Origin of the sequence: Pantoea sp. LS15 (genome assembly GCF_012241585.1) — a bacterium.
Taxonomy (GTDB): domain Bacteria; phylum Pseudomonadota; class Gammaproteobacteria; order Enterobacterales; family Enterobacteriaceae; genus Enterobacter.
This window is the reverse complement of the sequence record NZ_JAAVXA010000017.1, coordinates 18,415-76,085: the sequence shown is the minus strand read 5'-3', so window position 1 is coordinate 76,085 and position 57,671 is coordinate 18,415. Positions and strand designations below refer to the sequence as shown.

Below are 57,671 nucleotides of genomic sequence, written 5' to 3'. Positions count from 1 at the left end.
ACTCGGCGCTGGCATTATGGGTGGCGGCATCGCTTATCAGTCAGCCTGGAAAGGCGTGCCGGTGGTGATGAAGGACATCAGCGAGAAATCCCTGACGCTGGGCATGACCGAAGCGGCCAAGCTGCTGAATAAACAGCTGGAACGCGGCAAAATTGACGGACTGAAGCTCGCAGGCGTGATCTCCACCATTCAGCCTGTGCTGGAATATACCGGCTTCGACCGTGTTGACGTGGTAGTCGAAGCCGTCGTTGAGAACCCGAAAGTTAAAAAAGCAGTGCTCGCGGAAACCGAAGAAAAGGTTCGTCCGGATACCGTACTGGCCTCTAACACCTCCACCATTCCGATTAGCGAACTGGCGAGCGTGCTGAAGCGTCCGGAAAACTTCTGCGGGATGCACTTTTTCAACCCGGTTCACCGGATGCCGCTGGTCGAAGTGATCCGTGGGGAAAAAACGTCTGACGACACCATCGCTAAAGTGGTGGCATGGGCGAGCAAGATGGGCAAAACGCCGATCGTGGTTAACGACTGCCCGGGCTTCTTCGTCAACCGCGTACTGTTCCCTTATTTCGCCGGTTTCAGCCAGCTGCTGCGCGACGGTGCAGACTTCCGCAAAATCGACAAGGTGATGGAAAAACAGTTCGGCTGGCCGATGGGCCCGGCGTATCTGTTGGATGTCGTCGGTATTGATACCGCGCATCACGCCCAGGCGGTGATGGCGGCAGGCTTCCCGCAACGCATGCAGAAAGATTATCGCGATGCTATTGACGCTCTGTTCGATGCTAACCGCTTCGGTCAGAAAAACGGTCTGGGCTTCTGGCGCTATAAAGAAGACAGCAAAGGCAAACCAAAGAAAGAAGAAGACGCCGCAGCGGACAGCCTGCTGGCTGAAGTTAGTCAGCCAAAACGTGACTTCACCGACGACGAGATCATCGCCCGCATGATGATACCGATGATCAACGAAGTGGTGCGTTGCCTGGAAGAAGGCATTATCGCCAGCCCGGCAGAAGCAGACATGGCGCTGGTGTACGGACTGGGCTTCCCTCCGTTCCACGGCGGCGCGTTCCGCTGGCTGGATACGCTAGGCAGCGCCCGCTATCTCGATATGGCCCAGCAGTATCAGCACCTCGGTCCATTGTATGAAGTGCCGGAAGGTCTGCGTAACAAAGCGCGCCATAACGAACCCTACTATCCAGCAGTTGAGCCAGCCCGTCCGGTTGGCGAGCTGAAAACGGCTTAAGGAGTCACAATGGAAAAGGTTGTCATTGTTGATGCGATTCGCACCCCGATGGGCCGTTCAAAAGGCGGCGCGTTCCGTAACGTGCGTGCGGAAGACCTCTCCGCGCACCTGATGCGTAGCCTGCTGGCGCGTAACCCGACGCTGGACCCAACCGCGCTCGACGATATCTACTGGGGCTGCGTACAGCAGACCCTGGAGCAAGGCTTTAACATCGCTCGTAACGCCTCGCTGCTGGCGGAGATCCCACATTCGGTTCCGGCGGTCACCGTCAACCGTCTTTGTGGTTCGTCAATGCAGGCGTTACATGATGCAGCACGTATGATCATGACCGGCGATGCTCAGGCCTGCCTGGTCGGCGGCGTGGAGCACATGGGCCACGTACCGATGAGCCATGGGGTCGATTTCCACCCAGGTATGAGTCGCAACGTGGCAAAAGCGGCAGGGATGATGGGTCTGACCGCTGAGATGCTTTCCCGCCTGCACGGTATCAGCCGTGAAATGCAGGATGCTTTTGCCGCACGCTCTCACGCTCGCGCCTGGGCTGCGACGCAATCCGGTGCGTTTAAGAATGAGATAATCCCAACCGGTGGTCATGATGCAGACGGCGTTCTGAAGCAATTCAGCTACGACGAAGTGATCCGCCCGGAAACCACGGTCGAAGCCCTTTCCACGCTGCGTCCGGCATTTGATCCAGTCACTGGTACAGTAACGGCAGGTACTTCGTCCGCGCTGTCCGATGGGGCTGCTGCAATGCTGGTGATGAGCGAAAGCCGTGCACGCGAGTTAGGTTTAACCCCTCGCGCTCGGGTACGTTCAATGGCGGTCGTGGGTTGCGATCCTTCCATCATGGGTTACGGTCCGGTTCCGGCTTCGAAGCTGGCGCTGAAAAAAGCAGGATTAACCGCCAGTGATATCGACCTGTTTGAGATGAACGAAGCCTTCGCCGCGCAGATCCTGCCATGCATTAAAGATCTGGGGCTCATGGATCAGATCGACGAGAAAATTAACCTCAACGGCGGTGCGATCGCCCTCGGTCATCCGCTGGGCTGCTCCGGAGCGCGCATCAGCACCACGCTGATTAACCTGATGGAGCGCAAAGATGCCCAGTTTGGCCTGGCAACGATGTGTATCGGGCTGGGTCAGGGTATCGCGACGGTATTTGAGAGAGTGTAATAAAAAACCGGGTCGCATATGCGACCCGGCAGAAGTTTAGTTGCCGTTCTTCCCGCCTGTCAGGGGCGGGTTTTTTATTTAGATGAAGGCAAAAGCATCGCCAAAGAGACGGTCTTCACGCGCACCACGTTCGTTACAGAACAAGTCACGGGCAATTTTCGCCATCTCAAAACGACCAGCAATATAGATATCGTGCCCTGCCAGCGTACCATGATCCTGCAGTACCGCCGTCAGTACCGTACCACTGCGTCCACGCCAGCCTTCTTCCGGCTGCTCAACCACCGGCTCAATGCGCAGGTTAGGATGGGTTACGCTTAGCGCTTCCAGTTCAGACAGGTCATAGAGATGTTTCTCTTCACGGCCACCCCAGTAAATGGTGATATCACGGTCCGGGTTACGCGCCAATGCGGTCAACAGAATAGAGCGCACATAAGAGAAGCCCGTCCCGCCCGCGATCAGGATCAGCGGACGGTCTTCGTCATCGCGTAGCCAGGCATCACCATGAGGAATGTCGACCACAATCTCACGCTCTTTAAGAATGCGGTCCATAACGGCCATCGCATACAGGTTAAGCTCTGACGCACCGATATGAAGCTCAATAAATTCCTGCTCCGCTGGCGTTGAGGCCATAGAGAAAGGACGCTTATCACGCTCATCCATCACTACCATTAAGTACTGACCAGCGCGGAAAGAGAATGCCGCTTCTGGCACTAAACGGACGCGATATACAGTATCGGTGATAGCATCTACCGAGGTCACTTTACAGCTTAAGGTTGTCATTCGCTCTCTCTGTCGGGAAGTCTATAGGGCTTAACGGTCAAGCTCAGGGTTTACCGTTATTCATTATGGCCAGTTCGTCCCAGATCGCGTCAATTCGCGCGGTCACAGCAGGATCTTTTTTGATCGGGCGACCCCATTCACGATCGGTTTCGCCAGGCCATTTATTGGTGGCATCCAGTCCCATTTTTGAGCCAAGACCGGAAACCGGCGAGGCAAAATCCAGATAATCTATCGGCGTGTTTTCGACTAACACCGTATCGCGCGCAGGATCCATGCGCGTGGTAATAGCCCAGATAACATCATTCCAGTCACGGGCGTTTACATCATCATCGCAGACAATAACAAACTTGGTATACATAAACTGGCGCAGGAAAGACCATACGCCCATCATCACGCGTTTCGCGTGACCTGCATATTGTTTCTTCATCGTGACCACGGCCAGGCGATACGAACAACCTTCTGGCGGCAGATAGAAATCAACAATTTCCGGGAACTGCTTTTGCAGGATCGGCACAAACACTTCATTCAGCGCCACTCCCAGTACCGCAGGTTCGTCCGGTGGACGTCCGGTATAGGTGGAGTGATAGATCGCATCTTCACGCTGTGTAATGTGCGTAACGGTAAACACCGGGAAGTTATCCACTTCGTTGTAATAGCCGGTGTGGTCGCCGTAAGGGCCTTCTGGCGCCATTTCGCCCTGCTCAATGTAACCTTCCAGCACAATTTCCGCACTGGCGGGCACTTCGAGATCGTTAGAAATGCACTTCACAACTTCAGTTTTGGTTCCGCGTAACAGGCCTGCAAACGCGTATTCAGAGAGTGTATCTGGCACGGGAGTCACCGCACCCAGAATGGTGGCCGGATCGGCACCTAACGCGACAGAAACAGGGAAACGTTCGCCCGGATGCTCAGCACACCACTCCTGGAAATCCAGCGCGCCGCCGCGATGTGACAGCCAGCGCATGATGAGTTTATTCTTGCCAATCAATTGCTGACGGTAAATTCCGAGATTTTGCCGCTCTTTGTAAGGGCCACGCGTAACGGTCAGCCCCCAGGTGATCAGCGGAGCGGCATCTTCAGGCCAGCACTGCATGATCGGGATTTTGGTCAGATCAACCGCATCGCCTTCCAGCACTTTCTGCTGGCACGGTGCACCGCGCAGGCGTTTAGTTGGCATGTTCAATACTTGTTTAAACTGTGGCAGTTTGTCGAACAGATCGCGGAAGCCTTTCGGCGGCTCCGGCTCTTTCAGGAACGCCAGCAGTTTACCCACTTCACGCAACGCCGTGACGTCTTCCTGCCCCATCCCCAATGCAACACGACGTGGAGTACCAAACAGGTTGCACAGCACCGGCATGGAGTACCCTTTCGGATTTTCAAACAGTAATGCGGGGCCACCGGCACGCAGGGTGCGGTCAGCAATTTCTGTCATTTCCAGATAAGGATCAACAGGAAGTGTAATGCGTTTGAGTTCACCCTGCTTTTCCAGCAGCGTCAGGAAGTCGCGGAGATCGTGGTATTTCATGCAGTTAGTCATGGCCTCTCTGTAAGCGCTTCATTATACGGCGTAAGCCTGCTTGATGCTGTAATTTTGTTAAATTAGCGTGAACTTATGCGTTCTGTTCCATTTTCCCCCATTATAATCAACTTAGCGATCCCGCCAGGGTTTTGATATGCTTGCGCCCCGAACTAAGGGAAAGAGTGATTATGCAGGCCTGGTATTTACTTTATTGCAAACGCGGGCAACTTCAGCGCGCGCAGGAACATCTTGAACGTCAGTCTGTAAATTGCCTGACACCCGTGATCACGCTTGAAAAAATGCAGCGCGGGAAGCGCACAACCGTCAGTGAACCCTTATTCCCGAACTATCTTTTCGTGGAGTTCGACCCGGAAGTGATCCACACCACGACCATTAGCGCAACACGCGGTGTCAGCCACTTTGTACGCTTTGGTACCAGCCCGGCAATGGTTCCGTCAACGGTGATCCATCAACTTTCGGTTTATCAACAACCCGAAGGTATCACCGACCCGGAAACCCCTTACTCTGGGGACTGTGTCGTCATCACGGAAGGTGCTTTCGAAGGGTTGCAGGCGATTTTCGCTGAACCGGACGGCGAAGCACGCTCCATGCTGTTGCTCAACCTGCTGAACAAACAAGTTCTGCAAAGCGTTAAAAACACCGACTTCCGCAAAGTTTAAAAATCTATCCCAAACAGGTGACGCACGTTGTCATCCGTCTGCGCGGAAAGCCAGTGGGGATCTTCTCCGCGCCATTTCGCTACGCTCTCAACGATGTGCCCAAGATGTGCAGGTTCATTTCGCCGCGATGCCGGTTTGGGTTTCATGTCTCTCGGCAGCAGATAAGGCGCATCCGTTTCCAGGAGCAACCGCTCAGCCGGGATCACCGGTAACAACTCGCGAAGCTCAAGCCCGCGGCGCTCATCACAAACCCAGCCAGTGATCCCCAGAAAGAGACCGCGTTCCAGGCAATCCAGCGCCTCTTGTCGCGAACCGGTAAAGCAGTGCAACACCGCGCCGGGTAATTTATCCAGCCACGGGTTCAGAAGGGAAAGGAAACGCTCATGAGCATCGCGGCAGTGCATAAACACCGGCATTTCAAGCTCAGCAGCCAGCGCAAGCTGGGCCGTGAACGCTTTTTCCTGCTCTGCCGGTGTGGAAAAGTTACGGTTGAAATCGAGACCGCATTCGCCGATTGCCACAACTTCTGGCATCTTTGCCAGCCTGTACAGGGTGTCGCCACTTTCCGCGGTCCACTGGCTGCTGTCATGAGGATGCACACCAGCGGTAGACCAGCAGCGATCGTAGCGTTGTGCCAGCTGCTTCGCCTGCTCGCTTTCATGCAGGTTGGTCCCTGTCAGCAACAGCCCTTGCACTCCGGCAGCAAAAGCACGTGCAACAACCTCATCACGATCTTTCGCAAACTGCGAGCTGGTCAGATTGAGTCCAATATCAAACATGCGAATCCCCATATAACAACCGCCCTGGCGGGCGGTTGGTTTTACTCTTCAGTGGTCTTGTCGGACGTATCATCTTCCTCATCCGACCGACGTCCTTTACCCACGTAGAAACGTGAGAAGAATACCCCGACCTCAAACAGGCAATACATCGGTATGGCCAGCAGCGTTTGCGAGAACACATCTGGCGGGGTCAGTAGCATACCGACCACGAAGGCCCCCACCAGAATATATGGACGCTTCTTACGCAGCTCATCAGGGGTAGTTACCCCTACCCAGCAAAGCAACACAATGGCCACAGGCACTTCGAAAGCCACGCCAAAAGCCATAAACAGTGCCATAACAAAACTGAGGTAGCTGGCAATATCTGTCGACACCTGAACCCCTTCCGGCGCGGTATGCGTCAGGAAGCCAAAGGCCAGCGGGAAGACAATGAAATAGGCAAACGCCATGCCGATATAGAACAGCAGCGAGCTGGATACCAGCAGTGGGATCACCAGCTTGCGTTCGTGTTTGTACAGTGCCGGCGCCACAAACGCCCACACCTGGTAAAGAATGATCGGCGCAGACGCAATCAACGATACCCAGAAAGTAAGCTTAATTGGGGTGAAAAACGGTGAGGCAACATCTGTTGCAATCATCGTTGCCCCCAGCGGCATCTGCTTGATCAACGGCGCAGAGACTACCTGATAGATATCGTTGGCAAAGTAGACCAGGCACAAGAATATGAGGAAAACTGCAATAATGCAGTTTAACAGACGCTTACGCAGCTCTATAAGGTGCGTAATAAGCGGTTGAGTATCATCTACTGCCATGTTTACGCTTTATCACTCGACGAAGGGGATGATTCGGAAACAGGCGCGACGGGCTTAACTTCAGCCGCTTTTACCGCTGGCTCTTCCGGCTGCGCCTGTTTTTTCGGTTCAGGTTCCTGCGGCGTTTGTTCAGGTGCTACAGCCTGATGCTCCGCGCTCGCTGGCGTAACGCCCTCTCGCTGCGCTTCGCTGTTTTTCACCACCGGGTTATGGATGGTGTTCGCTTCATCGCTCGCTTTTTCAGGATCGTTGACGTTATAAGAGCGCTTCATAGATTCCGCCGCTTCGCGCAGTTCATCCATTGAGGCTTTCAGTTCCGGCGTCAGGTTATCCATGCTCGCCTTCTCTACCTTTTTCAGGCTTTCCTGAAACTCCTGCAACTTAAGTTCCTGTGCCAGCTCATTCTGAACGGTCGATGCCAGCGATCTTAGCGCACGAACCCAGCCCGCAACAGTTTTCACCGCCACCGGCAGACGCTGTGGTCCCAAAACGATCAGGCCAATCACAAAGACCAGCAGCAACTCACTAAAACCAATGTCGAACACGACTTACACCTGCTCTTTATCGTGGCGTTTAGCGTCTTCCTTTTTGGTTTCGTCTTGCTTGTCGGAGATGGATTTAGCAGTAAAGTCAGCGTCCTGGCTGGTTTTATCCTGCTTGCTCTCATCATCGCTCATCGCTTTCTTGAAGCCTTTGATAGACGCGCCCAGATCGGAACCGATAGAACCGAGCTTTTTGGTGCCAAACAGCAGCACGACGATGACGGCAATAATGACTAATTGCCAGATACTGATACCACCCATACATGTTCCTCAGGGATAGATGATTAATTAGTCAGGTCGCATTATACGTATGCAACCCGTCGATAGCGACGCAAAATCAGCGCGTCTTTCTCCAGCCGGCGAGCCAGACAACCAACCCGCCAGCCATCAACCATGCGGGCATCATCTGCCAGTCAGGGCGGTTGATCAGAAGCAGCGTACCACTCAGCAGCAGCGTTGCCCCAATCCCAAAAAGATAGCGTGACTGACCCTGCCGAACACGGCTGGACTGAAGTTCGCGGGCGATTTTATCCATGCTGTGCTGAAGATTTTTGCTCTGACGCAAACTGTCGTAAACCAGTTCAGGAATTTCAGGCATTTTCTCGATCCAGAACGGGCCTTTCTCTTTCAGCGAACGTACCAGCGCCGGAATGCCAACTTGATCTTTAATCCAGGATTCAAGGAAAGGTTTCGCAGTCTTCCACAAGTCTAACTGAGGATAGAGCTGTCGGCCTACACCTTCAACGTAAAGTAATGTTTTCTGAAGTAAAACTAACTGCGGCTGTACTTCCATGTTAAAGCGGCGAGCCGTGTTAAACAGGTTTAAAAGCACGTGTCCAAAGGAGATTTCCGCCAGTGGCTTCTCAAAAATCGGTTCGCAGACGGTTCGAATGGCAAACTCAAACTCTTCGACGTTGGTATCCGGTGGCACCCATCCGGAATCGACGTGCAACTCGGCCACCTTACGGTAGTCGCGGTTGAAGAATGCGATGAAGTTCTCAGCAAGATAGCGTTTATCTTCTTTGTTCAGCGACCCCACAATCCCACAGTCGATACCGATATACTTCGGATTCTCAGGATGTTCGTAGCTCACGAAGATATTGCCCGGGTGCATGTCCGCATGGAAGAAACTGTCGCGGAATACCTGGGTAAAGAAGACCTGTACGCCACGCTCGGCCAGCAACTTCATGTTCGTTCCCTGTTTCTCCAGGGCCACCACATCCGAGACGGGGATACCGTAAATACGCTCCATCACCATCATATTCTGGCTGCAGTAGTCAGAATAGACTTCGGGTACATAGAGCATCGGGCTGTTTTCAAAGTTGCGGCGCAGCTGAATGGCGTTTGCCGATTCGCGCAGCAGATTAAGCTCATCAATCAACGTTTTTTCATATTCCCGCACCACTTCCATCGGGCGCAGACGACGTCCATCGGGCAGCAAACGGGGCACCCAACGGGCCAACCGGTAAATCAGCTTCATGTCCGCTTTGATGATCGGCAGGATGTCCGGGCGAATAACCTTAATGACAACTTCTTTGCCGTTTTCTTTCAGACGCGCGGTGTGGACTTGTGCGATAGAGGCCGACGCCAGAGGCTGGATGTCGAAATCGTCAAACCAGGTTTCGACGGGTATGTTGCCCATCGCCTCTTCGATCTGCTTTTTCGCGCGTGCGCCGTCAAACGGTGCGACGCGATCCTGCAGCATCGCGAGCTCATCCGCAATCAGAGGCGGGAAGAGATCGCGGCGGGTCGAGAGCATCTGGCCGAATTTAATCCAGACCGGACCGAGTTCCTGCAACGCCAGACGCAGACGTTCACCCAGCGGCTGACCTTTATGGCGATTAGGCATCCAGAACAACATCCGCCGCCAGATACGAAGCGGCAGCGTGATACGCATTTTGGGGATAAGCTCGTCGAGCCCGTAGCTCAAAAAGATGCGAATAATGAAATAGAGGCGCCGAATTTCACCAGGCGTCATTTGCCCTCCAGTTTTTCCAGCCGTTTGGTTAACGCATCAACCGCACGTTCAACAGCAGCGGTCTCTTCCGCAAACCACGCAACTTCCAGTGGTCCAGGGGCCATACGCCACTCTTCCGTCAGTACTTCCGCTGCATAGCGTTGTTGGCGTTGCAGGTTTTTGCGCAAAAATGCCGCCCCACCATGAAGAGCTTTACCGAACCCTTCGGCGGCAATGTCACCAACAAAAGGCGCAAGCAACTCTGCGGGGTCGAACTCGGCAAGGTCACTGAGCGCAACGAAATTCTGTACAACCTGAATGTCGCCTTCCACTTCCAGCTCACCGCTGCGGATCAGTGCAGTTAACTGCTGGCGGTCGCGTAGTTTTGGCAGCACGCTCATGTGCGTGATAACAGAGCAGTCGGCTTCACCCTCCCACTCACCCAGAACGTCAAGCTGGCGTTCGCTGAAAATCAGCACCAGCGGCGTCGAGAACTCTTTTAAAACAATGCGTAATACCTTCCCGTTAAGCCGCTGACGTGCAGCTTTCAGCGCCGGAGCGCGATACAGAAAGGCATTCAGTACATTCTCGATGCCAGCAGTGACCAGGGGTTTAAAGGGCACAAGACACCTCCACTCAGAATTTGTAACCGCGATGCAGCGCGACGACACCCGCCGTCAGGTTGAAATATTCAACGTTCTCAAATTCCGCATCCTGCATCATGGCTTTTAATGTGTCCTGATCCGGGTGCATGCGAATAGATTCAGCCAGATAACGATAGCTTTCCGCGTCGTTTGCCACCAGCTCACCAATGCGAGGGAGCACATGGAATGAATAAGCGTCGTAAGCTTTGCTCAGTGGTTCAATAATCGGTTTCGAGAACTCGAGCACCAGCAGGCGTCCACCCGGCTTCAGCACGCGGTACATAGAGCGCAGCGCTTTCTCTTTATCAGTGACGTTACGCAGACCGAAGGAGATGGTAATGCAGTCAAAAGTGTTGTCCGGGAATGGCAACGCTTCGGCGTTCGCCTGCACATATTCCACATTCCCCACCACGCCGATGTTACGCAGCTTTTCGCGTCCCATTTTCAGCATTGAATCATTAATATCTGCCAGAACGACACGGCCGGTTTCGCCCACCAGACGAGAGAACTTCGCAGTTAAATCGCCCGTACCACCAGCTAAATCAAGCACCGTTTGTCCACGACGCACACCGCTGCAGTCGATGGTGAAGCGCTTCCACAAGCGATGAATACCGAATGACATCAAGTCATTCATCACATCGTACTTCGCCGCCACAGAGTGAAATACGTGGGCCACCATGTCAGCTTTCTGCGCTTTGGCAACAGTCTGAAAACCAAAGTGCGTCGTGTCTTGTGAATCGTCAACCATCTCAGAGCCTGCTTATCAGTAAAATGTTTGTGAAGTGTACCAGATTGGACGCGTTTGCCCTACGATTCAACCACCGCGAAACAAACGGGTTGGCTGCTCATCTGGCGATAATTCCGCTGCTAAATCGTTGTCTTCACTGTTTGTCTTTTGTTCAGCACTGCCTTCACGCAGGCGGAACTCCTCGTCCTGCGACGTGGCCTGTTCAACCAGTTCCGGATTAATCTCGCGTTTTACTTCGACGCCCAGACTACGGAATGCCTCAGCTTGTGCCAGTAAGTTGCCACGTCCGGAGGAGAGTTTTTTCATTGCCTGACGGTAGTTATCCTGCGCGCGGTCGAGGCTTTGTCCAACCGAGGACATATCGTCCACGAACAGACGCATTTTGTCGTACAGCTTGCTGGCTCGATCGGCAATCTGTTGCGCATTGCGGCTCTGGTGTTCATAGCGCCACAGGTTCGCAATGGTTCGCAAGGCCACCAGCAACGTGGTGGGGCTGACCAGCATAATGTTATTTTTCAGCGCTTCGGTGATCAGTTCAGGCTGCCTGTCGAGTGCCAGCAGGAAGGCCGGTTCAACCGGAATAAACATCAGCACGTAATCCAGTGAGCGAAGGCCCGGCAGTTGCTGGTAGTCTTTTCGGCCCAGCAGACGGATATGGTTACGCACGGAAGCAATATGCTCCTGCAGCGCCGACTCTCGGGTGTAGTCATCTTCCGCATTAAAGTAGCGCTCATACGCCACCAGCGTCATTTTGGCGTCGATAACAACGTCTTTACCCTGCGGCAGACGCACAATCACATCTGGCTGCATGCGCGAACGGGCATCATTTTCGATGCTAACCTGTGTTTCATACTCATAACCTTCACGCAGGCCAGAGGCCTCAAGCACGCGGGTCAGAACTACTTCCCCCCAGTTTCCCTGGGTTTTATTATCCCCTTTAAGCGCACGAGTCAGGTTGACCGCCTCCTGCGCCATCTGTGCATTTAGTTGCTGAAGATTGCGGATCTCATGGGCCAGCGTGTGCCGCTCTCGAGCCTCCTGACCAAAACTGTCCTGCACCTGACGACGAAAACCGTCCAGCTGTTCACGCAGGGGCGTCAGCAGGCTGTTCAGGCTCTGGCGATTCTGTTCATCAACGCGGCGGTTGCTGTGCTCGAAAATGCGGTTGGCGAGGTTTTCAAACTGTTCGCTGAGGCGTTGCTCGCTGTTAATCATCTGGCGGATTTTGTCTTCCGCATGCAGCTGGGTGGATTCAAGACGGGTGGTCACTTCGCGGAGATCAGCCTCCAGCGAGGTGTTGATATCCCGCAGGTTGCGTAGTTCGTTGTTGAGCAACTCGCACTCATCGCGCCAGTGCTCGCTCAGAGCAAGCTGCTGTTTTGCCGCGCTTAAATCGGCGACCATCTCTTCTCGCTCGGCCAGTTGGTCGGCCTTCTGCTGTGCATGCTGGTAGCTGGAAATAAGCCAGCCAATCCCTAAGCCCACCAGCGCAATCACCGCGTAAATCAGGATCGAGATATCCACAATGCCCCCTGCATCAACGTATTACCTGCACAAAATAGAATTGTGCTGTATAAACGTCCAGTTTGAAAGGGTTTTCCTGCGAGGCGCTACGCAAAAAATAAAGGCCGAACGTGTCGGCCTTTTATTGCATGCAGAAGAGAGGACTAGATCAGGCGACGCGCCGCTTCAACCACGATTTTCACAGCATGACTTTCAGTCTGCTTCATGGTTTCGGCATTCGGGATCTCCTGCTGCGTACGGTTGACGATAACGCCCGCCACCATACCGGCACGCAGACCCTGGCTTGCGCACATGGTCAGCAGCGTCGCAGATTCCATTTCGTAGTTCATTACGCCCATAGACTGCCACTCTTCCATAGAGCCTTTGAAACGGCTCACCACGCGACCAGAGAAGGTGTCATAGCGCTCCTGGCCTGGGTAGAAGGTATCGGAAGAGGCAGTTACACCCACGTGCGTGGTTGCGCCCACAGATTTCGCCGCTTCAACCAGCGCAGTGGTACATTCGAAGTCTGCCACTGCCGGGAATTCCATTGGCGCGAAGTGCAGGCTTGCCCCGTCCAGACGAACGGATGCGGTGGTGACCAGCACGTCACCGACATTGATATGCGGCTGAATAGCGCCAGTAGTACCGATACGCAGGAAAGTACGAATGCCCAGTTGCGCCAGTTCTTCAACAGCAATAGAGGTCGACGGACCACCGATACCGGTTGAGCACACGATCACGGCTTTGCCATCCAGCTCTGCACGCCAGGTGGTGAATTCACGATGGGCTGCCAGCTTAACCGGCTTATCCATCAGCGCGGCGATCTTTTCCACACGCTCAGGATCACCCGGGACGATAGCGAGCGTAGCCCCTTGTAAATCGTTTTTGGTGAGGCCGAGATGAAAAACATCAGACTTAGACATAGGTGACTCCTCTGTGGGTCGGTTAGTCAGAAGAAGTAAAATGGTACTTTACAGAAGCAATACGCATAATTTCGTGATGAACTTCACCATGAATGAAAATGATTGCAGTAAATTTCCATAAAAAGGCGATTTACATCACATTAACAAGTTATATCGTGGTGTGCTGCACAAAAGATAGACCGTTTAAGGCACTGTGGGTTGTTAACCTGGTGTCTATATTTACCTTTGCGCTAACTCATTGGTACGGAGAATGCCATGACTGAAAAAATCGGTTTTGCACCTGCTGCAGCCCCGCATGCTTCAACCATCGTTTCAACGCCCGAAGAGGCCATAACGGCGGGTGAGACCTCCATCCCCTCGCAGGGGGATAATATGCCGGCTTACCACGCTCGGCCAAAATCAGTAGAGGGTCCTCTGCCCATCGTCATTGTGGTTCAGGAAATTTTTGGTGTTCACGAACATATCCGCGACCTCTGTCGCCGACTGGCGCTGGAAGGGTATCTGGCCGTTGCACCAGAACTCTACTTCCGTCAGGGCGATCCGAACGACTATAACGATAGTCCAACATTGCTTAGCAATCTGGTCAGCAAAGTCCCTGACGCGCAGGTCATGGCCGATCTCGACCACGTTGCCAGTTGGGCAGCACGTAACGGCGGTGATGCACATCGTCTGATGGTGACGGGTTTCTGCTGGGGAGGGCGTATCAGTTGGCTGTATGCCGCTCATAATCCGCAGCTTAAAGCCGCAGTGGCCTGGTATGGAAAACTGGTGGGCGCAAAAACGCTAAATTCGCCGAAATATCCGGTAGATATCGCCACTGAGCTAAATGCCCCAGTATTAGGGCTCTATGGCGGCCAGGACACCGGTATTTCGCTTGAATCAGTAGAGACAATGCGTCACGCACTCCGTGCGGCAAATGCGAAGGCAGAGATTGTAGTGTACCCGGATGCCGGGCATGCATTTAATGCCGATTATCGTCCGAGTTATCACGAGGAATCTGCAAAAGACGGATGGCAGAGAATGCTGGCGTGGTTCAACCAGCACGGTGGTAAAAAAGGATAAAAGCAAAAAGCCCGGTAGCGGCGACGCTTTACCGGGCCTACGATTTATCACGCCTGACGCAAATTCTGCGCCGCCTGCACCATGTTCGCCAGTGCTGCGCGGGTTTCCGGCCAGCCGCGGGTTTTCAGGCCGCAGTCCGGGTTCACCCACAGACGCTCTGCCGGGATACGCTGCGCGGCTTTCTGCAACAGCGCCTCAATCCACTCCACGCTCGGTACGTTAGGAGAGTGGATGTCGTACACACCCGGCCCGATTTCATTCGGGTAGTCAAACTCCTCAAAAGACTCCAGCAGCTCCATGTCTGAACGCGACGTCTCGATGGTGATCACGTCAGCGTCCAGCGCGGCTATCGAATCCATGATGTCGTTAAATTCGCAGTAACACATGTGGGTGTGGATCTGGGTGTCGTCCTTCGCGACCGCGGCGTTGATGCGGAAAGCCTCCACGCCCCATTTCAGGTAGGCATCCCAGTCGCTACGACGCAACGGCAGACCTTCGCGCAGTGCTGGTTCGTCGATCTGAATAATGCCAATGCCTGCAGCTTCCAGATCCGCCACTTCATCACGCAGTGCCAGCGCAATCTGTTTGGCGATGGTTTCACGAGTCACGTCTTCACGCGGGAAGGACCAGCAGAGAATCGTTACCGGACCCGTGAGCATACCTTTCACCGGTTTATCTGTCAGAGACTGGGCATACTTCGCCCATTCAACGGTAATCGCTTCCGGACGGCTGATATCACCGATCACCACCGGCGGCTTCACGCAGCGAGAACCGTAACTCTGCACCCATCCATTTTGGGTAAAGACGAAGCCGTCCAGATACTCACCAAAGTATTCCACCATGTCGTTACGCTCGGCTTCACCGTGCACCAGCACGTCCAGGCCTAAACGCTCCTGCTCGATAATTGCCTGCTTGATGTGTTCGGCGATGCCGGTGCGATAGTGGTTCGCATCCAGATTGCCCTTTTTGAAGTCCAGGCGCAGGCCGCGGATCTCGGTAGTCTGCGGGAAAGAACCGATCGTCGTGGTTGGCCACGCGGGCAGTTTAAAGCGAGCGCGCTGGGCTTCGGCGCGCACTTCATAGGTGCTCTGGCGCTGACTGTCCTGAGCCGTGATGGCTGCCAGACGTTTTTCGACTGCCGGGTTGTGTACGCGAGCCGAGTCACGGCGCGCCAGGATCGGTGCGCTCCATTCGGTAATCGCTGCCGTGTCTCCCGTGTTCAATGCGTCACGCAGCAGCGTCAGCTCCTCACACTTCTGCAAGGCAAAGGCAAACCAGCTCTTCACTTCTGCGTCCAGACGGGTTTCAACGCTGAGATCAATTGGGCTGTGCAACAGTGAGCAAGACGATGCCACCCACAACTCACGTTTGCCGACGATGTCTTTAATCTGAGCGTATTTCTCTGTGAGATCGGCACGCCAGACGTTACGGCCATTAACCAGACCAGCCGAGAGCAGCCAGTCCGCAGGCAGGCGTTTGTGCAGCTCAGCAAGATTATCTTTGCCGTGTACCAGGTCAACGTGCAGACCCTGCACTGGCAGCACGGTGATGGTCTTCAGGTTTGGCGTCACGCCTTCGAAATAGGTGGTCAGTAGCAACTTCACCTGTCCGGCAAGTGCGTCATACGCCGGTTTGAAGGCATCGAGCCATTCCTGCGGCAACTCGAGTACCAGCGCAGGTTCGTCGATTTGTACCCACTGGATACCGCGTTTGCCCAGCTCAATCAGCACCTGTTTGTAGACCGGAAGAATGTCGTTCAGCAGGCTGAGGCGATCAAACTGCTCACCCTTCACTTTGCCAAGCCACAGGTACGTAACCGGCCCCAGCAGCACAGGCTTCACCTGGTGGCCCAGCGCCAGCGCTTCGTCCACTTCATCCAGTAATTGCGTCCAGGTCAGTTTGAACTGCTGACCTTTCACGAACTCCGGCACCATATAGTGATAGTTGGTATTAAACCACTTGGTCATTTCAGCCGCTGCCGCTGGCTCACCTGTTGGCGCGCGGCCACGGCCGATGCGGAACAGGGTGTCGATATCTACCGATCCATCTTTGTTCTGATGACGAGTCGGCACGTTGCCAAGCAGCAGGCTGGTCGTCAGAACATGGTCGTACCAGGCGAAATCGCCCACCGGCAGCAGGTCAATGCCCGCCTGTTTTTGTTGATCCCAGTGACGCGCACGCAGTTCGCGTCCAACGGCCAGCAGTTCTTCACGGGTGGTGCTTCCCGCCCAGTAGCTTTCTTGTGCCTTTTTCAGCTCGCGACGCAGGCCAACGCGAGGGAAACCGAGAGTGTGATTGCGGATTGTCATGTCATGCCCCTTGTCAATTTTCAGTATTTAGACGTCCAGATGTTTACACATCCATAATTGGCAGTTACTGTATATTCCTCAAGCGCAAAATGTTCATGGCGAAGTGAAGGACTTTCATGATCGAGATAAAACACCTGAAAACGCTACAAGCGTTGCGGAACTGCGGTTCTCTTGCGGCGGCAGCAGCCACGCTGCACCAGACCCAGTCTGCCCTTTCTCACCAGTTCAGCGATCTGGAACAACGCCTCGGCTTTCGTCTTTTTGTGCGCAAGAGCCAGCCGCTACGCTTTACGCCGCAAGGTGAGATATTGCTGCAACTGGCAAATCAGGTGCTGCCGCAAATTGCCAGCGCCCTGCAGTCCTGTAACGAGCCGCAACAGACCAAACTGCGTATCGCCATTGAATGTCATAGCTGCATTCAGTGGCTGACCCCCGCACTTGAGAATTTCCGCCAGAAGTGGCCGCAGGTGGAGATGGACTTTACATCCGGGGTGACGTTTGACCCGCAGCCATCGCTCCATCAGGGCGAGCTGGATCTGGTCATGACCTCTGATATTCTGCCGCGCAGCGGCCTGCACTACTCCCCAATGTTTGATTATGAAGTTCGTCTGGTGCTGGCGCCGGACCACCCGCTGGCGGCCAAAACGCGCATCACACCGGAAGACCTGGCGACGGAAACGCTGCTGATTTACCCGGTTCAGCGCAGTCGTCTGGATATCTGGCGTCACTTCCTGCAACCGGTAGGCATTAGCCCGCAGTTGAAAAGCGTGGATAACACTCTGCTGTTGATTCAGATGGTAGCGGCCAGAATGGGTATCGCGGCACTGCCGCACTGGGTAGTGGAGAGTTTTGAACGCCAGGGCCTGGTGGTGACCAAAACCCTGGGTGAAGGATTGTGGAGCCGGCTGTACGCCGCCGTGCGCGATGGCGAGCAGCGCCAGCCGATTACGGAGGCATTTATTCGCTCAACGCGGAACCACGCGTGCGACCATCTTCCGTTTGTGCGGAGCGCGGAGCGACCCAGCGGCGATGGACCCACAGTGAAGCCAGGATCACCGTTCCCCCAATAAGGAAACTCGGCCAGTGGGGTTGCTGCTGCCAGATTGCAAGGTTAACCAGCAGACCCGCAGGCACATGCACGTTGTTCATGATCCCCAGCGTACCGGCGTCGACCTGGGTTGCGCCGTAGTTCCACATGAAGTATCCCAGCCCTGAGGCCACCACACCCAGCCAGACCAGAACGCTCCATTGCACTGTAGTGGTCGGCAGTTTTTGCGGGTTACCGAGCATGAACCACGCCGCTACCGCGACAATCGCGGCCCCCATATAGAACCAGGCGAACGCGTTATGCTGCGGCATCGGACGGGTTTCCATCAGACGTTTGTAGCCCACCATACCGATGGCGAAACTGATGTTGGCGAGCTGGACGAACATCAGCCCGGTCCAGAAGTGGTCGCTGACTTTGTCATAGCGAATAATCGCCGCCCCAATAACTGCCAGTGCTGCGCTCAGCAGGTATCCCCAGCGTAAACGGCGCTTGCTGAGCAGATCGTAAATCAGTGTGATGTAGAGCGGCGTGAGTACGGTAAAAAGCAGAAACTCCGAAACAGACAGGTAGACGTAGGCCCGAAAGCTGAACAGATACATGATGCCGAGCTGCATCGCCCCCACCAGCATATACAGCACAATAGTTTTCAGCGATTGCCCGCGCGTACGCAGAAACGGCAGGAACACCAGCGCCGCCAACCCAACACGCATCAGCACCGAGAAATAACTGTCGACCGAACCAGCAAGATATTCGCCAATCAGGCTAAAGGAGAAGGCCCACAGGATAGTGGTGATAATGAGTAGCGCCACAATGCTTGTCTCTCTGAAAGAAGGACAGGCATTGTAGCGAACTCTTCAGTTGACAACTGAGCAATAATTGCCCGCTTGAAGATTATTCAAGGAACAGCTTGCGCAGATATTTTGGTACCGCGTTGTCGCCGTTGGTGCCGATGACTTCCAGCTCCGGGTGCAAATCTTTCAGACGCTGGTGCGCGTTCTCCATAATGCAGCCCTTGCCCGCCATAGAGAGCATTTCGGCGTCATTCATGCCATCACCAAAGGCGATACAGTCTTTCAGTTCAAAGCCCAGCCGTTTCGCAACAGCTTCCAGCGCATGACCTTTCGACACGCCGCCCGCCATTACTTCCAGACAGGTCAGGGTCGAGAAACTCACGTTAACACGGTCGCCCCAACGAGCGTTGATCGCCTGCTCCAGCGGCAGCAATTCTTCGTGGCTTTCGCAGGTGAAGAACACCTTGCTGATACCTTCAGGTTCAAGCAGGGCTGGCTCGTACAGGGTGTAGTTGAATACCGCTTCCTTGAAGAAACGCATTTCGTCAGGGCGGTGGCGGTTCATAAACCACTCATCATCGCGATAGACATTAGTCACGATATCCGGGTTGTTGTGCACCACACCGAACAGATCGGCGGCGATATCGCGATCCAGATTGTGGGTAAAGATCAGGTTTCCATCGGTATCATGTACGCGCGCACCATTGGAGGTGATCATGTACGATTTGATTTCCAGATTATCGCGGATCTGCCCCACGTCTACGTGGTGGCGGCCAGTGGCAAACACAAAGTTCACGCCACGGGCAGTCAGAAGCTTTAGGGTCTCTTTCGCGTAAGGCGACAGGGTGTGGTCGGGGGAAAGCAGCGTGCCATCTAAATCAGATGCAACAACCTGGTACATAGGGAAATTTAACCTCAATAAAAAATCAGTTATACCTGTTGAAAAATTCAACAATGGCGTTGAGCGCGACTGAGCGCATAGCGTCCTTTTCAAAAAGGATCTCATGGTACGCGCCGTTGATGACCAGCGGTTTTCCCCCTTCACAGGGATGACCGGCGGCAGCGCGGAGTTCACAAAAACGATCGTGCATGCGGTTATCCACCACACGCTCTTCTTCAGCCTGAATCAGAAGTGTTGGCGTGTCATCATCACCCGCACCAGCAAGCACCTGTTCCCCGGCAAGAATACCTTCCCGGACCCAGTGATAGGTCGGGCCGCCAACGCGCAGGCGTGGTTCATCGGCATAAAAACGCAGGTTACGACGATAACGCTGTCGGCTGTGGGTTAACACGTTCATCGCAAACGGCAATGCACGCCAGCGCCCCGTCCCGATGGCATAGCCTTCACGAATGCGCTGATGGCCCTCAGCCCAGTCGAGAATATGGCGCACCATCCAGTCAGGAAAACGCATGACGATGCCATACATTGGCGCGGTGAGCGCAATGGCATCGCACTGGTGCTTATAGCGCTGTAAAAATAGCGTAGAGATTGCCCCACCCATAGAGTGCGCCAGAATATAGCGCTTACGCCATGGACCAGGTTCAACTTCCTGCTGCCAGAACGCGGCAAGATCGTCGACATAATCGCTGAAGTTATCCACATGACCGCGGTGCGTGTCCGATAACAGACGACCAGAAAGCCCCTGCCCGCGATGGTCGATAATCAACACATCAAAGCCAAGATGGACAAGATCATAAGCCAGCTCGGCGTATTTGATGTAGCTCTCGATGCGCCCAGGGCAGACGACGATCACCCGATCGTTTTTCACATTGCGGAAACGCACGAAGCGTACCGGAATATCACCGACGCCCGTAAACTCATCTTCCTCACGCTGCCGCCAGAAATCGGTCAGCGGCCCCATAGAGAAAGCAGCAAATGCGTTTTCTCGTGTTTCCCAGTCCTTTTTCTGCTGAAACATCGGGTTTCCACTCACGTAAGCCAAGGAATATCGTTTTTTCGTAGCAGGTCACAAAATGACTCAACAATAGCGTATTGTGGCATAAAAATAGACGGTTCGGGAGCTTCAAATGACCTTCGAGTGGTGGTTCGCCTACCTGCTGACATCCATTATCCTCAGCCTTTCACCGGGCTCAGGTGCTATTAACACAATGACTACCTCCATCAACCACGGTTATCGCGGTGCGGCGGCGTCGATCGCCGGTTTGCAGACCGGGCTGGGCATTCATATTGTGCTGGTCGGGATTGGTCTGGGGACGCTGTTCTCCCGCTCTGTGCTGGCGTTCGAAGTACTGAAATGGGCCGGTGCAGCGTACCTGATTTGGCTGGGTATTCAGCAGTGGCGGGCGGCAGGTTCGATTAATCTCAACACGCTTGCCCAGTCGCAAACCCGTGGTCGTCTGTTCAAACGCGCGGTGTTCGTAAACCTGACCAACCCGAAAAGCATTGTTTTCCTGGCTGCCCTGTTCCCGCAGTTTATCGCTCCACATCAACCACAGGTGATGCAGTATGTGGTGCTGGGCGCGACCACCATTATCGTCGATATCATCGTGATGATTGGTTATGCGACGCTGGCACAGCGAATTGCGGCGTGGATTAAAGGGCCTAAACAGATGAAGGCCCTGAATAAAGTGTTTGGTTCGCTGTTTATGCTGGTGGGCGCGCTGCTTGCATCAGCGCGTCACGCTTAGCGAGAAATGATGAGATGAATACCAAAGCCGGCGAACAGCGCGCCGGCAAAGCCGTCGATCCACTTCGCGATGCGCTGATAGCCACGGCGCATCGCCGGTAAGGCAAACAGGCTTGCAACGATGGTGAACCACGCAAACGTCTCAACGACGATCAGCAGGAAAATCCCCCAACGCGCACCCGCGCCGACACTATCTCCCACGAACAAAGAGAACACGGAGCCGAAATAGATAATCGCTTTTGGGTTTGCCAGATTGGTCAGCAACCCTTTGACAAAGCTGCGGCCGCCCGTTGCCAGCTCCACCTTTGGCTCTTCCGGTTTTTTCTCTTCTTTCTTCAGCGCCCCGCGCAGCATCTGGTAGCCCATCCAGCACAGATACAAGCCACCGCCGACCATAATGATGTTATGCAGCCACGCCATCTTCGCCAGGATCAGGTTCAGACCAAGCAGTGCAACCGCCGCCCAGACCATCACGCCCATGGTGATACCCAGTACACCCATCATCGCCTCTTTGCGGGAGCGGCTGACGGCCGTTTGTGATACGAAGAAAAAGTCAGGACCCGGGCTCATCAGCGCAACGATGTGCACTAACGCCACGGTGAGAAATAGCATTAACATAATTCGCTCGCGGGGAAATAATTCAGTGAGTCATCATCCTGGCACTTTTTCGCCCTGCTGACTACTCCTCATCATCACCATCGGCGTGTGAGCGGATGAGCGCCATAAACTCTTTGCCAAAGCGTTCGAGCTTACGCGTGCCGACACCGTTGACGCTGAGCATTTCGCTGGCGCTCAGCGGCATCTGTTCGGCCATCTCAATTAGCGTCGCGTCGTTGAAGACGACATAAGGCGGGATATTCTCTTCATCGGCAATGGCTTTTCGCAGCTTGCGCAGTTTGGCAAACAGCTTACGGTCGTAATTACCGCCGTAGGATTTCTGCATCACGCGCGGCTTGAGGGCGATGACGCGCGGTACCGCAAGCTTAAGTTCGACATCACCGCGCAGCACCGGACGCGCGGCTTCGGTAAGCTGAAGCGCAGAGTGCTGGGCGATATTCTGTGTGGCAAAGCCAAGGTGAATTAGCTGACGAATAATACTGACCCAGTGCTCGTGACTCTGGTCCTTGCCAATACCGTAGACAGGCAACTTGTCGTGGCCCATATCGCGGATACGCTGGTTGTTGGCACCGCGCAGTACTTCCACCACGTAGCCCATCCCGAAGCGTTGATTGACACGGTAAATGGTCGAGAGCGCCTTACGCGCATCCATCAGACCATCGTATTGTTTAGGGGGATCAAGACAGATATCGCAGTTACCGCACGACTCCTGACGCCCTTCGCCAAAATAGTTGAGCAGCACCAGACGACGACAGGTTTGCGCTTCGGCAAAGGCCCCCATCGCATTGAGCTTGTGGCGCTCAATATCCTGCAACTGCCCCTGCGGTTTCTCTTCCAGACAGCGGCGCAGCCATGCCATGTCGGCTGGGTCGTAAAACAGCATCGCTTCCGCAGGCAGGCCATCACGCCCGGCGCGGCCGGTTTCCTGGTAGTAAGATTCGATATTGCGCGGGATATCGAAGTGCACCACAAAGCGCACGTTGGGTTTATTAATCCCCATCCCGAACGCCACCGTCGCGACCACAATTTGCAGGTCATCACGCTGGAATTTCTCCTGCACGTCGGCGCGGATGTGGTTTTCTAACCCGGCATGATAAGCCGCAGCGCTAAAGCCGCGGTTTTGCAGACGCGCGGCGGTGTCTTCCACTTTTGCGCGGCTGTTGCAGTAAATAATGCCAGACTTTCCGCGCTGTTCCTGCACATAGCGCAAGAGCTGATCCAGCGGTTTGAATTTTTCCATCAGCATATAGCGGATGTTCGGGCGATCGAAACTGCTGACCTGAATCAACGGGTCGTTCAGCCCCAGCAGACGGACAATATCCAGCCGGGTGGTGTCATCCGCCGTGGCGGTAAGCGCCATAAACGGCAGTTCGGGGAAGCGCTGACGGAGCTGGCCGAGGGCCGCGTATTCCGGACGGAAATCGTGTCCCCACTGGGAGATACAGTGCGCTTCATCTACCGCCAGCAGGACCGGATTCCAGTGCGCGAGATGGTCAAGGAAGTTATCCAGCATCAGGCGTTCCGGCGCGATATACAGCAGGCGGATCTGCCCGGTGCGGCAACCTGCCATCACCTCTTGCTGCTGCTCGCGGGTCTGTGTGGAGTTAAGACAGGCCGCCGCCACGCCGTTGGCAAGCAGTTGGTCAACCTGATCTTTCATCAGAGAAATAAGAGGCGATACCACAACCGTCAGGCCATTGAGCACCAGCGCAGGTACCTGATAACAGAGTGATTTACCGCCACCTGTCGGCATCACCACCAGGCAATCACGACCTTCCAGCACGGTTTCAATGATGGTTTCCTGGCCGGGGCGGAACTGCTGGTAGCCAAAGGTTTCATGCAAAACCTGTTTAGCCAGCGACTCCTGATTCAATACTTCCGCCTGCGCCACATTAACCCCATATGCCAGAAATGAAACAGGCGCTATTTTCAGCGCCTGAGAGAGAAACTTCAACGTTTAACGCAAAAACATTCGAGCAGTCTAGAAAATATCGTTCAGCATCACGCCCACACCCACGCGGGTCTGGTTGAAGTTATAATCGATGAGCGACTCGCCGTAACCGCTGTAGACCTGGGTATAAATACGCACATGTTTGGTCATCGGGTAGCTTAAGCCCAATTCTGCACCACCGTAGCCGGTATTCCAGTTGTACTGGCCTTTGGCGCTCAGCACCGCATCACCCAGTTGATAACCAATCTTGAGCTGATAGTAGCCCATATATTTGGTGATATCCGGGTTGTCATCGGTGCTACCCACCACATACCACGGCTTCACTTCCACCATCAAATTGCCATTCTGCGCCATCAGGCGTGTATAGGCGCGGTTCCAGCTACGTGACGTTGGATCGGAACGACCGTTTGAATCGTGGTTGAAACCTACCTCGACGTCACGCAACGTCCAGCCGGCGAACTCGTAATCCGTTGCAAAACCGAGGAACAGTTGCGGCTCATAGTTGGTTTCACGGAACGGCGATGACTCCCCGCTATTAGATAACTGCCACCAGGATTTCTGCGTATAAGACGCACCGAATACCGAGTTTGGCCCCAGAATGCCGCGCCAGAACGGGAATGCCAGGCTAAGTTGATACTTCACCTCGTCTTTACGCGCATTCTCAGCCCAGTCATAGGAACGAATCGCCTCTTTGTTGAGATCGCTGGTCCAGGTATAGAGCACATAGTTGGTGTCGTAAGGGTAGAGCGTAAACGGATTATCATGCTCCTGCAGGAGGTTAGCGATAATGCTACCGCGAACAGCTGGTGTATCGTGCACCTCTTTGACTGTCGCTTCCTGCGCATATGCTGTGAAGGGCAGCGCAACCGCTGCCAGTAACCAGACCAGATACGTCCGCATCGGTGGTGATCTCCTGCAAAGTATTAAATGATTTAAATTGTTATATGGCGCACATTCTACAGACTTCTGCCGCAACTTCTGCATCATCGTTTCTGAAAGTGGAATTCTTGCTTGCTCAGGCATAAAATCAACATTTCATTAACAATAAGGATGTGATGCCTCATGTCAGCCATGCTTACCGCCGAAGAAGTATTAAAACTCGTGGGCGAGATTTTTGTTTACCATATGCCGTTCAACCGTGCGCTGGGGCTGGAGCTGGAGCGTTACGAGAAAGATTTTGCCCAACTGAGTTTCAACAACCAGCCGATGATGGTGGGCAACTGGGCGCAAAGTATTTTGCATGGTGGGGTGATTGCCTCCGCGCTGGACGTGGCGGCAGGTTTGGTCTGCGTGGGCAGTACACTGACGCGTCATGACACCATCAATGAAGATGAACTTCGTCAGCGCCTGTCGCGCATGGGCACCATTGATTTACGTGTCGACTATCTTCGTCCCGGACGCGGAAATCGCTTTACCTGCACCAGCAGCCTGTTGCGTGCGGGGAATAAAGTGGCTGTTGCGCGTGTTGAATTACACAACGAAGAACAGGTTTATATCGCCAGCGCAACAGCCACTTATATGGTGGGTTGAGGCGACAAAATCGGGTAAAATTACTTCACTTTTTTGTAACGGATTTTCCCGATGGATGCTAAACAGACGCGGCAGGGCGTTTTACTCGCCCTTGCCGCTTATTTTATTTGGGGTATCGCACCCGCCTACTTTAAGTTTATCGCTTACGTACCGGCCGATGAGATCCTCACTCACCGCGTCATCTGGTCGTTCTTCTTTATGATCGCGCTGATGAGCCTCAGCCGTCAGTGGTCGGGCGTCAAAACGCTGCTGCAAACCCCGAAGAAAATTTTCCTGCTGGCGCTCTCTGCGGTGCTGATTGGCGGTAACTGGCTGCTGTTTATCTGGGCTGTGAATAACCACCATATGCTTGAAGCGAGCCTCGGTTACTTTATTAACCCATTGGTGAACATTGTACTGGGGATGATTTTCCTCGGTGAACGCTTCCGACGTATGCAGTGGCTGGCGGTGATCCTGGCATTCTGCGGCGTACTGGTGCAGCTGTGGACCTTCGGTTCACTACCGATCATCGCGCTGGGGCTGGCGTTCAGCTTTGCGTTCTACGGCCTGGTGCGTAAGAAGATTGCGGTGGAAGCACAAACCGGGATGCTGTTTGAAACACTGTGGCTACTGCCGGTCGCGGCAATTTACCTGTTTGGTATCGCCGACAGCGCCACCAGCCACATGGGCAGCAACCCATGGTCGTTGAACCTGATGCTGATGGCAGCAGGTGTGGTGACCACCATTCCATTGCTGTGCTTTACCGGAGCGGCAACGCGCCTGCGTCTCTCCACGTTGGGCTTCTTCCAGTACATTGGCCCGACGCTGATGTTCCTGCTGGCAGTGGTGTTTTACGGCGAAGTGCCGGGTGCGGATAAGATGGTGACGTTCGCCTTTATCTGGGTGGCACTGGCGATCTTTGTTGCGGATGCGATTTACACCCAGCGCCGGATCCGCAGAGGAATGTAGGCATTGTGTAGGGCGGGTAAGCGCAGCGCCACCCGCCAGATTTTTACAGCCAGTTCCGGCGTTTGAAATAGAGATACGGTGCCAGCCCGGCCAGGATCATAAAGATAATCGCCCCTGGGTAGCCAAAGCTCCACTTCAGCTCCGGCATAAACTCAAAATTCATCCCGTAGCTGGAAGCCACCAGCGTCGGTGGCAGGAATACCACGGATACCACCGAGAAGATCTTGATGATACGGTTCTGCTCGATGTTGATAAAGCCCATCGCCGCCTGCATCAGGAAGTTGACCTTCTGGAACAGGGATTCGTTGTGCGGCAGCAGGGATTCGATATCTCGTAAAATCTCACGAGCCTGCTCCAGCTGACCACCCGGCAGACGCGCTTTACGCACCAGGAAGTTCAGCGCACGTTGGGTATCCATCAGACACAAACGTACCTTCCAGCCGATATCTTCCAGCTCCGCCAGCGTGGAGAGTGCTTCGTCGTATTCATCGCCCTGATGGCCTTCCATGATGACGCGGCTCAGCTTTTCCAGATCGCTGTAGATGTTTTCAATCTCATCCGCCAGCTGTTCAATTTTGGTTTCGAACAGGTCAAGCAGCAGCTCATAGGCGTTGCCGTCCACCATCGCCTGGCTACGGGCGCGCATGCGATAGAGGCGAAATGCAGGCAGTTCGCGTTCACGCAGCGTAAACAAGCGACCATCGCGGATGGTAAATGCCACGGTGGAGTTACCCGCGTGGTCTTCGGCGTCTTCAAAGAAGAAGAAGGAGTGGATGTGCAGACCGTCTTCATCTTCAAAAAAACGCGCAGATGCTTCGATGTCTTCCAGTTCCGGGCGAGTCGCCAGGCTTTGTCCCAGCTCAGATTGTACGCGAAGGCGTTCATCGTCGTCCGGCTCGACCAGATCCACCCATACGGCATCAATGAGGGGCTGTGACTCTTCGGCTTCAAGCCGAGTCAGTCGGTTATTTTCGAGTTGAAATGCGCTCAACATGACCGGGACTCCCAATGCAAAAAATATCGGACAGTTCGGTGGGCACACAGAAACAAATTGGGTTTCAGACCATTAAACAGCCTGACTCAGCGCGACGGGAATAATGCAAGTCGCTGACAACCACTAAGGCCATCAGCAAGAGGAGATAGCCTTAGGAGTTGTTCCTGGATGACAGGGAATTGAGCCAGTATCTACTGGGTGTGTCCAAGGCGAATGTCCTCTTAGCGTAATCGTGCGCGCATGTTACGCCAGCAATAACTGTGGCGTCAACACGCAACGGGACGCTGAAGGGCATTAATTGACCTTCAATGTATAAGGCTAGCAGATTATTACAAAAAAATTATATTTTTCTGAATGTTAGACTGTTTCCAGCTTCGCATAGGCCGCCACCAGCCATTTGATCCCCTGCCCCTGGAACGCCACCTGCAGGCGGCTATGCTCGCCGCTGCCTTCCAGATTCACAATGGTGCCTTCACCAAACTTCGAATGGCGTACGCGCTGGCCCAGCTTGTAACCGGTGTCGGTTTCCGCAATCGGCGAGCCCATACGCTGATGGCTGACCGGACGGCTGATGCTTGCACGCAGACGCACCTCTTCCACACACTCTTCCGGCAACTCGCCGATGAAGCGCGATGGACGGTGATACACCTCTTTACCGTACAGACGTCGGGTTTCGGCGTAAGTCAGCGTCAGCTTTTGCATCGCACGGGTCACGCCCACATAGGCCAGACGACGTTCCTCTTCCAGACGGCCGCCTTCATCCAGCGACATCTGGCTCGGGAACATCCCCTCTTCCATACCGACGATAAACACCTGCGGGAACTCCAGACCTTTGGCGGAGTGCAGGGTCATCAGTTGAACGGCATCCTGCCAGGTATCCGCCTGCCCTTCCCCCGCCTCCAGTGCGGCGTGGGAGAGGAATGCCTGTAGTGGCATCAGGTCTTCGTCTTCTTCGTTGTAGCTGAACTGGCGCGTTGCCGTGACCAGTTCCTCTAAGTTCTCAATACGGGTCTGGCCCTTCTCGCCTTTTTCTTGCTCATACATGGTTCTCAGGCCGGAGTCTTTAATCACCCGGTCGGTCTGCACGTGCAGCGGCATGTCGGCGGTTTCTTGCGCCAGAGCATCAATCAGTTCGAGGAAACGCTGCAGCGCGCTGGCAGCACGTCCGGCGAGCGCTTTTTCCTGCAGCAGCTCGCGGCACGCCTGCCACAGCGTTAGCTGGCGGTCGCGCGATGCCTGACGTACGACGTCCAGCGTACGGTCACCGATACCACGGGTTGGTGTATTCACCACACGCTCAAAAGCCGCGTCGTCGTTACGGTTAGCGATCAGGCGCAGATACGAGAGTGCATCTTTGATTTCCTGGCGTTCGAAGAAACGCATACCGCCGTAAATACGGTACGGCATGCCCACCTGTAGCAGCGCCTCTTCCAGCACGCGTGACTGGGCGTTGCTGCGGTAGAGAATGGCGCACTGTTCCAGCGCGCCGCCGTTGTCCTGCCAGGTTTTGATGCGATTCACCACGAAGCGAGCTTCGTCGAGTTCATTGAATGCGCAGTAAATTGAAATCGGTTCGCCGTCGACACCATCGGTCCACAACTTTTTACCCAGACGCCCGTTGTTATTTTCAATCAGGGCGTTGGCCGCGCTCAGGATGTTGCTGGTTGAGCGGTAGTTCTGTTCCAGACGGATGGTCTGTGCACCGGGGAAATCGTTGAGGAAACGCTGGATGTTCTCCACTTGCGCCCCACGCCAGCCATAGATGGACTGGTCGTCATCGCCCACGATCATCACCTTACCGGTATCACCCGCCAGCAGACGGATCCACGCATACTGGATGTTGTTGGTATCCTGGAATTCGTCCACCAGGATATTGGTAAAGCGTTCGCGGTAGTGCTGCAGGATGTGCGGTTTGTTAAGCCATAGTTCGTGAGCGCGCAGCAGCAGCTCGGCGAAGTCCACCAGACCGGCGCGATCGCACGCTTCCTGATAAGCCTTGTAGACGTTCTGCCAGGTCTGCTCAACCGGGTTGCCGAAGCTCTGAATATGGTGCGGGCGCAAACCTTCGTCTTTCTGACCGTTGATGTACCACATCGCCTGACGCGGTGGCCACTGCTTCTCGTCGAGGTTCATCGCCTTGATCAGGCGCTTCAGCAAACGGAGCTGATCTTCGCTGTCGAGGATCTGGAAATCCTGCGGCAGGTTGGCGTCCATATGGTGCGCGCGCAGCAGGCGGTGCGCCAGGCCATGGAAGGTGCCGACCCACATGCCACCCTGGCTGGTGCCCATCAGCTGCGCGATACGGTGGCGCATCTCCGCCGCCGCCTTGTTGGTAAACGTGACCGCCATGATGGAGTATGGCGAACAGTTCTCCACGCTCTGTAACCAGGCGATACGGTGAACCAGCACGCGCGTCTTACCACTGCCCGCCCCAGCCAGCACCAGCAGGTTAGTACGCGAGGCCGCTACGGCTTCACGCTGTTTGTCATTAAGGCTGTCGAGCAGGTAAGAAACGTCCATTGGCACCGTCACGTCATGTCGGGCAGGCGAATATTTCTACTCGCCAAAACCCTGTTAATTTATACAGAACAATTGATGATTATATCAGCGTCATGAGGGATGCCAACCGCGAAATTTCCACGTGCGGCAGAAGACGGCTATCAGAGGCGATCATCAGGTCAGCGTTTTCCGGCTTGATCCAGCAGGCCTGCATGCCGCAGCGGATTGCACCGGCCACATCAGTGGTCAGGTCGTCACCTACGTGCAGAATTTCACCCAGCGACAGATTCAGTTTTTCTGCCGCCAGATGATACATATCGCTGAATGGTTTGGAGCGCCCGTGTGGGCCTGCACGCAGCACAAATTTGAAGTAATCACCAAGGCCAAACAGCTCAGGCTGGGCATTACCATTGGTGATCGCCACCAGCGGCCATTTTTCGGCGAGTGCAGTCAGCGTGTCATGGGTTTCCTGTGGCACGTCGATACGGCTACGCCATTTGGCAAAGTTTTCCATCGACGCTTCAGCGCCAATGGCGGCATCACGCGCACTCATGCCGACGTTTAGCATGGCTTGCTCCACCGCACGGCGACGCCATTCGGTCACGTCGTGGTAAATGTCGGGTTCGGTCTCCCGCAGGGATTGACGCAGCTTCTGGAAATCCTTGTTCTGCATCGCCTTCAACGCCGGATGGTAGTTCTGCACAAACGCCAGCGACTCCTGCTCAGTACGCAGAATTACCTCGCGGTTGTCATAAAGGGTGTCATCAAGGTCAAAGGTCAGAGCTGAGATCTGCCCGAGTGGGCGGTAAAAACGCATTATTTCCCCCGTTTGGCGCGTGGATGCGCCGCGTCATACACCGAGGCAAGGTGTTGGAAGTCTAAGTGGGTATAGATCTGAGTGGTCGACAGATTCGCGTGGCCGAGCAATTCCTGCACGCCCCGCAGATCACCGCTCGATTCAAGCATATGTGTCGCGAATGAATGGCGCAGCTTGTGCGGATGAACGTGGCTGTTTAGCCCCTGCTTGATGCCCCACTCCGCAAAGCGCTTCTGCACGTTACGCGCTGAGATCCGCTTACCGAGTTTCGACAGGAACAGCGCATCTTCTTCCGCGCCAAACAGCCCGCGCAGATCCAGCCAGTGCTCAATCCAGGAGACCGCATTGCGGCCAATCGGCAGACGGCGCTCTTTGCTGCCCTTACCCATCACCCACACTTCGCCGGTGTCCAGGTCGAGATGTTTTAAATCAAGATTAACCAGCTCAGATAGACGCAGACCGGCACCGTACATCACCTCCAGCATTGCGCGGTCTCGCACGGCCAGCGGATCGTTAAGATCGATATCCAGCAGGCGATTCACATCGTCAACGTCGATATTTTTAGGTAAATGGCGCGGCGCTTTTGGTGTGGCAATTCCTTTTGCCGGGTTGGCTTTTAACCCACCCTGGCTGACCAGCCAGTCGAAGAAACTGCGTAATGCAGAGAGCCTGAGTGCCAGACTCGCCGGGCCGAGTCCCTTGCGGCGACTACGCACTACAAAGGCTCGCACAGTTGCAGCGTCACATTGTTGCCAGCTTTTCAGGCCGATCTCTTCGGCAATCTGCATGATGGCATCAAGCTGACGCTGATAGTTCAGCAGCGTAATCGGGCTAAGCTGACGCTCCACGCCCAGATAACGCAGAAAGCGCGTGACGTCAGTGGTGAGCAGTCCGTCCGTCATACGCGCTCAATCCAGCGCTCCAGCAGCTCAGGCAGCATCAGAGCGATCTCTTGTAACAGGTGCGTAGCTTGCCCCTGCTCATAATGATGCGCATCGCGGCTGGTAAATAACATCACGCCCAAATCGCCATCGCGTCCCATCAGCGACATCGCCACCGAGCCAATCGCTTTGGCTTCCGGTAATACCACCAGCAACTCAGGTCCGTTTAGCGGCCCCAGGTAGTGATGTTCGTGGCCCAGGCGCTGAATACGCAGCGGCTCGAACGCCTGACGGCTGAGAGCCAGATGAGTAAAACCGGACGGCGCGCCAATGCGCCAGCGGTCAGGGAAAAGACGAATCGTTGCGCCAGCCAGCCCAAGCTCGCGCGCCCAGCGGTGGAAGCGACTCAGGAACTCTTCAAGGCTGTGCGCCGATGCCAGACGCGCCTGCAGATGCAGCAGACGATAGAACAGACTTTCGTTGGTGCTGGCCTGTTCCATCAGCAGCGTCATGTTCTCTTCAAGCTGATTGATGTGGTTGCGCGAGCGTGCCATGTGCCATTCGACCAACGACACAGTCTCACGAACCGGATGCGGCACGCGCATCTGTTCGACGACGCGTGCATTGCGAATAAAAAACTCAGGATTGCGCAGCAGATAATCAACAACAGCTCTGTCGTCCAGTTCCGTCGCTGTTTCCTGCAGTTCTTCCCCTGGTTGTTTCATAGATGGATAAACCCGTCATAGACATGTGCCGCCGGGCCAGTCATATACAGTGGATGACCCGGTCCTTTCCAGGCGATATCAAGCCGACCACCTGGTAACTCCACGCGAACTTCTTCTGCCAGTAACCCTTGCGAGATGCCAACGGCCACAGCAGCACAGGCACCGCTTCCGCAGGCCTGAGTTTCGCCCGCGCCGCGCTCGTAAACCCGCAGACGGATGTGCTCACGCTTCACCACCTGCATAAAACCGATGTTCGCGCGCTCCGGAAAACGTTCGTGGCTTTCCAGCACCGGGCCGAGCGTTTCGACGGCGGCGGTTTCCACATCATCAACCTGAATCACGCAGTGCGGGTTACCCATCGAGACGACGCCGCACAATACTGTCTGCTCGGCCGCACGCATAATATAGGTCTTTTCCGCTTTGTTTGCGCGGAACGGTACTGCCGAAGGCTCGAAGTTAGGTTCACCCATGTTAACGCGAACCAGTTCGTCATCAGTCACGCTGAGCACCATGCGACCATTGGCGGTGCTAACGCGAATATCACGCTTGTTGGTTAGCCCTTTCAGGCGAACAAAGCGGGCAAAACAGCGCGCGCCATTGCCGCACTGGTTAACCTCGCTGCCGTCCGCGTTAAAAATACGGTAGTGAAAATCGAGGTCGGGATCGTACGGCGGCTCAACAACCAGCAGTTGATCGAACCCCACGCCCAGATGCCGATCCGCCAGGCGACGGATCAGTTCCGGGGAGAAAAATACATTCTGCGTTACCGCGTCGACGACCATAAAATCGTTGCCAAGGCCATGCATTTTAGAGAACTGCATCATTTGCTCCATTGCGCGGGTACAGAACGTTGTCGTCAGAGATTAACCTGAGTCGGGCCACCGTTGTCGCCACGATCGTTAGTATCTGGCGTAGAAGACTCAATGCCACTTTGCACAGGTTTCGTCGGCGGCGGTGCGGTTTTATCCGCTGGCGGGAAATACAGTGGTCCTTTCAGTCCACAGCCAGTCAGGCTAAACAGCGTGATGAGAACGGCAAGCGTTCGAAAAGCGTTTTTCATTATAAAATTGCCCGTAAGTTCAAATCTGGTTCTATCATCGCAGGAGAAGACACAAAAGCAAGAGTTTGCCGCTTTCCTGCAACGGGAATTATTTAGCGTTATACTGCCGCCATCACGAAAAACAGGAACAAAACTATGAACGACAGTGAATTCCATCGCCTTGCCGACAACCTGTGGATGACCATCGAAGAACGTCTCGACGACTGGGACGGCGACAGCGATATCGATTGTGAAATCAACGGCGGTATCCTGACCCTGAGCTTCGAAAACGGCAGCAAAATTATTATTAACCGTCAGGAGCCGCTTCACCAGGTATGGCTGGCTGCCAAACAGGGTGGCTACCATTTCGACCTGAAAGACGGTGAATGGGTTTGCGACCGTAGCGGCGTTACGTTCTGGGATCTGCTGGAGCAGGCGGCGACCGCGCAGGCGGGTGAGGTCGTGAGTTTCAGGTAGTTTTGTTGCCCGGTGGCGCCTACGCTTACCGGGCGAAAAGACTCAGGAGAAATATTGCTGCAACAGCGGCGTAGTGTCCTGATTTGCAGGCACGGCAGGCGTGACGGCCTGGGTCCGGAACGGGATCACCTGCACGCGGCCATCGACGTTCACAATCTGGTAGAACTGCGGCAGGTTGAAGTTGATAAAGCTTGAGCCATAGGTGAAGCGGTCGTGTGAAGAGGAATAGAAGCGGCTGACGTCGCGCACCAGCTCCTCTTTACTGCCTTCACAATGGTGGTAGACCTCAGCACGGTTGGTCTCATCCAGAATGTAGATGTTGAAACCAGCATCATCGCCCGACTCTTCAAAGAAGAACTGAATAATCCCTTCGCTGGCAAAACCATCCACCACCTGCGGCAGTTTGACGTGGTTGGTTTCCACCTGCACGGACAGGCCATGCAGCTTGTTGTGCGAAATTGCGCCATAAAATTCGATGGCGTTTTCCAGTTTCTGTACCGACACGTTCAGACGTTCAAAGAACAAGCCCCAGGTCTGACCGGAGACGCGCAGCGCTTTAAAGCGCCCGGTTTCCTGACGGGTACTGGAGAGACGCAGTTCAATACATTCAGAGACCAGTTGCTGCACACGTGTACGAATCAACCCGCGCAGATGCTGGCTGTAGCAGAACACTTCTACACTGTCCGGCGGCGCGGCATCCTGGTGCATCTTACCGAGAATGGTTTTCAGCGCTTCGATCATCGCCTGCTCGCCGTTGAAATGCAGGGTACGCACTTCGTTCCACGAGTTGCGGTACAGCAGGTCAACGCTGCCCACCAGGCAATTTTGCTGCTCGCCAAAGCTAAAGACGTCCAGCTTGCGGAAATCAAAATGGACCACCTGATTGCGGAAAGCCGCCGTCGGGTCGTATTCCAGGTTGACGATAATCGCCAGATGGCGGATTTCACACGGGCTGTAGAGCGCTTTTGGCGTTGGCGCAGGCAGGCGCAGCGGGAAGTGATGGGACACATCCGCTACCATCTCCTGCAGTTTGGCTAAGTCGACGACCTCGTTACCCTTGATGAACAAACGGGTACGTGAAGTCAGCAGGCCATTAAACCAGGCCCAGGCCACCAGCTTGTTCAGGTAGCGGTTATACTCCAGCGGCTGATGGCTGATGATCGAATCCATGCTTGGCGCACGGTTGTACAGATACCACCCGGTGCGGTTCGCGCGTCCCGGCGGCACATAGATAAACGTCAGATTCGGTTCAGACAGGTCAGGCGAAATCTGCGGGTTAACCAGCGTGACTTTACCTGGCAGCGCTTCAAACGCAGCGTACAGTTTACGGGTCAACACCCCGATATCCTGCGGGCTGGCGGAGACGCTGAGATTATTGCGGCGCGCAAAGCGGATCAGGTTACGGTAGCTTTGCATCATCGCATCAAGCAATTCGTTGTGCGCTTCACGCACCTGGTCGATTTTCCAGTTGGCGCGGTTGTCGAGCATGGACAGACGTTCTTCGTCCCATCCCCACTCTTTGACTAACTGACTGACCACTTCACGACGCCAGCCAACGCAGGCGCGTTCGCGGCTCAATTTTTCACAGACTTTGAGATAGAAACATCGACGCACCAGGTCAAGACGCGTGGTGTCCTCAATGGCTTTCAGGTATTCGGTGACGCGTTCGAGCATCATGCAGTAGGCATCAAGCCCGAAGGAGACAATCTCACCATCGTGCAGACGCTGTTTGATGTCTTTCGCCAGCAGGCGCGGCGTAGGGTATTCCCAGGAGTAGGCTTCGAGCAGCAGCGTTTTCAGCACCGCTTTATACGGGGAGTCAATGCTCTTATAGAGCTGCCAGAGGCTCGCGCCAAAGTACTCTTCGGCCGACAGGGAACTCAGGCCGCCCAGATCCAGCCATTCGTTTGGCGTCAGCACGCCCTGCGCATACAGCGACATAACGTAATCGTCGTAATGCTCTTCTTCTTCGCACGGCACCATATTCCAAAGAATACGCTTACCGGCCAGACGAACGGCAGTACGGTAAAATTCATCCAGCAACAAAATGTGCTGGGTCGAGCCGCAGTCCTCACCACCCAGACTGCCGCTTTCGTTATGACGGAAACGGTTTTCATCAATCAGGAAGAAACTCACTTCCACGCCGAGCGACGCAGCCCAGCTCTCCAGCAGGCTGCATTTGCGCTGCAACAGCTGACGCTCTTCGTTATCGAGCCAGGATTGATGGCAGACCCAGATGTCCAGGTCAGAAGAACAGCTTTGCCCTACCGATGAGGTACTTCCCATAGAGTAAACGCCAGTAATCGGCAGTTCACCTTTCGGGGACTCCTGTGGCGGCATGCCACGGTAGAGTTCCAGCTCGTTCAGATAATGCTGTTGGGTTTCATCAGGCGTGAAAAGGCAGATGCCCTGGGGAACGTTACCGTCGAGGTAACCCGGCATCAGAGGATGGTGATAGTGCAATAATGTCGGCAGCAGACTGTATACCTGCTGGAAAGCAGGGCCCATAGCAGCAAGCGCGCGATCCACACGCAGTTGATTTATGGCATCCAGTCTCTGTTTCAGAGTCTCAATATAGAGGTACAAGACGTATCGCCTGATGTTTCCGGGTGTCGCAAACTATTCAAAACACGAATAACAGCGGACCCGCAGTATTTCAAAAAGATAACCGTTACCCTTTTTCGCCCTTATCATTTTTGGTGGTACCGACGAAAAAATGGTCTAAAACGTGATCAATTTAACACCTTGCCGATTGACCGTAAAGAAAGATGCGCTACATACAAGTGTAGCACCGTTCTGTACGTGTAAATTCCTGAATACGGCTATGGCTGACGAATACGCCGCCTTGTCCCTCTCACTCTTCATCAACCGTAAAACTGCCATCCCAGAGTCAACAATGTTAGGATGGTTAGCGATTGATAATGACGGTAACAAGCATGTTAGACAATGTTTTGAGAATTGCCACACGCCAAAGCCCTCTTGCGCTCTGGCAGGCACATTATGTGAAGCAGCGCCTTGAAGCCTGCCACACTGGATTGCGCGTCGAGCTAGTGCCGATGGTCACGCGTGGTGATGTGATCCTTGATACCCCGCTGGCGAAAGTGGGCGGCAAAGGCCTGTTTGTCAAAGAACTGGAACTGGCATTGCTTGAGAACCGCGCTGATATTGCCGTACATTCGATGAAAGACGTACCCGTCGAGTTTCCGGAAGGACTGGGGCTGGTGACGATCTGCGAGCGCGAAGACCCGCGTGACGCGTTTGTCTCTAACCACTATGACTCGCTTGATGCGCTGCCTGAGGGCAGTGTGGTTGGCACGTCCAGTTTACGCCGTCAGTGTCAGTTGGCAGAGCGTCGTCCGGACCTGATCATTCGCTCGCTGCGCGGTAACGTCGGCACGCGTCTGAGCAAACTGGATAACGGCGATTACGATGCCATTATTCTTGCGGTGGCGGGTCTGAAGCGTCTGGGCCTGGAGTCGCGCATTCGTGTGGCATTGCCACCGGAGCTGTCGCTGCCAGCCGTGGGCCAGGGTGCGGTCGGCATTGAGTGCCGTCTGGACGATGCGCGAACCCGCGCACTCCTTGCCCCTCTGAACCATGACGAGACCGCTATTCGCGTAAACGCCGAACGTGCGATGAATACCCGCCTCGAAGGAGGGTGCCAGGTGCCGATTGGCAGCTATGCTGAATTAATTAACGGCGAGCTGTGGTTGCGTGCACTGGTTGGCGCACCGGACGGTTCGCAGATGGTACGCGGTGAACGTCGCGGCAAAGCACAGGATGCCGAGCAGCTTGGCGTGTCCCTGGCAGAAGAGTTACTGGATAACGGCGCCCGCGAGATTCTGGCTGACGTTTATAATGGAGAACCCCCTGCATGAGTATTCTTGTCACCCGCCCTTCTCCCGCAGGAGAGCAATTAGTGAGCCGTCTGCGCGCACTGGGGCAGGTGGCCTGGAGTTTTCCGCTTATTGAGTTCTCCCCGGGTCGGGAGCTGTCTGTGCTCGACGACCAGATGAATACCCTTCAGGAAGGTGATCTGCTGTTCGCGCTGTCGCAACATGCCGTGGAATTTGCCCACGCACAGCTGCAACAGCAAGGTCTGACCTGGCCAACCGCCCCCCGCTATTTCGCGATTGGCCGCTCGACGGCGCTGGCTTTGCATACCGTCAGCGGTGCGGATGTGCGTTACCCGTTAGATCGGGAAATCAGCGAAGTCTTGCTACAATTACCTGAATTACAAACTATTGCCGGAAAACGTGCACTGATTTTACGCGGTAACGGCGGACGTGAACTGTTGGGTGAAACGCTGCTGGAGCGTGGAGCTGATGTCACGTTCGTTGAGTGTTATCAGCGCTGTGCAAAACACTACGATGGTGTGGAAGAGGCGATGCGCTGGTACGCGCGCGACATTAATACGCTGGTGGTGACCAGCGGTGAAATGTTACAACAGCTTTGGACACTGATACCGCTTTGGTATCGCGAAAACTGGTTACTCCGCTGTCGACTTCTGGTCGTCAGTGAGCGTCTGGCGAACAAGGCCCGGGAACTGGGCTGGCAGGATATTCGGATCGCTGATAACGCCGACAACGATGCGCTGCTGCGCGCATTACAATAACTCTCAAATGGGAAGCCATAATGACGGAACACGATAAATCCTCCGCCGTGGTTGAAGAGACCAGGGAGACTGTGGACGCGACGCCACAGCCAGAGACGAAAGAGAACATCGCTGAGAAGAAAAACGGCAGCAACAAAAAAAGCCTCGCGCTGAGCGCGATTGCCATCGCTATTGCGCTGGCGGCCGGCGTTGGCCTGTACGGTTTGGTGAAACAACAGAGTGCTAACCAGACGGCCACCAGCGACGCACTGGTGAATCAGCTTACGGCTCTGCAAAAAGCGCAAGAGACACAGAAAACCGAACTGGAAGCGGTGATTAAACAGCAGGCAACCGCACTCGCCGATGCGAACAGTAAACAAGAAGAGTTGACCAAACAGCTGGGCGATGTGCAGCAGAAAGTGGCGACGATCTCCGGCACCGATGCTAAAACCTGGCTGCTCTCCCAGGCTGACTTCCTGGTGAAGCTCGCCGGGCGTAAGCTCTGGAGCGATCAGGATGTCACCACTGCCGCTGCACTGCTGAAAAGTGCCGATGCGAGCCTGGCGGACATGAACGATCCAAGCCTCATCACCGCACGTCGCGCGATCACCGAAGACATCGCCAGCCTCTCCGCCGTCTCACAGGTGGATTACGATGGCATTATCCTCAAAGTGAATCAGCTATCGAATCAGATTGATAACCTGCAGCTGGCAGATAACAACGACGACGACTCCCCGATGGATTCCGACGGCACCGAGCTTTCCAGCTCCCTGAGTGAATGGCGTGTGAACCTGCAAAAAAGCTGGCAGAACTTTATGGACAGCTTTATCACTATCCGCCGTCGCGACGAAACCGCCGTTCCGCTGTTAGCACCGAATCAGGATGTTTATCTGCGCGAAAACATTCGTTCCCGCCTGCTGGTTGCCGCCCAGGCCGTGCCACGTCATCAGGAAGAGACGTACAAACAAGCACTGGATAACGTCTCTACGTGGGTACGCGCTTACTACAATACCGATGATGCGACCACCACCGCCTTCCTCGAAGACATTGATAAACTGAGCCAACAGAACATCACCATGAACGTGCCAGATAAGCTGGAAAGCCAGCCGATTCTGGAGAAGCTGATGCAGACGCGAGTGCGTAATTTGCTGGCACAACCAGGTGTACCGGCTGAGCAAACTGGCGGAGCCGCTCCTGCACCCGCGCCTGAAAGCGCACCGCAAGGAGAGTAATGATGCTAAAAGTCCTCTTACTCTTCATCCTGCTGATCGCCGGGATCGTGCTGGGTCCGATGCTTGCCGGTCATCAGGGTTACGTCCTGATCCAGACCGATAACTACAACATCGAAACCAGCGTAACGGGTCTGGTGATCATTCTGATCCTCGGTGTGGTAGTGCTGTTTGCTGTCGAGTGGATCCTGCGCCGTATTTTCCGCACCGGCGCGCATACGCGTGGCTGGTTCGTAGGTCGTAAGCGCCGCCGCGCCCGTAAGCAAACCGAACAGGCACTGCTGAAACTTGCGGAAGGTGACTATCAGCAGGTTGAAAAGCTGATGTCAAAAAACGCCGATCATGCCGAACAGCCAGTTGTGAACTATTTGCTGGCTGCGGAAGCCGCGCAACAGCGGGGTGACGAAGTCCGCGCTAATCAACATCTGGAACGTGCGTCTGAACTGGCGTCTAACGACCCGATTCCGGTGGAAATTACGCGTGTTCGTCTGCAACTGGCACGCAATGAAAATCACGCTGCACGCCACGGTATCGACCGTCTGCTGGAAATTGCGCCACGTCACCCGGAAGTTCTGCGTCTTGCTGAGCAGGCGTATATTCGGACCGGTGCATGGGGTTCACTGCTGGATATCATTCCATCAATGGCGAAGGCCGAAGTGGGTGATGATGAACATCGTGATGAACTTCAGCGCCTGGCATGGATTGGCCTGATGGATCAGGCACGCGCCGATTTGGGCAGCGACGGTCTGAAAACCTGGTGGAAGAATCAGAGCCGGAAAACGCGTCAACAGATCCCACTGCAGGTGGCAATGGCAGAACATCTTATTGAATGTGACGATCATGACACCGCGCAGGAGATCCTTCTCGACGGTCTCAAACGCCAGTATGACGATCGACTGGTGATGGTGATCCCGCGTCTGAAAACCAATAATCCTGAGCAGATTGAAAAAGTGTTACGTCAGCAGATCAAAACTGTCGGTGACCGTCCGCTGCTGTGGAGCACGCTGGGTCAGTCGCTGATGAAGCATGGGGAATGGCAGGAAGCGAGCCTCGCCTTCCGCGCAGCACTGAAACAGCGTCCGGATGCGTTTGACTACGCATGGCTTGCCGATACGCTGGACAAGCAGCATAAGCCCGAAGAGGCAGCCGCCATGCGGCGTGACGGGCTGTTGTTGACCCTGCAAAACAACGGTACCCAGCAGTAAATAAACAGGAGGCCAAATGGCCTCCTTTTTTTATCGCCCTTCACCTGCTACATTCTTTGTACCCACATCTGCAAGCGAACCCGCCAATGTAACGATGTCTTTTCATTAACCTTTTTCACACACGCGCACATTCTGCAGCGTGGACTAAATCGTTTTTGAAAGGAAATCTTAATGAACTCGCTTTTGTATGCGCTTATTGAAGCGCTGTGCGGCCACCGCTGGCTGCGCCTGCTTGCCTGTGCTTTTATCTTTACTTCGCTGGGAAATGGTTTAACCCAGGTTGTGGTCTTCGGTTTGCTGTTATCGTGGTCAGCCCCGCCAGCACTGCTAACCCTCGCTTTTCTTTTCGCTACGGTACCAGGATTTGTCGGTAGCCTGATCGGTGAAAAGCTGTGCTCGCGCTATTCTCCAATATCTCTGCTGATACTGACTGAAGGACTAGGCTTGCTCGCCCTGCTCTTTCCCTTGTTTGGCGTGAGTTATCACAGCATTGCCGCGTTACTCGCCGTGCAATCCACTGAAGCGCTGCTCAGCGGGATGAGTTGGCCGGCGCTGACATTGCTCTTTAAGCGCGGCCTCAGTGAAGCGGAGCTACCTGCGGCAACCAGTCTGGAAACTGTGATTTTTGCTTCTCAGGTGTTGTTAGGTACCGGACTGGGCGTAGTGCTGTTCCAGAAGACATCCGTGTTTACACTGCTGGCTATTGATGCCGTCAGCTTTCTCGGGTCACTGTTAATGCTGTGGCTGACTGAGCGCCAGTTTTCAGCACCATCACTCCCGTCCCCTGATGAAGAGACAGCGCCTGCGGCGCTACGCTGGCTAACGTTGACCCGTCGGCAAAAACGCAGCCTGCTCATCCTCCCGGCGCTGGCAGCCGTCGGTTCACCGGCGATGGCGCTCCTTCCGGCACTCGTGCAACAGATCCATCCTCAGAATGCGGCGGGTCTTGCTCTGCCCCTGCTTTTCGCGAGGAGTATGGGACAACTTTGCGGCCCCATGCTGCTAAAAAGAGACAGCCTGGCGCGCTTTGCTGCCCACACACCGCGAATCATCGTTTGTCTCGGCATCTTTCTGGCCGCTTATGGCATGCTTCCGTTTTTGTCCGGATGGGTGGCCTGTGCGCTGGGGATGATCTTTATCGCACATCTGGCTTCGAATGTTCTCTTTGCGGCTGGCACGTTTGCTGTTCTTAGTAGCTTTGATGCCACGCAAACCGCTTCAGCCAGCGGTAAAGCCTGGCGCTGGCAAACGCTCAGCGCCTCTCTTTTCACTGGCACCGCAGCGATGGTGGCAACCGGGTTTGGCTCAGTACAGGCACTCTATACCGTCTCGTCAGTGGCTCTGCTGACCGTTGCTCTGATCATGTGCTTTTATCGGGAGTAAGACATAAAAAAACGCCTGCTATAAAAGCAGGCGTTAAAACAGGTCTGTAAGACAACATATTTGGTGCTTCACTCAACGTTGTGTCCATGGTGTTTGATGAGGCCGAAGCGACATCTGTCAGTGGACGATAAGCACCGTAAATGGCTCTGCGTCATTCCTGAGTTTATGAGGCACTAAGGCGAACATAAGAGATGGAATGAGCATCTACACGCATATTATTGCACGTAACGTGCCAACATAACACTCCGAACTTTTACACCGCGCAACATTTTAAGATAAAAGGAAATTATGCTGTTAAGCCCCGTCTTAAGCTCTACAACGTATCGGGAAAAGGCGGGTATATGTCGCCTGGAGGAGACAACAAAACCCATAAATAGTTATTTTGTTAATTTTCAATACGTTGTGCGTCGCTGAATTGCGACAATAAAAAAGGACGCTGTCGGGGGATCACTACAGGGATAAAAAGGCGCAGAAAACAAAAAACCCCGCCGAAGCGGGGTTCAAAATTGGTCGGCGAGAGAGGATTCGAACCTCCGACCCACTGGTCCCAAACCAGTTGCGCTACCAAGCTGCGCTACTCGCCGATGTACTGCTTTTTGAATTTTTAGTTCAATTCATTTAAAAAGTCGTGGTGCGAGGGGGGGGACTCGAACCCCCACATCCTAAGGACACTAACACCTGAAGCTAGCGCGTCTACCAATTCCGCCACCTTCGCAATTCACAACTCTTTCAATAATGGGGTGGCTAATGGGATTCGAACCCACGACAACTGGAATCACAATCCAGGGCTCTACCAACTGAGCTATAGCCACCACTGTATTCTTTCACGCGGTACTGACTACTTCTCAGACCACCGCAGCTCTAGCGCCGGGACTAAAATGGCGCGCCCGACAGGATTCGAACCTGAGACCTCTGCCTCCGGAGGGCAGCGCTCTATCCAGCTGAGCTACGGGCGCTTAGCGCCGTTGCGGGGCTGGATATTACGTACCTCCGTCCCCGCTGTCTAGTGCTTTTTTGAAAAAAATGCGCGTTTGGTTATGGTTTGCACATTTTGCCGCTTATTCCTCCACTTTCTGGGTGGTGCCACGGCGGCCCAGGCCAAAAAGCTTATACGCAGCCGTCACTGCCGCCAGGAAGATCAGCCCGACAAACAGCGACATGCGGGTATCGTCATTAAAGTACATTCCGATTAATACGCAAATCAGGAACGCCATCGTTAAATAGTTCGCATACGGGAACAGAATCGAGCGGAACGGATGGCTTTCAATCGCCTTTTTGTGCGCATGGCGGAAACGCAGCTGGCTGATGAGGATAACAAACCACGGCACCATGCCCGGCAGTACGCTGGCGCTATAGACATAAACAAACACGCGCTGCGGGTTAGGAATGATGTAATTCAGGCAAGAGCCAATCAGCAGAATCACAATAGATACCGCCACACCCGCAACCGGAACGCCAGCACGTGAGACTTTACTCATCGCCGCAGGCAGCTGGTTATTCTTCGAGAGCGCGTAAAGCATACGCCCGCAGCTGTACATTCCACTGTTACAGCCTGACAACGCTGCTGTCAGGACCACAAAGTTGATGATACCCGCCGCCGCCGTGATACCAATTTTGGCGAAGGTTAGAACAAACGGGCTTCCCGTCGTGCCAATTTCGTTCCATGGGAAGATGGTGACAATGACGAAGATCGCGCCCACATAGAAGATCAGGATACGCCACAGCACTTTACCCACTGCACTACGCAGCGTAACTTGCGGGTTTTTCGCTTCACCAGCGGTAATACCGATAAGCTCCACGCCCTGATACGAGGCCACAACGATACACAGTGCCGTCAGGAAACCCTTCCAGCCGCCAGCGAAAAAGCCGCCATGTTCAGTCAGGTTGCCAAAACCGATGGCGTGCCCGCCGTTGCCAAAGCCATAGAAAATCACGCCCAGACCAATAACAATCATCACGATGATGGTGGTGACTTTGATCATCGCAAACCAGAACTCGATTTCACCGTAAAGGCGCACGGCTGCCAGGTTTGCCAGGGCCACCAGCCCCACGGCAATGAGCGCGGGTATCCACTGGACCATGTCCGGGAACCAGAACTGGACGTAAACCCCTATCGCGGTAATCTCTGAGATCCCTACTGCCATCCACATAAACCAGTATGACCAGGCCGTCAGATAGCCGAAGAACGGGCTCATATAACGGTGCGCGTAAACGGCGAAGGAGCCGGTTACCGGCTCCAGAAAGAGCATTTCGCCCATCGAGCGCATGATGAAGAAGACAAACAGCCCGGCGATGATATACGCCAGTAATACGGAAGGGCCTGCCCATTTGAGCGTGCTTGCGGAGCCCATAAACAGGCCCACGCCGATAGTGCCGCCCAGCGCTATCAGTTCGATATGACGAGCTTCCAGCCCACGCTGTAGCTCCGGTTTTTTCTCTGCCATAGATCCTCGGTTGTGTCTGCTGTTTCCCGGCTTAAGAGCGGGTATTGTTTTTTAGTGGTACTAAAATACGGTGCGAATGGTTTCTTAAATTCTGCAAAATGGCAAACGATGCATTAAAAAAATAAATGCATTGCACAGATTCGCAGCAGTTTTGCAGGGGAGTTGCAGCGCGAATAGCATATCGCGCTACATTTTGATTACATTTTCCCGGTGTAGTGCCAGGCGAGATAACGCAGCAGACGGAGCTGGCGTTTAATACGTGTTGGTTGCGACAGCAGGCGGTACAGCCACTCCAGTCCCAGGTTTTGCCATACCTTCGGCGCACGTTTTACATGGCCAGTGAAGACGTCATACGTCCCACCGACGCCCATATAGAGGGCATCCGGGCAAACCAGACGGCAATCACGCATCAGGATTTCCTGGCGCGGTGAGCCCATCGCCACGGTGACAATTTTCGCCCCGCTGTCGCGCACGCGTTCAAACAACGCCTGTCGATCCTCTGGTTTGAAGTAACCATCCTGGCTGCCGGCAATATTAACATTCCATTGACGCCGCAGTTTCTCTTCTGTCTGAGCCAGTACTTCCGGCTTGCCGCCAATCAGGAACACTGGCGTACCCTCAGCACCTGCGCGGGCCATGAGCTGCTCCCAGAGATCGGCTCCTGCCACGCGTGAAACATTAGCGCCAGGATACTTTTTACGGATTGAGCGAACCACACTGATACCATCAGCATATTTGAACTCAGCCGCTTCTATCAGGGTTTTGACTTCGGCGTTATCTTCCACCGCCAGCATCTTTTCCGCATTGATGGCCACCAGCGTCCCGGATTTCATTTGGCCGTCGGCAAAAAGAAAATCCAGTGCGTGCTGCATGTCGCGCCAGCCAATAAGCTGCAAACCACGTAGCGCATAGCGCGGTGCAGACGTTTTATCAGTCATTACTATCCTTACTCAGACTTGCGACAGCGTTGTGCTGCCCTGCGGCTCGCGCTTGTGCACAAGCCCTGCACTGTCAAACAGCCAGTACAACAATTTGGCCAGTAACAGGCAGACGCCGAAAATGACCATGAAGAACACCACGCGCGAAACGAATGAGTCCAGCCCTTCGCGCGCCAGAACGATCATATTGAAAATGGCACCAAAGCAGAAACTGTGCAAAATGGCCGCTTTATAGCGGTTGGTCTCTTCATTACCACGCACGTAAAGCCAGTCGAACCACTTAATAATCAACCCTACGGCAACGGCCCCGGGCAGAATAAACCACGCCCCACCCATCACTACCAGAGAGCCAATCAGCGTTGGCGAGATGGCCAGTCCGGAATGGTTGTTCAGTACTTCCCAGGTAAAATAGTTCGCGGTATTGAGCACCACACCAGGACGGTCCGGCCATAGCCAGGAAGGGATAAAGACGTAGAAGTCGCGAACGATTGGCGCCAGGCCCTGGAAATCAATCTTGTCGTAGTTTTGCAGCAATAATGCCAGGTTTTCCCACGGTGAGAACGTATCACGCGTCAGGTAGAGGAACGTGTAAAACGCTTCATCACCCGCCACATTCATCCCATAGCGCTTCAGTGCCAGCCAGAACATCCCGACAATGCCAAACACCCCAGCCGCCACCAGCATCCACAGCGAGATCCAACCGCGAATGATGCCGATAAACAGGAAGATGGCGAAGGCGATAATGATGTTCGCGCGCGTACCGCCCACAATCATGTAAGTCAGAATGCCGAACGCGACGGTGCTGACCAGGAAGAACAGCCACGCTTTGCTGTCCTGCCGCAGGAAGAAGATCACCAGCATTGCCGGGATGAAGAAGTAGAAGAAACGCTTAAGCGCCACGCCTGAGACTTCGGCCGAAAAAATCTGGCTGTAGGAGTGCAGCTTAAACAGCAGGAAGCCGTTATGCATGAAGAAGATACCGACACTGACCAGAGCGATGGTCATTAGCATCACCCATGTCAGGTGGGTCTCAACCCTGTTCATGGTAAAAAGCGCCCGGCGTGGCGCGGTTGCCTGCGCTGGACGCAGCCGTGTTTTATAGGTGACGTAATAAACCGCATAGAAACAGGTTGCAGCCAGAAGTGCCTGGAGCAAAATTTCTGGCGGCGCGACGCTCACGTCAAAACGGAAGACCAGAATGCTGGTTAGCGGGAAACCGAAAAAGAACGTCAGCAAAAACAGTAATGAGAAGAATACGTTAAAGTTGAAACGCACGCGGCGGAATTCGAACCAGGTGAGCGTGGCGATAAACAGTGTGCTCAGGAGCCAAACGACCAGCAAACCGCTGAATTGCAACTGGCTCATGCTTTGTCTCCTGCAGCGATACGCAGCGCACGGTGCCACGGCGAGAGGTAATTCGGGCTGAAGAAGTCGATGGAATTTTTGTCCACCAGCGCCAGTTGTCGCTGTGCTTCCCGAACAACCTCTTCATTAAGCACATCGGTAGTAAACAGCACCGGTAGATTCTGCTCGACCATATCTTGCCAGAACGGATTATCGCGATTAAGTACACAGGGGATCCCGGCCTGAATCAGCAGACACAGCGTGCCAATCCCCTGCTGGCGGGCAAAGATAAAATACCCGAGATCGCATTTCCTCAGCAGCGCAAGGTACTCATCAAATTCCAGCTTATTATCGAGAATTTGCAAATTCCCGGCGCTGAATAACGCCAGCCCCTGTTGGCGAACCTCGTCGATATAGGCGTCGTTGTTGAGGGGGTAACCCATCGGGACAACCACATTGACGGTATCGCCAAATTGCTGATAAACAGCCCTGAGCGCGGCAGCATGTTCGTTGCTGCGATCGCCAGAGTTACCGACCAGAATCGTCAGTTTCCCCTCCCGTGGCGTGTCGCTCCCCATCGTGTTCAGCGCCGGGTTCATTCGGGTCGGGAAATAGAGCAACTCGCCGCGCACATCAGGATGCTGTTTCGCAAAATAATTCAGATCGCCTCGGGTGGCAAAAACACAGCCCACGCGTCCCTGCGCCATGCGACGCAGCGGGTAGAAAAGCCGGAATTTCCAGCCGCGGGAAACCTCGTAAAGATCGGCCCCCCAGATATGCCAGCTGCACTGGGAGGGTTTAATTCCGCCGCTTAACAGTGCCATCCACAGACCGGTATTAAACTGCCCGTGGAAGAAGAAGCGTTGCTCACGATCTGCTTTGGCTTTGGCAACGACCGCCTTCGCCAGCGTGGCCTTATCCGGCCAGAATTCGATTGTCAGCGCCGGAAACGCCTCGCTCAGGCCCTTATCCTGACCTGCAACCATAAATTCACGTGCATCAGGATCACCCGATGCCAGCTCATCGTTGAAGAACCGCAAAACGGTCTGGTTATGGTGTGGGATATCCGATCCCAGGATGTGAATCAGTGCAGTCATGCGCGTTTACGCCAAAGTAAAAATACGCCGCAACAGGCAGCAAAATAAACGATATAGGTTGCCATGTAGGCCTGAGCCGCTCCCAGCGCCCCGTGTGCGGGGATCAGCCAGTGCGAGAACGCCGTCAGGAGCGTAAACTGGCTAATCTCAGCCAGGATATACAAACGCAGCGAGGCTTTCGCAATCACCAGATAGCCAAAAACGTAAGCCCCCACTTTCAGTACATCCCCCACCAGCTGCCAGGCAAAGAGATCGCGCATGGCGGTAAACTTCGCTGAGAAAAGCAGCCAGATGGCAACATCGCGCAATAACCAGACGGTAAAACTCGCGGCCGCAACAGCCGGCAACACAAAGCGCAGAGATCGAAAAATCTCACGGGTAATATCCTGCCTGGACGTCAGGCGCGATAAGGTTGGCAGTAAATAAACGCTAAAGGAAGCCGTTATAAACTGGAGGTAGGCGTCGGAAATGCTACTTACGCCCTGCCAGATACCGACCTCATCCCAGCTATAATGCGCCGCCAGCAGGTTTCGCATCATTACGTAGGCCACGGGTAACGTGACGGAGGTGATGAGCGCCATCAGGGTAAATTTACCCAACTGGCTGGCAAGAACCTTGTCCCACTGAGGTTTCAGGTAGCTCAGAGGGATGACGCCACGACGCATCAGCATAAACGCGGCAGGAACAACAACCAGCGCCGGAACCAGCGCCAGCCCCAGCAGTGCGCCTTCATACCCTCCAAGGCGATAGCAGAAGTAATAGGCAATAACACCGATGACGCTCCCCAGGATTAACGCAAGGGCGTTCCCGGCAGCATCACGAAAGCCTTTCATCAGCGCCAGTAGCAGGTTAGCCCAGGCAATGCCCATCTGAACCAACGCAACCAGACGCACCAGGCCCTGATATTGGGTATGCCCGAACAATCCCTGGCTAATAGGGGCTGCCGCCAACAGAAATACAACCGCCAGCAGAGTCGAAAAAACAGATACCATTGCCGAAGAGGTACCAACTACCCTACGGAGCTGGGCTGCATCATCATGGTACTGAGCAACGTATTTGGTCACGCCGTTAAAAATACCGGCTCCGGCCAGCACACCAAGGACGGTAACAAGCTGGCGGAAATTACCTGCCAGCCCCACACCTGAAGGGCCAAATGAAACGGCCAGCAGCTTGACGACCAACAGCCCGGCGCCAATTTTTACAAGTGTGGACGCGGCGGTCCACACCGATGCTTTTGCCAGAGACATATCAGCCGAAATAACTCAGAAGGGTATTAATCACCGTACGCTGGTTAACCGGCGCGAGGTTATAGAAGAGTGGTAAGCGAAGCAGACGCTCACTTTCTTTGGTGGTGTAACGATCTTCACCTGCGAATACCCCAAACTCCTCACCCGCCGGGCTGGAGTGCAGCGGAATGTAGTGGAACACCGCCATAATTTCGGCTTCTTTCAGCCAGGCAATAAGCTTGCTGCGATCGTCGTTATCGCGCAGCTTAATGTAGAACATGTGCGCGTTGTGTACACAATCAGCCGGGATCGTTGGCAGTTCAATACGTCCGGCTTTTGCCAGAGGCTCAAGCGCATCGTAATACGTTTGCCAAAGGGTCAAACGCTGGAGGTTGATACGTTCCGCTGCTTCCAGCTGCGCCCACAGATAGGCAGCCTGCAGATCCGCCATCAGATAGCTTGAGCCAATATCGCGCCAGGTATATTTGTCGACCTGGCCACGGAAGAACTGGCTACGGTTGGTGCCTTTTTCGCGGATCACTTCCGCACGCTCTACCAGAGCCCGGTCATTAATCAGCGTCGCCCCACCTTCCCCACCTGCGGTGTAGTTTTTGGTTTCGTGGAAGCTAAAGCAGCCAATATGGCCGATAGTCCCCAGCGCACGCCCTTTGTAAGTGGACATCACGCCCTGGGCGGCATCTTCCACCACAAACAGGTTATGTTTTTTGGCGATCGCCATGATGGTGTCCATTTCACAGGCCACACCCGCGTAGTGAACTGGAACAATTACACGTGTTTTGTCGGTGATTGCCGCTTCAATCAGCGTCTCGTCAATGTTCATGGTATCCGGGCGGATATCCACAAAGACGATTTTCGCCCCGCGCAGAACAAACGCGTTCGCCGTGGAAACGAAGGTGTAGCTCGGCATAATCACTTCATCGCCAGGCTGGATATCCAGCAATAGTGCTGCCATTTCCAGTGATGCTGTACAGGACGGGGTCAGCAGAACTTTGGCACTGTGAAAACGCTGTTCCATCCACTGCTGGCAGCGACGGGTAAACCCACCATCACCGCAGAGTTTGCCGCTGCCCATAGCAGACTGCATATAGTCAAGTTCAGTTCCCACGACGGGTGGTGCGTTAAATGGAATCATCTTGTCACCTGTATAACCAGTAGGCGGTGGCGTCGATGTTGGCACCACTCGCAATATAACGTTTAAGCGCGGCAGTATTACCCACCTGAGTCGCCACCCGCAGCGTCGAGACCTGTTGCTGCTGCGCCCAGTGAAGCGCCGCCTGCATGAGCTTTTCACCCATGCCACGCCCGGCTAATAAGCCAATACGCGCCTCGCGCTCGTTGAGCTTACGCAGCGAGACAAATCCCTGAATTTGCCCGTCCACGGCACGAAAAACCAGGCAGACATGGTCAAAGGTCCCTTTGACCGCATTCTCCACCCACTGGGCGTAGAAACGTCCGCTATCGTCAGGCGCGTACCAGGGCGTGCGAAAACGGCTCTGAGCAAACGCCCGAACCGCCATCTGACGCAGCACGGGAATATCCTGTTCCGCTGCAAATTCCGCGCCTGACGCATCATGCCGGGTGAGCGTTATAGAAAGATCGACCTCACCTTCAACCAGCTTAAAGCCGTGTTGCTGGAGCGCATCCAGCAGGTCAGCACGGTCTGCTGGGATCTTAGCCTGAACCCTCTGCCAGGCTGTAAAGTCAGATTCCGTCAGTGCCGGCGCATCATCTCGCAGACGCGCAATGGCCGAGGGTAGACCGAAAAAGGTACTCTCCCAGTGCAGAGGTTCAAGTACCCCATTCAGGCTACTCAACGCCAGACACCTTTGGTATCAACGATGTACTGCTGACGAACAGTATCACCGGACGTTGCTTTAAATTCTTTATGATCCACCAGCAGCACCAGCACATCCGCCGTCGCCAGCGCATCCTCCAGCGCGGTCAGCGTACAGTGCCCCACCAGCTTTGCCGGCAGCTCATGAATATTCGGTTCGACCACCAGCGTTTCGCCCTTGTGCCATCCGGCAATCATCTCAGCAATTTCCATTGCCGGGCTTTCACGCAAATCATCAATGTTCGGTTTGAATGCCAGGCCAAAGCAGGCAATTTTCAGTTCACTGGCGCGCTTGCCGCTCTCTGCCAGGCAATCCGCAACCGTGGATTTAACCTGATTGAGTACCCAGTGAGGCTTGCTGTCGTTCACTTCACGCGCAGTGCGAATCAGACGTGCCTGCGCCGGGTTTTGCGCCACGATAAACCACGGATCGACGGCGATACAGTGACCGCCCACGCCAGGACCTGGCTGCAGAATGTTGACGCGCGGATGGCGATTCGCCAGGCTGATTAACTCCCAGACGTTAATCCCCTGATCGGCGCAGATCAACGACAACTCATTCGCAAACGCGATGTTCACGTCACGGAAGCTGTTTTCTGTCAGCTTGCACATTTCCGCCGTACGCGAGTTAGTCACCACGCATTCGCCTTCAAGGAAAATCTTGTACAGCGCGCTGGCGCGAGCGGAACAAACGGGCGTCATACCGCCAATTACGCGGTCGTTTTTAATCAGTTCGACCATGACCTGCCCCGGCAGCACGCGCTCCGGACAATAGGCAATATTGATATCGGCCTGCTCACCCGCCTGCTGCGGGAAGCTTAAATCAGGTCGTGCTTCTGCCAGCCACTGCGCCATCTGCTCGGTTGCCCCAACCGGAGAGGTCGACTCCAGGATCACCAGCGCCCCTTTCTTCAGGACAGGTGCAATTGACTTCGCTGCGGCCTCGACGTAAACCATGTCGGGCTCATGGTCGCCTTTGAATGGCGTTGGAACAGCAATCAGATATGCATCGGCTTCAACAGGTGTGGTACTGGCGCGCAGGAATCCCCCATCAACGGCCTCTTTGACCACACGGTCGAGATCGGGCTCCACAATATGAATTTCGCCACGGTTAATGGTTTCTACCGCACGTGCGTTGATATCCACACCAACGACCTGCTTTTGACGGGAGGCAAACGCTGCCGCAGTGGGCAAGCCAATGTAGCCAAGACCAATGACAGAGATGGTAGTAAAACTCATAACGATATCCGATTGTGTTTAAGTGCATGCAAAATACGACCACAAGCCTGCCCGTCTCCATACGGATTATGGGCCCGGCTCATCGCCTGATACTCTTCATTGTCGTGCAGCAGGCGCGTGACCTCTTCGACGATCAACTTTGTGTCGGTTCCGACCAGACGTACCGTACCCGCTTTGACGGCTTCCGGACGCTCGGTCGTTTCACGCATCACCAGAACGGGCTTGCCGAGGGACGGCGCTTCTTCCTGAATGCCACCTGAATCGGTAAGGATCAGCCAGGCATGATTCATCAACCAGACAAACGGCATGTAATCCTGAGGTTCAATCAGAAGGACATTTTCGACATGACCCAGGATACGGTTGACGGGTTCGCTCACATTAGGATTGAGATGTACCGGATAGACAATCTGTACATCGTCGTTCTGCGCGGCGATTTCAGCCAGCGCATGACAGATTTGCTCAAAGCCCCGACCAAAGCTTTCACGACGGTGGCCGGTGACCAGAATGGTTTTTTTGCCATTATTCAGGAACGGATAGCGGGCTGCGAGGTCCTTCTGCAGATCGCTGTTTGCCAGTACGCGATCGCGTACCCAGATCAACGCATCAATGACCGTATTGCCGGTCACAAAAATTTTATTATCGGCAATATTTTCACGCAGCAAGTTCTGACGCGAGTTTTCGGTTGGCGCAAAGTGGTACATGGCCAGATGACCGGTGAGCGTACGGTTGGCCTCTTCCGGCCATGGGGAATAAAGGTTGCCGGTACGCAGACCCGCCTCAACATGACCAACGGGAATACGTTGGTAAAACGCAGCCAGACTTGTCGCCACGGTGGTAGTGGTGTCACCGTGAACCAGCACGACGTCAGGTTTGAATGACTCCAGGATCGGCTTGAGCTCTTGCAGAATACGGCAGGTTATCTCGGTCAACCCTTGCCCCGGCTTCATAATATTAAGGTCATAATCCGGGACGATGGAAAAGAGCGTTAAGACCTGATCAAGCATCTCACGGTGTTGGGCAGTGACGCACACTTTCGCTTCAATATCAGGATCATTGGCCAGCGCGTGAACCAGAGGTGCCATCTTAATGGCCTCCGGCCTGGTGCCAAATACGGTAAGTACTTTCACATCGATTCTCTTCGATTAGACGATGAAGACCGTAGCCTTCATCGTAGACGGCGTTCTTAGTTTGTGCGACGACGCGTTAACGCCACGCCAGCGCCCGTCAGTGCGCCTACAATCCCCCACATAATCATCAGGAATGCACGACGCGGACTATCGCGTTTTACAGGTTCTTCAGGCGTTCGCAAATAACGATAGGTCTGAAAACGCGGGTCCAGCGTTGGACCAACATTCAGGGTGGTGAGCATCGCGCGGTTTTGATCGTAGTCGAGGTCAAAATCAGGACCAACAGCCTGGAGGTTTTCCAGACGAGCCTGCAGCATTGGGCGACCAAGCAGGAACATTTCAGAATCAGGCAGTTCATCCGCCGGGACATCCGTTTCGCTGCGGGAAATATTACGCTGCTCCGCAATTTTCAAAGCCTGCTCAATATTGTGTACGCGGCGGGAGAAAATGGCTTGTGCCACCTCTTCCTGACGTTTTACCTGGGCTTTCATCTGGATGGTACGGGCCGCCCAGGCACCTTTAAGCTCTTCATTGAGATGGCTTGCAGCACGCTGGCTGGCAAAAGCAACGTACTGACGCAACAGGTTATTAGCATCCGGTGCCGTTTCCGCAACCAGTTTGACGCTGTCATTAACGTTACGCAGCGCATCACCCGGCGTAAACTGGATGTTGTTTATCAGGTCATCCAAAAACGCGGCATCCGCTTTGCTGTTGCCCACCATACGCTGCTTGTAATAATCCGTCTGACTCCAGAAATCGCGGCGTGTATCCCACGAGGCCAGTTGCATCACAAACTCTTTGTACGCCTCATCCATGACGGAAGCCTGATCGGGTGTCGCCAGATTCGCCTTGATATCCAGGTTACGCAGGAACTGCTGCTGGGAATAAAACCCGCCGAGCATGTTAACCGTTGGTCTGTCTGTAATTGCCGTGGCGCTCCACTCTTGTTTTGCAAAGAAGGTGTAGGCCAGCGCTAACAGTGCGAACCCCAGCGCGATCCCCGCAATCCAAAGTTTGCCTGCCCATAACACGCGAAACAAACCCCGAATATCCAGTTCATTCTCAGTTACCACTGATTTCGCTCCCGCCAACGGTTGAGTCATCATAGTCCCGGTTTTACTTAGTTAATGTTGTGTTTTTGTCATTGTTACGACGCATCCTGCGTTTCAGACGTTTAATGAATCGCGCCACTTTCCATGCGCGCTTAATACAGTAGCCGTACAGGAAAAATGCTAGCAAGAATAATACCAACATTACCCATTCAGGAATGAAATGCGCATATTCTGCAGCGACGCCAATGGCTGCCAGAATAGCCGCGGCCAGGGTGATCAGGACAAACGCCTGACGAGAAGTAAAACCCGCGCGCATGATGAGGTGATGAATATGCTGACGATCAGGAGAGAAAGGACTCATCCCTTTACGCAGACGGCGATACATAATCGCCACCATATCCATTAACGGGATGGCAATTATCCACAGGGCAGTCACGGGGCTAATCGGATGCGTTTTACCCTGAGTGGTTTCCAGCAAAATCCAGATAACAGTAAAACCGATTAGTGTACTGCCCGCATCCCCCATAAAGACTTTATAGCGACGCCCCAGCGCACCGAGGTTTAGAAGGATATAAGGCAGGATGGCGGCAATCATGGCGAAACACCACATTGACAGGCTGTACTGACCATCAAACCAGAGAATGATGCCGATAGCGGCAAAGGAAACCGATGACAACCCACCGAGCAGACCGTCAATACCGTCCACCATGTTGAAAGCGTTAATCGCAGCCCAGACAGCAAACAGTGTCAGGAAGAAGCCAAATGGACCCAGGACTAACTCCCAGGGGCCGAACACATAACCGAGGCTTCTCAGGTAAAGTCCGCCAACGACCATCATAATCACGCCAATCGCCGCCTGGACGGTGGCGCGGATCTTCACCGCGATATCGAATCGGTCATCCAGTGCCCCGACGAGTACCAGGACACCCGCACAGGCGAGATAGAGGGCTGCGTGAGGAATATAATAATCCGCAATGCCAAACGTGAAACAAATACCAGCGTAAACAGAAATCCCTCCAACCAGAGGAATAAGTCCCTGATGACGTTTACGAAAATTGGGTTTATCCACCAATCCTATTCTTTTTGCCACCTTACGCGCGATGAACAAAAAACAGGTTGTGAATAAAAAAATACTGATCAGCTCAGTAACGGCGGTGAGTAGATTCACAATGGATTGCTCTCAACAAATGTTAGTCCCGGAAGTATAACCATGAAGCCCCCGCCTCAGAAGTAATAAAGGTGGCTTCTTACAACTCCCTTTGTATATTTTTCAATCAATTATTTCTTTGACTGTACAAACGGTCCTATTGTCGCACCGACCGGTCAAAATTGGGAGTGTGTGGTAATAGCGTATAGTCCATAAAAGAAAAACGCCACGTAAAAACGTGGCGTTCACTGGCTTTATTTGCGTTACGAGCGTTTCATCATGTCGAAGAAATCGTCGTTGGTTTTGGTCATCGCCAGCTTGTTAATGAGGAATTCCATTGCGTCGATTTCACCCATTGGATGGATGATTTTGCGCAGGATCCACATTTTCTGCAGCTCTTCCTGTGTGGTGAGCAGCTCTTCTTTACGGGTACCGGAACGGTTGTAATCGATAGCCGGGAAGACGCGTTTTTCAGCAATCTTACGAGAGAGGTGCAGTTCCATGTTACCTGTACCTTTAAACTCTTCGTAGATAACTTCGTCCATTTTGGAGCCGGTATCGATCAGCGCCGTCGCGATGATGGTCAGGCTGCCGCCCTCTTCCACGTTACGTGCAGCACCGAAGAAACGCTTCGGACGATGCAGGGCGTTGGCATCCACACCACCGGTCAATACTTTACCGGAAGCCGGAACCACGGTGTTGTACGCACGGGCCAGACGCGTAATGGAGTCGAGCAGGATGATCACGTCTTTCTTGTGCTCAACCAGGCGTTTCGCCTTCTCGATAACCATTTCCGCAACCTGAACGTGACGAGATGCTGGTTCGTCAAAGGTAGAAGCCACAACTTCACCTTTAACCAGACGCTGCATCTCCGTTACTTCTTCCGGACGTTCGTCAATCAGCAGCACCATCAGCACACAGTCTGGGTGGTTATAGGCGATGCTCTGCGCGATGTTCTGCAGCAGCATGGTTTTACCCGCTTTTGGCGGTGCCACAATCAGACCACGCTGACCACGACCAATTGGTGATGCCAGGTCCAGAACACGTGCGGTTAAGTCTTCGGTAGAACCGTTACCACGCTCCATGCGCAGGCGAGAGTTCGCGTGCAGCGGCGTTAAGTTCTCAAAGAGGATCTTGTTACGCGAGTTTTCTGGTTTGTCGTAGTTAACTTCATTAACTTTCAACAGTGCAAAGTAGCGTTCACCCTCTTTAGGAGGACGAATCTTACCTGAAATGGTGTCACCAGTGCGGAGGTTGAAACGGCGGATTTGGCTAGGGGATACGTAGATGTCGTCAGGGCCGGCGAGGTAGGAGCTGTCTGCAGAGCGGAGGAAACCAAATCCGTCTTGCAATATCTCCAGCACACCGTCGCCAAAGATATCTTCGCCACTCTTAGCGTGCTGCTTCAGGATGGCGAAAATGATGTCCTGCTTGCGCATACGAGCCTGGTTTTCCAGCCCCATATTTTCGCCGAGAGTGATCAGCTCAGAAACCGGCGTATTCTTTAATTCGGTAAGATTCATAATGGTGTGGGTTCTTAAACTCGGGGTGATTCTCGAACTTAATGTTGTGAATGGTATGGCAGGGTCATCCATGCCTGTTTAGCGGCCATCAACTCATGTCTGTTCGCTGTCTGGTCACAGGGAAAGAACGCAGAACTGAAACGACAAGACGGATTGAGTGACAAGCCCGGAATTTAGCCACTTCACGCACTGTATATGTCAACAACGGGAAGTATCGGGTAAAACAAGATTCAAACAACAAGATATGTTTAAAACGAAGTCATAGCTAACTTAGCACGACTTCAGCCGGGCGTCCAGAGTTCCACATCATTTAGCCGGGAGCTCTGAACGCACAGCGGAGAAACCTTACGCCAGGTTAGCGTCCAGGAACTCTTTCAGTTGACCTTTGGACAGCGCGCCCACTTTGGTCGCCGCCACTTCGCCGTTTTTGAACAGCAGCAGGGTCGGAATGCCACGGATACCGTATTTTGGTGCAGTGCCCGGGTTCTGGTCGATGTTCAGCTTGGCAACGGTCAGTTTGCCCTGATATTCGTCGGCGATCTCATCCAGAATCGGGGCGATCATTTTGCAAGGACCACACCATTCAGCCCAGAAATCGACGAGGATCAGCCCGTCAGCCTTAAGTACGTCC

The 57,671-nt window shown here is 54.2% G+C and carries 54 protein-coding genes and 4 tRNA genes (1 of these 58 running past the window's edge); 14 read left to right on the top strand and 44 right to left on the bottom strand.

What is annotated here, in order from left to right:
• Positions 1-1,237, top strand: partial view of a fatty acid oxidation complex subunit alpha FadB gene (gene fadB, locus HED65_RS20090; protein WP_114979891.1) — the 3' portion only. 953 nt of this gene lie to the left of the window's left edge; the window shows 1,237 of its 2,190 coding nt (coding positions 954-2,190); the start codon falls outside the window, past its left edge; it ends in the stop codon at positions 1,235-1,237.
• A 9-nt stretch (positions 1,238-1,246) separates the two neighbouring features.
• Positions 1,247-2,410, top strand: coding sequence for an acetyl-CoA C-acyltransferase FadA (fadA, locus tag HED65_RS20085; RefSeq protein ID WP_114979890.1), 1,164 nt, complete (start codon positions 1,247-1,249; stop codon positions 2,408-2,410).
• A 78-nt stretch (positions 2,411-2,488) separates the two neighbouring features.
• Here fadA and fre read toward each other — a convergent pair whose 3' ends face one another.
• On the bottom strand, positions 2,489-3,190 hold the full coding sequence (gene fre / locus HED65_RS20080) for an NAD(P)H-flavin reductase (protein WP_114979889.1): 702 nt from the start codon (positions 3,188-3,190) through the stop codon (positions 2,489-2,491).
• 43 nt (positions 3,191-3,233) lie between these two features.
• Positions 3,234-4,727, bottom strand: coding sequence for a 4-hydroxy-3-polyprenylbenzoate decarboxylase (ubiD, locus tag HED65_RS20075; RefSeq protein ID WP_165383569.1), 1,494 nt, complete (start codon positions 4,725-4,727; stop codon positions 3,234-3,236).
• A gap of 170 nt (positions 4,728-4,897) precedes the next feature.
• On the opposite strand from ubiD, the gene rfaH reads away from it, so the two are divergent.
• Complete coding sequence (gene rfaH / locus HED65_RS20070; protein WP_028018168.1) at positions 4,898-5,389, top strand: transcription/translation regulatory transformer protein RfaH; 492 nt, start codon at positions 4,898-4,900, stop codon at positions 5,387-5,389.
• Here the strand turns inward: rfaH and tatD are convergent.
• From tatD to udp, 9 genes are all read right to left on the bottom strand, one after another.
• Complete coding sequence (tatD, locus tag HED65_RS20065) at positions 5,386-6,168, bottom strand: 3'-5' ssDNA/RNA exonuclease TatD (RefSeq protein WP_114979888.1); 783 nt, start codon at positions 6,166-6,168, stop codon at positions 5,386-5,388. The genes rfaH and tatD overlap by 4 nt on opposite strands.
• A 41-nt stretch (positions 6,169-6,209) precedes the next feature.
• Entirely contained in the window at positions 6,210-6,980 is a 771-nt protein-coding gene (tatC, locus tag HED65_RS20060; protein WP_114979887.1) for a Sec-independent protein translocase subunit TatC, read from the bottom strand.
• Between the two features lie 2 nt (positions 6,981-6,982).
• Positions 6,983-7,525, bottom strand: a complete 543-nt coding sequence (gene tatB / locus HED65_RS20055; RefSeq protein WP_114979886.1) for a Sec-independent protein translocase protein TatB — start codon at positions 7,523-7,525, stop codon at positions 6,983-6,985.
• Positions 7,526-7,528: 3 nt separating this feature from the next.
• A complete protein-coding gene (tatA, locus tag HED65_RS20050; RefSeq protein ID WP_114979885.1) occupies positions 7,529-7,783 on the bottom strand; it encodes a Sec-independent protein translocase subunit TatA in 255 nt (84 codons plus the stop codon).
• 76 nt (positions 7,784-7,859) lie between these two features.
• Positions 7,860-9,500, bottom strand: a complete 1,641-nt coding sequence (gene ubiB, locus HED65_RS20045) for a ubiquinone biosynthesis regulatory protein kinase UbiB (protein WP_114979884.1) — start codon at positions 9,498-9,500, stop codon at positions 7,860-7,862.
• Positions 9,497-10,102 carry a ubiquinone biosynthesis protein UbiJ gene (gene ubiJ, locus HED65_RS20040; protein ID WP_114979883.1) on the bottom strand — a complete coding sequence of 202 codons (606 nt, stop codon included), beginning with the start codon at positions 10,100-10,102 and terminating at the stop codon, positions 9,497-9,499. The genes ubiB and ubiJ overlap by 4 nt, the downstream gene beginning before the upstream one ends.
• 13 nt (positions 10,103-10,115) lie before the next feature.
• Positions 10,116-10,871: a bifunctional demethylmenaquinone methyltransferase/2-methoxy-6-polyprenyl-1,4-benzoquinol methylase UbiE gene (ubiE, locus tag HED65_RS20035; protein WP_008501525.1), complete on the bottom strand. Its 756-nt coding sequence runs from the start codon at positions 10,869-10,871 to the stop codon at positions 10,116-10,118.
• A gap of 66 nt (positions 10,872-10,937) precedes the next feature.
• Entirely contained in the window at positions 10,938-12,395 is a 1,458-nt protein-coding gene (rmuC, locus tag HED65_RS20030) for a DNA recombination protein RmuC (RefSeq protein ID WP_108091165.1), read from the bottom strand.
• A gap of 143 nt (positions 12,396-12,538) precedes the next feature.
• Positions 12,539-13,300: a uridine phosphorylase gene (gene udp / locus HED65_RS20025; protein ID WP_003860792.1), complete on the bottom strand. Its 762-nt coding sequence runs from the start codon at positions 13,298-13,300 to the stop codon at positions 12,539-12,541.
• A gap of 255 nt (positions 13,301-13,555) precedes the next feature.
• On the opposite strand from udp, the gene HED65_RS20020 reads away from it, so the two are divergent.
• On the top strand, positions 13,556-14,362 hold the full coding sequence (locus tag HED65_RS20020; protein WP_114979881.1) for a dienelactone hydrolase family protein: 807 nt from the start codon (positions 13,556-13,558) through the stop codon (positions 14,360-14,362).
• A gap of 47 nt (positions 14,363-14,409) precedes the next feature.
• On the opposite strand, the gene metE is transcribed toward HED65_RS20020, so the two are convergent.
• Positions 14,410-16,671: a 5-methyltetrahydropteroyltriglutamate--homocysteine S-methyltransferase gene (gene metE, locus HED65_RS20015; protein ID WP_114979880.1), complete on the bottom strand. Its 2,262-nt coding sequence runs from the start codon at positions 16,669-16,671 to the stop codon at positions 14,410-14,412.
• A 116-nt stretch (positions 16,672-16,787) separates the two neighbouring features.
• Here metE and metR point away from each other — a divergent pair, with 116 nt between their 5' ends.
• Positions 16,788-17,741 (top strand): HTH-type transcriptional regulator MetR, encoded by a 954-nt coding sequence (gene metR / locus HED65_RS20010; RefSeq protein ID WP_114979879.1) that lies wholly within the window; start codon positions 16,788-16,790, stop codon positions 17,739-17,741.
• Here the strand turns inward: metR and HED65_RS20005 are convergent.
• The 3 genes from HED65_RS20005 to pldB all read right to left on the bottom strand — a co-directional run bounded on the left by HED65_RS20005 (position 17,629) and on the right by pldB (position 20,429).
• Entirely contained in the window at positions 17,629-18,528 is a 900-nt protein-coding gene (locus HED65_RS20005; protein WP_032666884.1) for a carboxylate/amino acid/amine transporter, read from the bottom strand. The two genes, metR and HED65_RS20005, sit on opposite strands and share 113 nt — an antisense overlap.
• A gap of 82 nt (positions 18,529-18,610) precedes the next feature.
• Positions 18,611-19,411, bottom strand: a complete 801-nt coding sequence (gene yigL, locus HED65_RS20000) for a sugar/pyridoxal phosphate phosphatase YigL (protein ID WP_114979878.1) — start codon at positions 19,409-19,411, stop codon at positions 18,611-18,613.
• 25 nt (positions 19,412-19,436) lie between these two features.
• On the bottom strand, positions 19,437-20,429 hold the full coding sequence (gene pldB, locus HED65_RS19995) for a lysophospholipase L2 (protein WP_114979877.1): 993 nt from the start codon (positions 20,427-20,429) through the stop codon (positions 19,437-19,439).
• Positions 20,430-20,538: 109 nt separating this feature from the next.
• Between pldB and rhtB the strand changes: the two genes are divergently transcribed.
• A complete protein-coding gene (gene rhtB / locus HED65_RS19990) occupies positions 20,539-21,159 on the top strand; it encodes a homoserine/homoserine lactone efflux protein (protein WP_028018181.1) in 621 nt (206 codons plus the stop codon).
• On the opposite strand, the gene rhtC is transcribed toward rhtB, so the two are convergent.
• The 3 genes from rhtC to pldA all read right to left on the bottom strand — a co-directional run bounded on the left by rhtC (position 21,156) and on the right by pldA (position 24,627).
• Positions 21,156-21,776 carry a threonine export protein RhtC gene (gene rhtC, locus HED65_RS19985; protein ID WP_010426287.1) on the bottom strand — a complete coding sequence of 207 codons (621 nt, stop codon included), beginning with the start codon at positions 21,774-21,776 and terminating at the stop codon, positions 21,156-21,158. The genes rhtB and rhtC overlap by 4 nt on opposite strands.
• A 61-nt stretch (positions 21,777-21,837) precedes the next feature.
• Positions 21,838-23,667 carry an ATP-dependent DNA helicase RecQ gene (gene recQ, locus HED65_RS19980; protein ID WP_114979876.1) on the bottom strand — a complete coding sequence of 610 codons (1,830 nt, stop codon included), beginning with the start codon at positions 23,665-23,667 and terminating at the stop codon, positions 21,838-21,840.
• Positions 23,668-23,757: 90 nt separating this feature from the next.
• Positions 23,758-24,627: a phospholipase A gene (gene pldA, locus HED65_RS19975; protein ID WP_114979875.1), complete on the bottom strand. Its 870-nt coding sequence runs from the start codon at positions 24,625-24,627 to the stop codon at positions 23,758-23,760.
• A 162-nt stretch (positions 24,628-24,789) separates the two neighbouring features.
• Here pldA and yigI point away from each other — a divergent pair, with 162 nt between their 5' ends.
• Entirely contained in the window at positions 24,790-25,257 is a 468-nt protein-coding gene (gene yigI / locus HED65_RS19970) for an acyl-CoA thioesterase YigI (RefSeq protein ID WP_028018184.1), read from the top strand.
• A gap of 51 nt (positions 25,258-25,308) precedes the next feature.
• Complete coding sequence (rarD, locus tag HED65_RS19965; protein WP_114979874.1) at positions 25,309-26,205, top strand: EamA family transporter RarD; 897 nt, start codon at positions 25,309-25,311, stop codon at positions 26,203-26,205.
• A 43-nt stretch (positions 26,206-26,248) separates the two neighbouring features.
• Here the strand turns inward: rarD and corA are convergent, their stop codons facing one another.
• From corA to lptM, 8 genes are all read right to left on the bottom strand, one after another.
• Entirely contained in the window at positions 26,249-27,199 is a 951-nt protein-coding gene (gene corA / locus HED65_RS19960) for a magnesium/cobalt transporter CorA (RefSeq protein WP_008501540.1), read from the bottom strand.
• 151 nt (positions 27,200-27,350) lie between these two features.
• Positions 27,351-27,407: a YsgD/CorL family protein gene (gene ysgD / locus HED65_RS22800; protein WP_212743980.1), complete on the bottom strand. Its 57-nt coding sequence runs from the start codon at positions 27,405-27,407 to the stop codon at positions 27,351-27,353.
• Between the two features lie 149 nt (positions 27,408-27,556).
• Positions 27,557-29,719: a DNA helicase II gene (gene uvrD, locus HED65_RS19955; protein ID WP_114979873.1), complete on the bottom strand. Its 2,163-nt coding sequence runs from the start codon at positions 29,717-29,719 to the stop codon at positions 27,557-27,559.
• A 79-nt stretch (positions 29,720-29,798) separates the two neighbouring features.
• Positions 29,799-30,515: a 5-amino-6-(5-phospho-D-ribitylamino)uracil phosphatase YigB gene (gene yigB, locus HED65_RS19950; RefSeq protein ID WP_114979872.1), complete on the bottom strand. Its 717-nt coding sequence runs from the start codon at positions 30,513-30,515 to the stop codon at positions 29,799-29,801.
• On the bottom strand, positions 30,515-31,417 hold the full coding sequence (gene xerC, locus HED65_RS19945; protein WP_028018188.1) for a tyrosine recombinase XerC: 903 nt from the start codon (positions 31,415-31,417) through the stop codon (positions 30,515-30,517). Before xerC ends, yigB begins: the two co-directional genes overlap by 1 nt.
• Entirely contained in the window at positions 31,414-32,121 is a 708-nt protein-coding gene (locus tag HED65_RS19940) for a DUF484 domain-containing protein (protein ID WP_028018189.1), read from the bottom strand. Before HED65_RS19940 ends, xerC begins: the two co-directional genes overlap by 4 nt.
• Entirely contained in the window at positions 32,118-32,942 is an 825-nt protein-coding gene (gene dapF, locus HED65_RS19935; RefSeq protein WP_108091171.1) for a diaminopimelate epimerase, read from the bottom strand. Before dapF ends, HED65_RS19940 begins: the two co-directional genes overlap by 4 nt.
• A 35-nt stretch (positions 32,943-32,977) precedes the next feature.
• On the bottom strand, positions 32,978-33,181 hold the full coding sequence (gene lptM, locus HED65_RS19930; RefSeq protein ID WP_028018191.1) for an LPS translocon maturation chaperone LptM: 204 nt from the start codon (positions 33,179-33,181) through the stop codon (positions 32,978-32,980).
• Positions 33,182-33,316: 135 nt separating this feature from the next.
• Between lptM and cyaY the strand changes: the two genes are divergently transcribed.
• Entirely contained in the window at positions 33,317-33,637 is a 321-nt protein-coding gene (cyaY, locus tag HED65_RS19925) for an iron donor protein CyaY (RefSeq protein ID WP_028018192.1), read from the top strand.
• Positions 33,638-33,679: 42 nt separating this feature from the next.
• On the opposite strand, the gene cyaA is transcribed toward cyaY, so the two are convergent.
• Positions 33,680-36,223: a class I adenylate cyclase gene (cyaA, locus tag HED65_RS19920; protein ID WP_114979871.1), complete on the bottom strand. Its 2,544-nt coding sequence runs from the start codon at positions 36,221-36,223 to the stop codon at positions 33,680-33,682.
• A gap of 350 nt (positions 36,224-36,573) precedes the next feature.
• On the opposite strand from cyaA, the gene hemC reads away from it, so the two are divergent.
• From hemC to HED65_RS19895, 5 genes are all read left to right on the top strand, one after another.
• Positions 36,574-37,515, top strand: a complete 942-nt coding sequence (gene hemC / locus HED65_RS19915) for a hydroxymethylbilane synthase (RefSeq protein WP_147279812.1) — start codon at positions 36,574-36,576, stop codon at positions 37,513-37,515.
• Positions 37,512-38,252, top strand: coding sequence for a uroporphyrinogen-III synthase (gene hemD / locus HED65_RS19910; protein ID WP_114979869.1), 741 nt, complete (start codon positions 37,512-37,514; stop codon positions 38,250-38,252). The genes hemC and hemD overlap by 4 nt, the downstream gene beginning before the upstream one ends.
• Positions 38,253-38,272: 20 nt before the next feature.
• Positions 38,273-39,463: a uroporphyrinogen-III C-methyltransferase gene (hemX, locus tag HED65_RS19905; protein ID WP_114979868.1), complete on the top strand. Its 1,191-nt coding sequence runs from the start codon at positions 38,273-38,275 to the stop codon at positions 39,461-39,463.
• 2 nt (positions 39,464-39,465) lie between these two features.
• A complete protein-coding gene (gene hemY, locus HED65_RS19900) occupies positions 39,466-40,665 on the top strand; it encodes a protoheme IX biogenesis protein HemY (RefSeq protein WP_114979867.1) in 1,200 nt (399 codons plus the stop codon).
• Between the two features lie 171 nt (positions 40,666-40,836).
• Positions 40,837-42,048, top strand: coding sequence for an MFS transporter (locus HED65_RS19895; RefSeq protein ID WP_114979866.1), 1,212 nt, complete (start codon positions 40,837-40,839; stop codon positions 42,046-42,048).
• A gap of 507 nt (positions 42,049-42,555) precedes the next feature.
• On the opposite strand, the gene HED65_RS19890 is transcribed toward HED65_RS19895, so the two are convergent.
• The 17 genes from HED65_RS19890 to trxA form a co-directional block, all read right to left on the bottom strand.
• Positions 42,556-42,632, bottom strand: a tRNA-Pro gene (locus HED65_RS19890).
• A 45-nt stretch (positions 42,633-42,677) separates the two neighbouring features.
• Positions 42,678-42,763, bottom strand: a tRNA-Leu gene (locus HED65_RS19885).
• Between the two features lie 21 nt (positions 42,764-42,784).
• Positions 42,785-42,860: transfer RNA gene (locus HED65_RS19880), tRNA-His, on the bottom strand.
• Between the two features lie 67 nt (positions 42,861-42,927).
• Positions 42,928-43,004 (bottom strand) — tRNA-Arg (locus HED65_RS19875).
• A gap of 102 nt (positions 43,005-43,106) precedes the next feature.
• Positions 43,107-44,492, bottom strand: coding sequence for a bifunctional threonine/serine APC transporter ThrP (gene thrP / locus HED65_RS19870; RefSeq protein WP_114979865.1), 1,386 nt, complete (start codon positions 44,490-44,492; stop codon positions 43,107-43,109).
• Between the two features lie 197 nt (positions 44,493-44,689).
• Positions 44,690-45,430: a lipopolysaccharide N-acetylmannosaminouronosyltransferase gene (gene wecG, locus HED65_RS19865; protein WP_114979864.1), complete on the bottom strand. Its 741-nt coding sequence runs from the start codon at positions 45,428-45,430 to the stop codon at positions 44,690-44,692.
• Between the two features lie 12 nt (positions 45,431-45,442).
• Entirely contained in the window at positions 45,443-46,795 is a 1,353-nt protein-coding gene (gene wzyE / locus HED65_RS19860) for an ECA oligosaccharide polymerase (RefSeq protein WP_114979863.1), read from the bottom strand.
• A complete protein-coding gene (locus tag HED65_RS19855; RefSeq protein WP_114979862.1) occupies positions 46,792-47,871 on the bottom strand; it encodes a TDP-N-acetylfucosamine:lipid II N-acetylfucosaminyltransferase in 1,080 nt (359 codons plus the stop codon). Before HED65_RS19855 ends, wzyE begins: the two co-directional genes overlap by 4 nt.
• Positions 47,868-49,118, bottom strand: a complete 1,251-nt coding sequence (wzxE, locus tag HED65_RS19850; protein ID WP_114979861.1) for a lipid III flippase WzxE — start codon at positions 49,116-49,118, stop codon at positions 47,868-47,870. Before wzxE ends, HED65_RS19855 begins: the two co-directional genes overlap by 4 nt.
• Position 49,119: 1 nt before the next feature.
• Positions 49,120-50,250 (bottom strand): dTDP-4-amino-4,6-dideoxygalactose transaminase, encoded by a 1,131-nt coding sequence (gene rffA / locus HED65_RS19845; RefSeq protein WP_114979860.1) that lies wholly within the window; start codon positions 50,248-50,250, stop codon positions 49,120-49,122.
• 4 nt (positions 50,251-50,254) lie between these two features.
• The gene (gene rffC / locus HED65_RS19840) at positions 50,255-50,932 is read right to left on the bottom strand and encodes a dTDP-4-amino-4,6-dideoxy-D-galactose acyltransferase (protein ID WP_114979859.1); all 678 of its coding nucleotides are present in this window, start codon (positions 50,930-50,932) and stop codon (positions 50,255-50,257) included.
• Positions 50,929-52,191 (bottom strand): UDP-N-acetyl-D-mannosamine dehydrogenase, encoded by a 1,263-nt coding sequence (gene wecC, locus HED65_RS19835; RefSeq protein ID WP_114979858.1) that lies wholly within the window; start codon positions 52,189-52,191, stop codon positions 50,929-50,931. Before wecC ends, rffC begins: the two co-directional genes overlap by 4 nt.
• Positions 52,188-53,318 carry a non-hydrolyzing UDP-N-acetylglucosamine 2-epimerase gene (gene wecB / locus HED65_RS19830; RefSeq protein ID WP_114979857.1) on the bottom strand — a complete coding sequence of 377 codons (1,131 nt, stop codon included), beginning with the start codon at positions 53,316-53,318 and terminating at the stop codon, positions 52,188-52,190. Before wecB ends, wecC begins: the two co-directional genes overlap by 4 nt.
• Positions 53,319-53,374: 56 nt before the next feature.
• A complete protein-coding gene (wzzE, locus tag HED65_RS19825; RefSeq protein WP_114979856.1) occupies positions 53,375-54,421 on the bottom strand; it encodes an ECA polysaccharide chain length modulation protein in 1,047 nt (348 codons plus the stop codon).
• Positions 54,422-54,434: 13 nt separating this feature from the next.
• A complete protein-coding gene (gene wecA / locus HED65_RS19820) occupies positions 54,435-55,538 on the bottom strand; it encodes a UDP-N-acetylglucosamine--undecaprenyl-phosphate N-acetylglucosaminephosphotransferase (RefSeq protein WP_014833726.1) in 1,104 nt (367 codons plus the stop codon).
• 242 nt (positions 55,539-55,780) lie between these two features.
• Positions 55,781-57,040, bottom strand: a complete 1,260-nt coding sequence (rho, locus tag HED65_RS19815) for a transcription termination factor Rho (RefSeq protein WP_001054528.1) — start codon at positions 57,038-57,040, stop codon at positions 55,781-55,783.
• 345 nt (positions 57,041-57,385) lie between these two features.
• A partial coding sequence (gene trxA, locus HED65_RS19810) for a thioredoxin TrxA (protein ID WP_114979894.1) occupies positions 57,386-57,671 on the bottom strand: 286 nt, incomplete at its 5' end.

Excerpts from the sequence above, each read along its gene's own strand:
- rarD (WP_114979874.1), top strand. The coding sequence starts at position 25,309 with ATGGATGCTAAACAGACGCGGCAGGGCGTTTTACTCGCCCTTGCCGCT.
- thrP (WP_114979865.1), bottom strand. The coding sequence starts at position 44,492 with ATGGCAGAGAAAAAACCGGAGCTACAGCGTGGGCTGGAAGCTCGTCAT.
- HED65_RS19895 (WP_114979866.1), top strand. The coding sequence starts at position 40,837 with ATGAACTCGCTTTTGTATGCGCTTATTGAAGCGCTGTGCGGCCACCGC.
- cyaY (WP_028018192.1), top strand. The coding sequence starts at position 33,317 with ATGAACGACAGTGAATTCCATCGCCTTGCCGACAACCTGTGGATGACC.
- rhtB (WP_028018181.1), top strand. The coding sequence starts at position 20,539 with ATGACCTTCGAGTGGTGGTTCGCCTACCTGCTGACATCCATTATCCTC.
- yigB (WP_114979872.1), bottom strand. The coding sequence starts at position 30,515 with ATGCGTTTTTACCGCCCACTCGGGCAGATCTCAGCTCTGACCTTTGAC.
- xerC (WP_028018188.1), bottom strand. The coding sequence starts at position 31,417 with ATGACGGACGGACTGCTCACCACTGACGTCACGCGCTTTCTGCGTTAT.
- tatA (WP_114979885.1), bottom strand. The coding sequence starts at position 7,783 with ATGGGTGGTATCAGTATCTGGCAATTAGTCATTATTGCCGTCATCGTC.
- uvrD (WP_114979873.1), bottom strand. The coding sequence starts at position 29,719 with ATGGACGTTTCTTACCTGCTCGACAGCCTTAATGACAAACAGCGTGAA.
- HED65_RS20020 (WP_114979881.1), top strand. The coding sequence starts at position 13,556 with ATGACTGAAAAAATCGGTTTTGCACCTGCTGCAGCCCCGCATGCTTCA.
- fre (WP_114979889.1), bottom strand. The coding sequence starts at position 3,190 with ATGACAACCTTAAGCTGTAAAGTGACCTCGGTAGATGCTATCACCGAT.
- metE (WP_114979880.1), bottom strand. The coding sequence starts at position 16,671 with ATGACAATCCGCAATCACACTCTCGGTTTCCCTCGCGTTGGCCTGCGT.
- tatC (WP_114979887.1), bottom strand. The coding sequence starts at position 6,980 with ATGGCAGTAGATGATACTCAACCGCTTATTACGCACCTTATAGAGCTG.
- HED65_RS19940 (WP_028018189.1), bottom strand. The coding sequence starts at position 32,121 with ATGAAACAACCAGGGGAAGAACTGCAGGAAACAGCGACGGAACTGGAC.
- yigL (WP_114979878.1), bottom strand. The coding sequence starts at position 19,411 with ATGTACCAGGTTGTTGCATCTGATTTAGATGGCACGCTGCTTTCCCCC.
- rffA (WP_114979860.1), bottom strand. The coding sequence starts at position 50,250 with ATGATTCCATTTAACGCACCACCCGTCGTGGGAACTGAACTTGACTAT.
- ubiD (WP_165383569.1), bottom strand. The coding sequence starts at position 4,727 with ATGACTAACTGCATGAAATACCACGATCTCCGCGACTTCCTGACGCTG.
- fadA (WP_114979890.1), top strand. The coding sequence starts at position 1,247 with ATGGAAAAGGTTGTCATTGTTGATGCGATTCGCACCCCGATGGGCCGT.
- dapF (WP_108091171.1), bottom strand. The coding sequence starts at position 32,942 with ATGCAGTTCTCTAAAATGCATGGCCTTGGCAACGATTTTATGGTCGTC.
- corA (WP_008501540.1), bottom strand. The coding sequence starts at position 27,199 with ATGTTGAGCGCATTTCAACTCGAAAATAACCGACTGACTCGGCTTGAA.
- hemY (WP_114979867.1), top strand. The coding sequence starts at position 39,466 with ATGCTAAAAGTCCTCTTACTCTTCATCCTGCTGATCGCCGGGATCGTG.
- rho (WP_001054528.1), bottom strand. The coding sequence starts at position 57,040 with ATGAATCTTACCGAATTAAAGAATACGCCGGTTTCTGAGCTGATCACT.
- udp (WP_003860792.1), bottom strand. The coding sequence starts at position 13,300 with ATGTCTAAGTCTGATGTTTTTCATCTCGGCCTCACCAAAAACGATTTA.
- HED65_RS19855 (WP_114979862.1), bottom strand. The coding sequence starts at position 47,871 with ATGACTGCACTGATTCACATCCTGGGATCGGATATCCCACACCATAAC.
- wecG (WP_114979864.1), bottom strand. The coding sequence starts at position 45,430 with ATGACTGATAAAACGTCTGCACCGCGCTATGCGCTACGTGGTTTGCAG.
- rfaH (WP_028018168.1), top strand. The coding sequence starts at position 4,898 with ATGCAGGCCTGGTATTTACTTTATTGCAAACGCGGGCAACTTCAGCGC.
- wzyE (WP_114979863.1), bottom strand. The coding sequence starts at position 46,795 with ATGAGCCAGTTGCAATTCAGCGGTTTGCTGGTCGTTTGGCTCCTGAGC.
- rhtC (WP_010426287.1), bottom strand. The coding sequence starts at position 21,776 with ATGTTAATGCTATTTCTCACCGTGGCGTTAGTGCACATCGTTGCGCTG.
- ubiB (WP_114979884.1), bottom strand. The coding sequence starts at position 9,500 with ATGACGCCTGGTGAAATTCGGCGCCTCTATTTCATTATTCGCATCTTT.
- wzxE (WP_114979861.1), bottom strand. The coding sequence starts at position 49,118 with ATGTCTCTGGCAAAAGCATCGGTGTGGACCGCCGCGTCCACACTTGTA.
- metR (WP_114979879.1), top strand. The coding sequence starts at position 16,788 with ATGATCGAGATAAAACACCTGAAAACGCTACAAGCGTTGCGGAACTGC.
- hemD (WP_114979869.1), top strand. The coding sequence starts at position 37,512 with ATGAGTATTCTTGTCACCCGCCCTTCTCCCGCAGGAGAGCAATTAGTG.
- hemX (WP_114979868.1), top strand. The coding sequence starts at position 38,273 with ATGACGGAACACGATAAATCCTCCGCCGTGGTTGAAGAGACCAGGGAG.
- pldA (WP_114979875.1), bottom strand. The coding sequence starts at position 24,627 with ATGCGGACGTATCTGGTCTGGTTACTGGCAGCGGTTGCGCTGCCCTTC.
- hemC (WP_147279812.1), top strand. The coding sequence starts at position 36,574 with ATGTTAGACAATGTTTTGAGAATTGCCACACGCCAAAGCCCTCTTGCG.
- tatD (WP_114979888.1), bottom strand. The coding sequence starts at position 6,168 with ATGTTTGATATTGGACTCAATCTGACCAGCTCGCAGTTTGCGAAAGAT.
- pldB (WP_114979877.1), bottom strand. The coding sequence starts at position 20,429 with ATGTTTCAGCAGAAAAAGGACTGGGAAACACGAGAAAACGCATTTGCT.
- wzzE (WP_114979856.1), bottom strand. The coding sequence starts at position 54,421 with ATGACTCAACCGTTGGCGGGAGCGAAATCAGTGGTAACTGAGAATGAA.
- wecC (WP_114979858.1), bottom strand. The coding sequence starts at position 52,191 with ATGAGTTTTACTACCATCTCTGTCATTGGTCTTGGCTACATTGGCTTG.
- ubiE (WP_008501525.1), bottom strand. The coding sequence starts at position 10,871 with ATGGTTGACGATTCACAAGACACGACGCACTTTGGTTTTCAGACTGTT.
- yigI (WP_028018184.1), top strand. The coding sequence starts at position 24,790 with ATGTCAGCCATGCTTACCGCCGAAGAAGTATTAAAACTCGTGGGCGAG.
- lptM (WP_028018191.1), bottom strand. The coding sequence starts at position 33,181 with ATGAAAAACGCTTTTCGAACGCTTGCCGTTCTCATCACGCTGTTTAGC.